The sequence below is a fragment of the Tenacibaculum sp. Ill genome, assembly GCF_051938915.1.
Classification (GTDB): Bacteria; Bacteroidota; Bacteroidia; order Flavobacteriales; family Flavobacteriaceae; genus Polaribacter; species Polaribacter larymnensis.
In genome coordinates this window covers 2,486,901-2,544,571 of record NZ_JBPSCW010000002.1, presented here as the reverse complement: position 1 = coordinate 2,544,571, position 57,671 = coordinate 2,486,901, and the positions used below count along the sequence as shown (strand labels likewise).

The following is a 57,671-nucleotide window of genomic DNA, read 5'->3' as shown; positions in this document are numbered from 1 at the left end:
GATTGATGATATTTGTGATTTAGATGATGATAATGATGGTATTTTAGATACCGAAGAAGGAGGTTGTACTACTAATGATTTCATTATTTTCGGAGGTGATGGTGGTAGTACTACTAATTTTTCTCAATCAGCAGTTTCTTCAGTTATATTTAACTTTTATTATGTAGATAACTCTGTAGCAATAGAAATAAATGGGGGAGGTTTAAATGTAAATAATATTCTTCAATTAGAAGGAGTTGCGGGAGTAGGTGAAGTTTTTTTAGAGTTTGAAGACGGGGCTGCTATTGGAACACCATGGCTAGCTAACAGCAATGGTTTACCAAGATTACAAGTTAAAATTGATTTTTCAGGAAATGTAATTGTTTATGGTTCTCGTTCAACAACTTCTGTATCTTTAGAATTAATGCGAATCAGAGGAGGAGGAGTTTTTAATACAATTTCATTTGTAGCAGGAAATAATACTTTTGATATAGTAAACCCAGATGAAGGAGGAGTACCTAATCCAGAACAGATTGGAGGAGTAGCTACAGTATATTCTTCTTGTACAGATACAGATAATGATAATATCCCAGATTATTTAGATACCGATTCAGACGGAGATGGTTGTTTTGATGCTATAGAGGGAGCAGGTTCTTTTACAGTATCAGATTTAACGTCAAGTAATAATTTGGCGGATGATAATGAAGGAACAGTTGATACTACTGGAGTGCCTACTAATTCAGGGAGTCCTCAATCTACTACTGCTCATGTAACAACTGTAAACACAGCTCCAAATGCAGGAACTATTTCTGGAAGCACATCTGTGTGTGCTGCAAGTTCAATTACATTAGTAACAGATGGAGATGCTGGAGGAGTTTGGAGTTCAGATGATCTAGCAGTAGCAACGGTAGATGCAGGAACAGGAGAAGTAACAGGGGTTTCAGCAGGAATGACAACGATTACCTATACAGTTACTTCTGCGGGTGGTTGTGAAGATGAGGCTACTTATAATGCAACAGTAAGTGATCCAGCAGCACCAACAGGAACTGCAGCACAGAGTTTCTGTTCAATCGATAGTCCAACAGTAGCAGACTTAGCAGCAACAGGAACAGGTATCCAGTGGTATGCAGCTTCAACTGGCGGAACGGCATTAGCTAGTACGGTTGCTTTAGTAGATGGAACAAGCTACTATGCAACACAGACCGTAGGCGGATGTGAGAGTGATACAAGATTTGAAGTAACAGCAACAGTAAGTGATCCAGCAGCACCAACAGGAACTGCAGCACAGAGTTTCTGTTCAATCGATAGTCCAACAGTAGCAGACTTAGCAGCAACAGGAACAGGTATCCAGTGGTATGCAGCTTCAACTGGCGGAACGGCATTAGCTAGTACGGTTGCTTTAGTAGATGGAACAAGCTACTATGCAACACAGACCGTAGGCGGATGTGAGAGTGATACAAGATTTGAAGTAACAGCAACAGTAAGTGATCCAGCAGCACCAACAGGAACTGCAGCACAGAGTTTCTGTTCAATCGATAGCCCAACAGTAGCAGACTTAGCAGCAACAGGAACAGGTATCCAGTGGTATGCAGCTTCAACTGGCGGAACGGCATTAGCTAGTACGGTTGCTTTAGTAGATGGAACAAGCTACTATGCAACACAGACCGTAGGCGGATGTGAGAGTGATACAAGATTTGAAGTAACAGCAACAGTAAGTGATCCAGCAGCACCAACAGGAACTGCAGCACAGAGTTTCTGTTCAATCGATAGCCCAACAGTAGCAGACTTAGCAGCAACAGGAACAGGTATCCAGTGGTATGCAGCTTCAACTGGCGGAACGGCATTAGCTAGTACGGTTGCTTTAGTAGATGGAACAAGCTACTATGCAACACAGACCGTAGGCGGATGTGAGAGTGATACAAGATTTGAAGTAACAGCAACAGTAAGTGATCCAGCAGCACCAACAGGAACTGCAGCACAGAGTTTCTGTTCAATCGATAGTCCAACAGTAGCAGACTTAGCAGCAACAGGAACAGGTATCCAGTGGTATGCAGCTTCAACTGGCGGAACGGCATTAGCTAGTACGGTTGCTTTAGTAGATGGAACAAGCTACTATGCAACACAGACCGTAGGCGGATGTGAGAGTGATACAAGATTTGAAGTAACAGCAACAGTAAGTGATCCAGCAGCACCAACAGGAACTGCAGCACAGAGTTTCTGTTCAATCGATAGTCCAACAGTAGCAGACTTAGCAGCAACAGGAACAGGTATCCAGTGGTATGCAGCTTCAACTGGCGGAACGGCATTAGCTAGTACGGTTGCTTTAGTAGATGGAACAAGCTACTATGCAACACAGACCGTAGGCGGATGTGAGAGTGATACAAGATTTGAAGTAACAGCAACAGTAAGTGATCCAGCAGCACCAACAGGAACTGCAGCACAGAGTTTCTGTTCAATCGATAGTCCAACAGTAGCAGACTTAGCAGCAACAGGAACAGGTATCCAGTGGTATGCAGCTTCAACTGGCGGAACGGCATTAGCTAGTACGGTTGCTTTAGTAGATGGAACAAGCTACTATGCAACACAGACCGTAGGCGGATGTGAGAGTGATACAAGATTTGAAGTAACAGCAACAGTAAGTGATCCAGCAGCACCAACAGGAACTGCAGCACAGAGTTTCTGTTCAATCGATAGTCCAACAGTAGCAGACTTAGCAGCAACAGGAACAGGTATCCAGTGGTATGCAGCTTCAACTGGCGGAACGGCATTAGCTAGTACGGTTGCTTTAGTAGATGGAACAAGCTACTATGCAACACAGACCGTAGGCGGATGTGAGAGTGATACAAGATTTGAAGTAACAGCAACAGTAAGTGATCCAGCAGCACCAACAGGAACTGCAGCACAGAGTTTCTGTTCAATCGATAGTCCAACAGTAGCAGACTTAGCAGCAACAGGAACAGGTATCCAGTGGTATGCAGCTTCAACTGGCGGAACGGCATTAGCTAGTACGGTTGCTTTAGTAGATGGAACAAGCTACTATGCAACACAGACCGTAGGCGGATGTGAGAGTGATACAAGATTTGAAGTAACAGCAACAGTAAGTGATCCAGCAGCACCAACAGGAACTGCAGCACAGAGTTTCTGTTCAATCGATAGTCCAACAGTAGCAGACTTAGCAGCAACAGGAACAGGTATCCAGTGGTATGCAGCTTCAACTGGCGGAACGGCATTAGCTAGTACGGTTGCTTTAGTAGATGGAACAAGCTACTATGCAACACAGACCGTAGGCGGATGTGAGAGTGATACAAGATTTGAAGTAATAGCAACAGTAAGTGATCCAGCAGCACCAACAGGAACTGCAGCACAGAGTTTCTGTTCAATCGATAGTCCAACAGTAGCAGACTTAGCAGCAACAGGAACAGGTATCCAGTGGTATGCAGCTTCAACTGGCGGAACGGCATTAGCTAGTACGGTTGCTTTAGTAGATGGAACAAGCTACTATGCAACACAGACCGTAGGCGGATGTGAGAGTGATACAAGATTTGAAGTAACAGCAACAGTAAGTGATCCAGCAGCACCAACAGGAACTGCAGCACAGAGTTTCTGTTCAATCGATAGTCCAACAGTAGCAGACTTAGCAGCAACAGGAACAGGTATCCAGTGGTATGCAGCTTCAACTGGCGGAACGGCATTAGCTAGTACGGTTGCTTTAGTAGATGGAACAAGCTACTATGCAACACAGACCGTAGGCGGATGTGAGAGTGATACAAGATTTGAAGTAACAGCAACAGTAAGTGATCCAGCAGCACCAACAGGAACTGCAGCACAGAGTTTCTGTTCAATCGATAGTCCAACAGTAGCAGACTTAGCAGCAACAGGAACAGGTATCCAGTGGTATGCAGCTTCAACTGGCGGAACGGCATTAGCTAGTACGGTTGCTTTAGTAGATGGAACAAGCTACTATGCAACACAGACCGTAGGCGGATGTGAGAGTGATACAAGATTTGAAGTAACAGCAACAGTAAGTGATCCAGCAGCACCAACAGGAACTGCAGCACAGAGTTTCTGTTCAATCGATAGTCCAACAGTAGCAGACTTAGCAGCAACAGGAACAGGTATCCAGTGGTATGCAGCTTCAACTGGCGGAACGGCATTAGCTAGTACGGTTGCTTTAGTAGATGGAACAAGCTACTATGCAACACAGACCGTAGGCGGATGTGAGAGTGATACAAGATTTGAAGTAACAGCAACAGTAAGTGATCCAGCAGCACCAACAGGAACTGCAGCACAGAGTTTCTGTTCAATCGATAGTCCAACAGTAGCAGACTTAGCAGCAACAGGAACAGGTATCCAGTGGTATGCAGCTTCAACTGGCGGAACGGCATTAGCTAGTACGGTTGCTTTAGTAGATGGAACAAGCTACTATGCAACACAGACCGTAGGCGGATGTGAGAGTGATACAAGATTTGAAGTAACAGCAACAGTAAGTGATCCAGCAGCACCAACAGGAACTGCAGCACAGAGTTTCTGTTCAATCGATAGTCCAACAGTAGCAGACTTAGCAGCAACAGGAACAGGTATCCAGTGGTATGCAGCTTCAACTGGCGGAACGGCATTAGCTAGTACGGTTGCTTTAGTAGATGGAACAAGCTACTATGCAACACAGACCGTAGGCGGATGTGAGAGTGATACAAGATTTGAAGTAACAGCAACAGTAAGTGATCCAGCAGCACCAACAGGAACTGCAGCACAGAGTTTCTGTTCAATCGATAGTCCAACAGTAGCAGACTTAGCAGCAACAGGAACAGGTATCCAGTGGTATGCAGCTTCAACTGGCGGAACGGCATTAGCTAGTACGGTTGCTTTAGTAGATGGAACAAGCTACTATGCAACACAGACCGTAGGCGGATGTGAGAGTGATACAAGATTTGAAGTAACAGCAACAGTAAGTGATCCAGCAGCACCAACAGGAACTGCAGCACAGAGTTTCTGTTCAATCGATAGTCCAACAGTAGCAGACTTAGCAGCAACAGGAACAGGTATCCAGTGGTATGCAGCTTCAACTGGCGGAACGGCATTAGCTAGTACGGTTGCTTTAGTAGATGGAACAAGCTACTATGCAACACAGACCGTAGGCGGATGTGAGAGTGATACAAGATTTGAAGTAATAGCAACAGTAAGTGATCCAGCAGCACCAACAGGAACTGCAGCACAGAGTTTCTGTTCAATCGATAGTCCAACAGTAGCAGACTTAGCAGCAACAGGAACAGGTATCCAGTGGTATGCAGCTTCAACTGGCGGAACGGCATTAGCTAGTACGGTTGCTTTAGTAGATGGAACAAGCTACTATGCAACACAGACCGTAGGCGGATGTGAGAGTGATACAAGATTTGAAGTAACAGCAACAGTAAGTGATCCAGCAGCACCAACAGGAACTGCAGCACAGAGTTTCTGTTCAATCGATAGTCCAACAGTAGCAGACTTAGCAGCAACAGGAACAGGTATCCAGTGGTATGCAGCTTCAACTGGCGGAACGGCATTAGCTAGTACGGTTGCTTTAGTAGATGGAACAAGCTACTATGCAACACAGACCGTAGGCGGATGTGAGAGTGATACAAGATTTGAAGTAACAGCAACAGTAAGTGATCCAGCAGCACCAACAGGAACTGCAGCACAGAGTTTCTGTTCAATCGATAGTCCAACAGTAGCAGACTTAGCAGCAACAGGAACAGGTATCCAGTGGTATGCAGCTTCAACTGGCGGAACGGCATTAGCTAGTACGGTTGCTTTAGTAGATGGAACAAGCTACTATGCAACACAGACCGTAGGCGGATGTGAGAGTGATACAAGATTTGAAGTAACAGCAACAGTAAGTGATCCAGCAGCACCAACAGGAACTGCAGCACAGAGTTTCTGTTCAATCGATAGTCCAACAGTAGCAGACTTAGCAGCAACAGGAACAGGTATCCAGTGGTATGCAGCTTCAACTGGCGGAACGGCATTAGCTAGTACGGTTGCTTTAGTAGATGGAACAAGCTACTATGCAACACAGACCGTAGGCGGATGTGAGAGTGATACAAGATTTGAAGTAACAGCAACAGTAAGTGATCCAGCAGCACCAACAGGAACTGCAGCACAGAGTTTCTGTTCAATCGATAGTCCAACAGTAGCAGACTTAGCAGCAACAGGAACAGGTATCCAGTGGTATGCAGCTTCAACTGGCGGAACGGCATTAGCTAGTACGGTTGCTTTAGTAGATGGAACAAGCTACTATGCAACACAGACCGTAGGCGGATGTGAGAGTGATACAAGATTTGAAGTAACAGCAACAGTAAGTGATCCAGCAGCACCAACAGGAACTGCAGCACAGAGTTTCTGTTCAATCGATAGTCCAACAGTAGCAGACTTAGCAGCAACAGGAACAGGTATCCAGTGGTATGCAGCTTCAACTGGCGGAACGGCATTAGCTAGTACGGTTGCTTTAGTAGATGGAACAAGCTACTATGCAACACAGACCGTAGGCGGATGTGAGAGTGATACAAGATTTGAAGTAACAGCAACAGTAAGTGATCCAGCAGCACCAACAGGAACTGCAGCACAGAGTTTCTGTTCAATCGATAGTCCAACAGTAGCAGACTTAGCAGCAACAGGAACAGGTATCCAGTGGTATGCAGCTTCAACTGGCGGAACGGCATTAGCTAGTACGGTTGCTTTAGTAGATGGAACAAGCTACTATGCAACACAGACCGTAGGCGGATGTGAGAGTGATACAAGATTTGAAGTAACAGCAACAGTAAGTGATCCAGCAGCACCAACAGGAACTGCAGCACAGAGTTTCTGTTCAATCGATAGTCCAACAGTAGCAGACTTAGCAGCAACAGGAACAGGTATCCAGTGGTATGCAGCTTCAACTGGCGGAACGGCATTAGCTAGTACGGTTGCTTTAGTAGATGGAACAAGCTACTATGCAACACAGACCGTAGGCGGATGTGAGAGTGATACAAGATTTGAAGTAACAGCAACAGTAAGTGATCCAGCAGCACCAACAGGAACTGCAGCACAGAGTTTCTGTTCAATCGATAGTCCAACAGTAGCAGACTTAGCAGCAACAGGAACAGGTATCCAGTGGTATGCAGCTTCAACTGGCGGAACGGCATTAGCTAGTACGGTTGCTTTAGTAGATGGAACAAGCTACTATGCAACACAGACCGTAGGCGGATGTGAGAGTGATACAAGATTTGAAGTAACAGCAACAGTAAGTGATCCAGCAGCACCAACAGGAACTGCAGCACAGAGTTTCTGTTCAATCGATAGTCCAACAGTAGCAGACTTAGCAGCAACAGGAACAGGTATCCAGTGGTATGCAGCTTCAACTGGCGGAACGGCATTAGCTAGTACGGTTGCTTTAGTAGATGGAACAAGCTACTATGCAACACAGACCGTAGGCGGATGTGAGAGTGATACAAGATTTGAAGTAACAGCAACAGTAAGTGATCCAGCAGCACCAACAGGAACTGCAGCACAGAGTTTCTGTTCAATCGATAGTCCAACAGTAGCAGACTTAGCAGCAACAGGAACAGGTATCCAGTGGTATGCAGCTTCAACTGGCGGAACGGCATTAGCTAGTACGGTTGCTTTAGTAGATGGAACAAGCTACTATGCAACACAGACCGTAGGCGGATGTGAGAGTGATACAAGATTTGAAGTAATAGCAACAGTAAGTGATCCAGCAGCACCAACAGGAACTGCAGCACAGAGTTTCTGTTCAATCGATAGTCCAACAGTAGCAGACTTAGCAGCAACAGGAACAGGTATCCAGTGGTATGCAGCTTCAACTGGCGGAACGGCATTAGCTAGTACGGTTGCTTTAGTAGATGGAACAAGCTACTATGCAACACAGACCGTAGGCGGATGTGAGAGTGATACAAGATTTGAAGTAACAGCAACAGTAAGTGATCCAGCAGCACCAACAGGAACTGCAGCACAGAGTTTCTGTTCAATCGATAGTCCAACAGTAGCAGACTTAGCAGCAACAGGAACAGGTATCCAGTGGTATGCAGCTTCAACTGGCGGAACGGCATTAGCTAGTACGGTTGCTTTAGTAGATGGAACAAGCTACTATGCAACACAGACCGTAGGCGGATGTGAGAGTGATACAAGATTTGAAGTAACAGCAACAGTAAGTGATCCAGCAGCACCAACAGGAACTGCAGCACAGAGTTTCTGTTCAATCGATAGTCCAACAGTAGCAGACTTAGCAGCAACAGGAACAGGTATCCAGTGGTATGCAGCTTCAACTGGCGGAACGGCATTAGCTAGTACGGTTGCTTTAGTAGATGGAACAAGCTACTATGCAACACAGACCGTAGGCGGATGTGAGAGTGATACAAGATTTGAAGTAACAGCAACAGTAAGTGATCCAGCAGCACCAACAGGAACTGCAGCACAGAGTTTCTGTTCAATCGATAGTCCAACAGTAGCAGACTTAGCAGCAACAGGAACAGGTATCCAGTGGTATGCAGCTTCAACTGGCGGAACGGCATTAGCTAGTACGGTTGCTTTAGTAGATGGAACAAGCTACTATGCAACACAGACCGTAGGCGGATGTGAGAGTGATACAAGATTTGAAGTAACAGCAACAGTAAGTGATCCAGCAGCACCAACAGGAACTGCAGCACAGAGTTTCTGTTCAATCGATAGTCCAACAGTAGCAGACTTAGCAGCAACAGGAACAGGTATCCAGTGGTATGCAGCTTCAACTGGCGGAACGGCATTAGCTAGTACGGTTGCTTTAGTAGATGGAACAAGCTACTATGCAACACAGACCGTAGGCGGATGTGAGAGTGATACAAGATTTGAAGTAACAGCAACAGTAAGTGATCCAGCAGCACCAACAGGAACTGCAGCACAGAGTTTCTGTTCAATCGATAGTCCAACAGTAGCAGACTTAGCAGCAACAGGAACAGGTATCCAGTGGTATGCAGCTTCAACTGGCGGAACGGCATTAGCTAGTACGGTTGCTTTAGTAGATGGAACAAGCTACTATGCAACACAGACCGTAGGCGGATGTGAGAGTGATACAAGATTTGAAGTAACAGCAACAGTAAGTGATCCAGCAGCACCAACAGGAACTGCAGCACAGAGTTTCTGTTCAATCGATAGTCCAACAGTAGCAGACTTAGCAGCAACAGGAACAGGTATCCAGTGGTATGCAGCTTCAACTGGCGGAACGGCATTAGCTAGTACGGTTGCTTTAGTAGATGGAACAAGCTACTATGCAACACAGACCGTAGGCGGATGTGAGAGTGATACAAGATTTGAAGTAACAGCAACAGTAAGTGATCCAGCAGCACCAACAGGAACTGCAGCACAGAGTTTCTGTTCAATCGATAGTCCAACAGTAGCAGACTTAGCAGCAACAGGAACAGGTATCCAGTGGTATGCAGCTTCAACTGGCGGAACGGCATTAGCTAGTACGGTTGCTTTAGTAGATGGAACAAGCTACTATGCAACACAGACCGTAGGCGGATGTGAGAGTGATACAAGATTTGAAGTAACAGCAACAGTAAGTGATCCAGCAGCACCAACAGGAACTGCAGCACAGAGTTTCTGTTCAATCGATAGTCCAACAGTAGCAGACTTAGCAGCAACAGGAACAGGTATCCAGTGGTATGCAGCTTCAACTGGCGGAACGGCATTAGCTAGTACGGTTGCTTTAGTAGATGGAACAAGCTACTATGCAACACAGACCGTAGGCGGATGTGAGAGTGATACAAGATTTGAAGTAACAGCAACAGTAAGTGATCCAGCAGCACCAACAGGAACTGCAGCACAGAGTTTCTGTTCAATCGATAGTCCAACAGTAGCAGACTTAGCAGCAACAGGAACAGGTATCCAGTGGTATGCAGCTTCAACTGGCGGAACGGCATTAGCTAGTACGGTTGCTTTAGTAGATGGAACAAGCTACTATGCAACACAGACCGTAGGCGGATGTGAGAGTGATACAAGATTTGAAGTAATAGCAACAGTAAGTGATCCAGCAGCACCAACAGGAACTGCAGCACAGAGTTTCTGTTCAATCGATAGCCCAACAGTAGCAGACTTAGCAGCAACAGGAACAGGTATCCAGTGGTATGCAGCTTCAACTAGCGGAACGGCATTAGCTAGTACGGTTGCTTTAGTAGATGGAACAAGCTACTATGCAACACAGACCGTAGGCGGATGTGAGAGTGATACAAGATTTGAAGTAACAGCAACAGTAAGTGATCCAGCAGCACCAACAGGAACTGCAGCACAGAGTTTCTGTTCAATCGATAGTCCAACAGTAGCAGACTTAGCAGCAACAGGAACAGGTATCCAGTGGTATGCAGCTTCAACTGGCGGAACGGCATTAGCTAGTACGGTTGCTTTAGTAGATGGAACAAGCTACTATGCAACACAGACCGTAGGCGGATGTGAGAGTGATACAAGATTTGAAGTAACAGCAACAGTAAGTGATCCAGCAGCACCAGTAGTAACAGTAGTAGATAACTGTGATGGGACGAGTACCTTAAGTACAACAGCAAGCGGCAGCTTGTTATGGAGTACAGGAGAAACCACAACAAGTATTACGGTAAACAGTGCGGGGGATTATAGTGTAACGACTACGGTTGATGGTTGTACGAGTGCAGCAGGAACAGGAACTGCAGCACCAAAGACGACCCCAAATGCAGGAACCAACGGAACGTTAACAATCTGTGAAGGAACAACAGTAACAGAAACGCAGTTATTTGCAGAGTTAGGTGGGACGCCAGATACAGGAGGTACTTGGTCACCAGCCTTAACCGGAGCAGGAACTTATACCTATACAGTAGCAGCAACGAGTTCATGTACAAGTGAAGCTACATCTGAAGTAGTAGTAACAGAAGAAGCAGCACCTTCAGCACCAATTATATCAGTTGAAAGAGCTACATGTTCAATACCAGGCAGAGCTGTAATTAGTAATTACGATTCAAGTCTAACTTATATTTTCAACGATGCTACATTAAGTGTTGACGAAAACGGTATAATTAGTGGATATGTTTTTGGAATTACTTATACGGTAAGTGCAAGTGGTAGTTGTGCAAGAGGATCTTCTGAAGATTTTGTAGTGAATGGTAGATTGTCAGGAGAAGACTGTGTAGATACAGATAATGATGGTATACCAGATGTTATAGACATAGATGATGATAATGATGGTATACCAGATGTAGAGGAAGGAGATGGATCAGTAGATACAGATAATGATGGGATTCCAGACTCATTAGATCTAGATTCAGATAACGATGGTATTAATGATGTGATAGAAGGAGGAAATGGAGATTTAGATACCAATGGAGATGGTGTAATAGATTCTAATGATTCAGGGTATACAGACGCTAACGGAGATGGACAGGCTGATGATTCAGTAGATACTAATGAAGAACCAGATACAGATGGAGATGGTATTCCTGATTACCAAGATTTAGATAGTGATGATGATGGAATTAATGATGTAGTAGAAGGAGGAAATTCTGATGAAGATGGAGACGGTCAAGTAGATAATCCTTCTGAAGATTCAGATGGAGATGGTATAGCCGATAGTGTAGACGGATTTGACGGTCATGGAGATGCCAATTCTCCAGATAATAATACAGATCCAACAGGTCCTAATAGTGGAGGAAATGGTGTAGTTGATGATAGTGGAATAGATTCTGATGGAGATGGTATAGCTGATAGTGTAGATGGATTAGAAGGCTTTGGTGATGCTATTAATGAAGACACTTGTGTAAAAGTTAATAATCTGATGAGTCCAAATGGAGATTCAGCTAACAGTTATTTGCATATCGACTGTATAGAAAATTTCCCTAGTAATACTATTGAAATTTTTAATAGATGGGGTAATACAGTATATAGAGCAAAAGGGTATAATAATAGTAGTATTGTGTTCAGAGGGATTTCTGAAGGAAGAGCAAATATAAATGTAGGTGATAAATTGCCAGTTGGAACATACTTCTATATTTTAGACCTTGGAAACGGAAGCAAAGTTAAAAAAGGCTGGATTTACATTAATAGATAATCTGGATTTATAAAAAGACTGATGAATAAAAGTTTTAATCAAATGAAATTATATTTAAGTTTAATCTTAATATGTGTAATGAGTATCTGTATAACTACAGATATTCATGCACAACAAGACCCTCAGTATACACAGTATATGTATAATACTATGAATGTGAACCCTGCTTATGCAGGATCAAGAGGGCATACAGTAATCACTGCCTTAGGTAGAATGCAATGGGTAGGTTTTGAGGGAGCACCTAATACCCAAAATTTATCTTATGATACTCCTTTAGGGTATTCAGGGGTAGGGTTAGGAGTTAATTTAATGAATGACCAAGTAGGTCCATCTAGTGAAATATATTTAGATGCTAATGTTTCTTATAATATTCAAACTGGACAAGAAGGAAATTTAGCTTTTGGTTTACGTTTAGGAGGTAGGTTATTAAATATAGATTGGTCAAAAGGAACCTATAAAGATGATGAAGTAGTTTTTCAAGATAATATCAATAAGTTCTTACCAACAGTTGGGGCAGGTATTTATTATCACCAACCACAATGGTATGTCGGATTATCAGTACCAAATATTTTAAGAATGGAGCATTATGATGCCGATACTCCAGGTGAAGTAGCTGTAGAAAGAATGCACTTTTTCTTAATAGCAGGGTATGTTTTTGATATAAATGAAGACTTAAAGTTTAAACCAGCTGCTTTACTAAAAGGAGTTTCAGGAGCTCCACTATCATTAGATATCTCAGCAAATTTATTGTTTAATGAGAAATTTAGAGTTGGAGCTTCATGGAGATGGGATGATTCTGTAAGTGCACTTTTAGGTTTTCAAGCAACAGATTCTTTGCTTATAGGATACTCATATGATTTAACAACATCAAACTATAATGTAACAAATTCGGGAACACACGAAATCATGTTACAATATGAAATATTTAAAGATATTAGATATAGGTCCCCAAGATTCTTCTAAAAAAAGAGAAAAATGAGTTTTAAAAAATTACTAGTGCTAACAATGCTGTTAGTATTGGCAGTAAATGTTTTTGGTCAAAGTAGAAAAGTAGCAGATCGTTATTTTGAAGAGTTTTCTTATGTTCAATCAGCTAAATTATATAAAGATTTAGTATTAATTAAAGGAGATAGTTCTCAACATGTATTAAGTAGGTTGGCAGAATCTTACTATAACAATTCAGATACTGAAAAAGCAGAAGTTTGGTACCAAAAACTTATTTCTAATTTTAACGAAAAGGTTGAAGAAAAACATTTATTTAAGTACGCTCAAGCTTTGAGGAGTAATGGAAAGTATAAAAAATCAGATTCTATATTTTTAAAATTAGCACAATCTCAAAAAAGTAGTCTAAATGAAGAACTTAAAAAGGATAGTTACTTATTAGATTACAATAGTCAAGAAAAAAGGATAGGAGTAAGAAATCTGGCAATAAATACACCATACTCAGATTTTGGAGGGTTCTTATTGAATGGAAAATCATATTTTACATCCGCTGTACCTAATGATTCAAAAAGACAAAAAATATATAAATGGAACAACCAACCATTCTTAAATATTTACAAGGCAGAAGAGGATATACAAACATTAGAAGGTAGTAAACAAGATACTATTTTAGTTTTAGGTAACGTTCAAAAGCTTGGAGAACCAATAGCTTCTGAATTACATGAATCAACACCTGTTTTTACAAAAGATGGAAAGACTATTTACTTTACAAGAAATAATTCAGAAGGAAAAAGAGCAAGAAAAAGTAAGAAAAACACTTCTAACTTAAAAATTTATAAAGCTAGTTATGTAAATGGTTATTGGGTTAATGTTAAAGAGTTGCCATTTAATAATGATGAGTATTCAACAGGGCATCCAGCCTTAAGTCCGGATGAAAAAACATTATATTTTGTTTCTAATATGCCTGGAGGTTATGGACAATCTGATATTTATAAAGTAGCTATCAAAGGTAAAGATGAGTACGGAGAACCAGAAAATTTAGGAAGCTCTGTAAATACACCAGAAAAAGAAGTCTTTCCTTATGTAGGAAATGATAATGTATTGTATTTTTCTTCCAATGGGCATTTAGGTTTAGGACTTCTTGATATTTTTCAAGCAAAAATTAAAGAAGATGGTACATTATCATCACCAGAAAATTTAGGGTATCCATTCAATAGTAAAAAAGATGACTTTTCTTTTTTTATAAGTAATAATGGTAAAAGAGGTTTCTTTTCGTCAAACAGAGAAAAAGGAAAAGGCGATGATGATATTTATAGTTTCTTTATCTACACAGACCCACCTGTTTGTACACAAATTGTTAGAGGTGTAATAAAGAACAATAAAACAAATACTCCAGTAGATGCAGCAGTAATAAAGTTAATTAATAAAGAAAAAGAAATTATAGCAGAAACAATTTCTGATGGTTCAGGTAATTATACTTTTAAAGATGTACCGTGTAATAATACTTATACAATTACGGCAACTAAATTAGATCATAGATCAGGTAGAAGTGTTGTTTCAACTACTAGTAAAAGAAGTGATGAAGTTACAGCAAATCTTAAGTTAACACCATTAATTATAGGAAACCAAATAGTAATAAAACCTATTTACTTTGACTATGACAAGTCTGTTATAAGAGAAGATGCAGAATATGAGTTAGAAAATATTGTAACAGTAATGACAAACCACCCTGAATTAGTGATAAAAATAGAATCACATACGGATAGTCGTGGTCATAGAGATTATAATAGAATGTTATCAGATAAAAGAGCAAAATCTACTAGAGATTATATTTTGTCAAGAGGTATTGCTAGTAACAGAATTGAAAGCGCTATAGGTTATGGAGAAGATAAACCATTAAATGACTGTGTAGACGGAATAAGATGTTCTGAAGAAGAGTATCAATTAAACAGACGTTCATATTTCTATATAGTAAAAGGAAGTGAATCTATAGAAATAAGGCAAGAACAAGAGAAGAAAAGAGTGAGAAAAAGAATAGCTACTAAAAAAAGCAACTTTTTAGAGTTTTTAAGTAAGAATTTGAAGAGATCAGGAAGAGGTACAAGGCCTGAAAACAATAAGTGTTTTAAAGAAAAAGAAGAGGATTGCGATAGAATGAATAAAGAAATAAAAGTGAATTATAAGAATTAAGACTCTCACATAAATAATAGTAATATTATCAAGTAAAAAAACTCCTTTTTAAAAAGGAGTTTTTTTATTCATACAAGTATAATATTATGGAAAAAATTAAGTTATAAGATTACATTAACTTATTATCATTATTATTAATTATGAAGAAACTATTTATTCCTATGGCGTTATTGGCTTTAACAATGACGTCTTGTGTGTCAAAAAAGAAGTATGTTGAGTTAGAACAGAAGTACAATGATACAAGAGGAAATTTACAAAAAACAACTCTAGAAAAGGAGCAACTTGAAGCAAAGTTTGCTAAAATAGAAAAGAGAGTTGATGACTACAATGACAAGATTAATTCATTAAAAAATGTAAATGAATCACTCCATGAAGAAAATAACGTAAAGTTAGATATGGTTGGTAATACAGCTGTTATTTCTAATTCTATGAAAGAAAAAATGAGAGAAACACTTAAAAATGTTGATCCAGCCGAGTTAGCAAATGCTAAAACATTGAAAGACTCGATGAATGTAGCAGTATCTTACAATCTTAAGAAATCAATTAATACATCAGAATTGGAAAATGATGAAGATGTAAACATTGATATCGATCAAACGGTTGTGATGATTTCTGTTTCTGACAAGATGTTATTTAATACAGCAAGTTACAGAGTAAAAAGAAATGCTAACAAATTAATAAAAAAGTTAGCTGATATTATTAACTCTGAACCAAGTATGGATGTTATGATCGAAGGACACACTGATGCTAGGTCATTTAACTCTGGAGTTTTACAAGATAACTGGGATTTAAGTGTTAAAAGAGCAACATCTATCGTTCGACTTTTAGAGAAAAAATATGGAGTTGATCCAAGCAGATTAATTGCATCGGGTAGAGGTAGTGCTATGCCGTTAGTAGATAATAATACTGCTTCTAATAGAGCAAAAAACAGAAGAACTAGAATTGTAATCTTACCAAACTTAGATAAGTTTTTTGGTTTATTAGCTAAGGAAGAAAATATCAAACCTTAATCATTTAAAAACAACAAAAAGCCAGCATAATGCTGGCTTTTTGCTTAAATAGCTATAGTCCATAGTGACTTTATAGTTGTTTAAGTGTCTTAGTATATATTAACCTATTTAATTAAATTATGAAAAAACTATTGATTTTAACATTCGGAATTCTTTTTATGGTTTCTTGTACAGATAAAAAGAAAGAACAAGAAGAAAAACAGAAAATTGAAGCAGCTATAAAAAAAATAGACTCTATTGAAAATGAGGTAAAAGCTGGTATCGATAAATTAAATGAAGCAACAAAGAAACTTGAAGAGCAGTTGCAAGAAATAGATAGTATATAAATATAAAACTGAATCATTATGAAAAACATAAAACTAATAGCATCAATCGTAATGCTTTTTGCATTTATAGGAACTCAGCAAGCATTTGCCCAAGGAAAGGGTAAAGGAAAAGAAAAAAGTGTAGAGGTAAAGCAAAAAGGAAAGGATAAATCCGAAGAGGTAAAAGAAGAACTTGAGCAAGAAGTAAAAGATGTAAAAGAAAAAGGGAAAGACAAAGCTCAAGAAATGAAGAAGGAAAAAGAGTTGAAAGAAAAAAAGGATAAAAAACAAAGAAAAGATTCAAAGTCAGATAAGGAGAATAAAGGCAAAGGTAATGCTTATGGTCGAGATAAGAATGGAATGAGCGGAAGAGAATTTGGAAAAATGAGATCAAATGAAGCTAAGCAAAGAATTGAAGAGCAAGAAAAAAACATTCGTGATAGCGAAGGTGTTTTAAATAGAGGAAGAGAAAAGGTTAAAAAAGCTCAAGAAAGAATAAAAGAAGCTAAAGAGAATAAAGAAATCTCGGATGAAGAAGCTAAAGAAAAAGAAGAAGTAGTTCGCAAAGCTAATGAAAGACTTAGTGAGTTAGATAAAAAGATTCAAGAGCAAAAAGAAAAAGTTAAAAAAGAGAAAGAAGCTCTAAAGAAAATATTATTTCCAGAAGATAAGAAATAGTAATAAAATAGTATAGTAATAAAAAGAGGTAGTTAAAATTATTAACCACCTCTTTTTTTGTTTTAAGTGAATCGATTTTATAGTTACTAAGTATTGTATTTTGTCGTTACTTAAAGTATACCGTACTGTAGTTTATTTGTGTTAAAGCTTAGTTACATATAAGTTGAGTAAGGTTAAATAGTATTATTGTAAAAACTATTTGGACAAAAAGAAAAGAGCTTCTAATTAAATTAGAAGCTCTTTTTTTTATATAAACACTTTTAAGAGTTGTTATTCATGTAATTTGAAGTTAACAGGAATGTAATATTCAACATTAGCTGTCTTACCATTATGCTCTGCTGGAACAAATTTAGGTAACTTAGAAACCATTCTTTTAGCCTCTTGTTCTAATAATTGACCATTTTCAGGACCTTTCATCTTAATATTAGTTACTTCTCCTTTTTTGTCAATTATAAAGCGTACCCAAACTCTACCTTCAATGTTTTGTTCAGCAGCAGCAGCAGGATAGTTAAAGTTTCTTTGAATATGGCTAACCATTCTTTCGTTGAAACATGTTAATTTTTGCATATCTGGAACTTTTGTACAAGCTTTGAATTGAGGAATACTCTGTACTTCAACAAACTTCACAAAATCAGTAATAACCTTTTCCTTTTTAACAACGTTAGAACTTTTCTTAGCAACAACTCTGTTAGTAGTTCTAGATGAAGAACTGTTATTTGTTGCTCCTGGTGCTTTAAAAGTAATAGGAACTCCATATTTTACTTTTACAGTTCTACCATTATGTTTTCCAGGAATAAACTTAGGAAGATCATTAATAATTCTTTCAGCTTCTTTCTCTAAAGATTCACCACCTTTAGGTCCACGCATTAAAATATCTTCAACATTTCCTTGCTCGTTTATAGTAAACTGAACTAAAACTCTACCTTGTATTCCAGCATCAATTGCTTCTTGAGGATAGTTAAAATTCTTAATAATGTGTTTAGTCATATTAGTTTCAAAACACTTTGCTTGTTTAATTAAAGGAACGTTGTTACATTTACTAAACAAAGGAATTTCTTCTACTAAATTAAATGGTACTTTTTCAATTGTAGCAGAATTATCTTCTAACTCAAGTTTGCCAATTAATAAAGATTTCTTTTTAATATCAGCTACCTTTTGTGAAGAATTAATACCTCCAATAGCAGAGACCGCTTCTTTGTTCTTACGAACAACACGTCGTCTAGTAGAGACTTCAATAGATAGTTGTTTTTTTGCACCATTATCGGTGTCTTCGATTGCACATTTTGTGATACTGTTAGGATCTGCGATTTGTTCATCTGGAGTAGTACATACTTCCTGTCCTACAGCCGCTAAAGAAAGTAGCATGGCAGCTACTACTGAGGGGAATTTTTTAATCATTGTGCTCTAATTTTAAGTGTTTGGTGAAGTTAATTAAACGTTAACTAACGCTGTAAATATAAATAAAAAATAGAATATAACAAATTTATTCTGTTATTCAGTTGACTATAGTGTTAATAACCAAAAAAAGAACGAGTAAAAATTAGTTTTAAGGTACTCTAAAAATTATTGGTAAAGCGTATTTTACATTAACAAAACTACCTTTATGGCTACCAGGAATAAATTTAGGAAGTGTATTAATTAGCCTATGTGCTTCCTTTTTTAAAAGTTCACTATTTTCAGGCCCTTTTTTCTTTATATCAACAACATTACCTTCTTTATCAATTGTAAATTGCACTAAAATTTTGCCTTCAATTTTTTTTCGTAAAGCTTCTTTTGGATAATCAAAATTTCTAACAATATGTTTTATCATTTCTTTTTCAAAACACTTTGATTGTTGTAAAATAGGAGTGCTTTTACACCTATCAAACAAAGGAATTTGTTCTACTAAGTGAAAAGGAACTTTATCTAGAGAACTTAGGATATCTTCTTTTATATTTAACTTTTGAACAAGAGTGTTTTTACTTTTAATTTCTTCAACTTTATTTGATTTAGTTGAAATAGCATTTGCTTTTCTAAGTTTACGATGTCTTTTTCTTGTTGAAATTTCTTCAACTTTTTCAGTTTCTAGAGCTTCTTTTACATCTTCTATAGAACATTTAGTAATACTAATAGTATTTAAATCTTGGATGTTTTCATTAGGAGTTTCACATTTTTCTTGAGAATAAGAAAATGATATTGAAAATAAAAAAATGGTAAAGATATGTTTCATTTGTGTGTGTTAAAGAGGAATTTTAAGGAGCACGAAAATAAAATTATCTGAAAACTCAGATAAATATCTTATATTAATTTAAGATTAAATTTATAGGGAAAGAGTAAGTAACATCTACAGGGATTCCTTTTTCTTTACCAGACTCTAACTGAGGTAGTTTTTTGATAATTCGGTTGATTTCATTAGTAATAACTTTACTAGGCTTAGAACTAACTACTTGGATGTTTTTTGGATTACCATAAATATCTATAGTAAATTGAATTAAAATTCTACCACGTATACCTTCTTCTGAAAAGACTTCAGGAAAATAATTCTTTGAAAAATGTTTTTGCATATTGTCTTTAAAACACTTTTTAGCTTTTTCGTTAGAGCTATTTTTACATTTAGGAAATAAAGGAACTTCTTCAACAACCGAGAATAAAACTTCTTTAGTTTGAGATTTTAAAGAGTTTTTTATAGATAAATCATTGCTTGTAGTGACAATAGAAACTTTAGAAGAAGCACTTAAGCTTGATTGACTTTTTTGTGGTGATTTTCTTATTTTTTTTATTCTATTTCTAGCAATTAATGTTTTTGTAGTTCTTTCTCTTGGGGTTTGTTTTTCGTTAACAATATCACATTTTTTTGCGCTTATAATATTTAAATCAATAGCGTTATCTTCTGGTGTAGTACATACTTCTTGAGCTTTTAGTTCGATAGAAGACAGAAGAATGAGTGTAAAATAAAGTAAAGTTGTTTTCATAGGTTTTAAGAGCTTGTTTTGTGATGTAAAAATCACCCTTTTTTACTTTTTTGCTCTTAAGTAATTATGATAAATCTATTAAGTAATATACTCTTTAATGTTATGAATATTAAATAAATATTAAGTGAAATTAGAGCATAAAAAAGCCTTCATAAATTATGAAGGCTTAGTTAACTTATATAATTATGTTGTAAGTTACTATTTTACATTCATTAACTCAACATCAAAAATTAAGGTTGCATTAGGAGGGATTACACCACCAGCACCTTGTGCACCGTATGCTAAGTCAGAAGGAATTACTAAACGAGCTTTGTCACCAACTTTTAACAATTGAATACCTTCATCCCAACCAGGAATTACTTGACCAACACCGATAGCAAAATCAATAGGTTGTTTACGTTTGTATGATGAATCAAATACAGTTCCATCTAATAACTGACCTTTGTAGTGTACAGAAACCATAGCTCCTTTTGTAGCTTGTTTACCGTCTCCGTTTTGTAAGATTTTATAACGTAATCCGCTTGGAGTTTCATCGTATCCAGCAGCTACTTGGTCTAATAATTCTTTTTGTTTAGCTTTAGCTTCAGCTTCACGTTTTTCACGAGCTCCTTCAAAAGTCCTAAAAGCTTCCACTGCATTAAAAGCTTCAGCAGTATCACCAACACGTATAATCTCTACATCCATAGTATCGTCTTGAGCAATTGAATCAACAACATCTTGTCCTTCTACAACACTACCAAAAACAGTGTGCTTACCGTCTAACCAAGGAGTAGCAACATGTGTAATGAAAAATTGAGAACCATTTGTTCCAGGTCCTGCATTTGCCATTGATAATTTTCCTGGAGCATCATGCTTTAATTCAGGGTGAATTTCATCATCAAATTTATAACCAGGGTTTCCTGTTCCAGTTCCTTGAGGGCAACCACCTTGAATCATAAAGTCAGCAATTACACGGTGAAACTTTAAACCATTATAATAAGGAGTTCCTTGTGGTTTTGCTGAGTTTTCTAAGTTACCTTCTGCTAAAGCAACAAAGTTACCTACAGTTCCAGGAGTTTTTTCATATTCTAAGTTTACTAAAATATCACCTTTTGGAGTGGTGAACTTTGCATAAATTCCGTTATCCATTTTTCTCTTGTTTATTTATATATGTACGATTCCCTATATCCAAAATTTAGGAAAAAAGAATCTTAAATTATTAAAATAGCTAAATCATTGTTTTTCTTAGCAATGACAAAGTTAGTTTTTTACTGATAAAGTTGAAAGGTTAAAGCTTAAACCTATGTTAATATTATTTGAGTTTACATTACCGAAAGGAGAATAATATCTACCCCCAGAAGCAATTATAGAAATCTGATTTACGATATCATAACTTAATCCAAGTGTAGGACGAATTATAATTCCTTCGTCAGTATCTACACCAGCACCTCCACCAGCACCAGCCATAACTTCAATAAAACCACGTACTTTATCATTGAAAAATCTAGGGCTATATACACCACCACCAACTAATCCGTGAGCATAACCACCAGAACGACCATCGTAAGCAAAACCAGCTTCTCCTACAACATACAATGAATGATTCAAGTCATAATTAACTTTAAAACCAATTAATTGTAAGTCAATTTCTGTAGCGTCTAAAAGGTCATCTGTTTTAGCAACATCAAAATAACTTTGATTTTGTACTTCAAAACGTAATCCTTTTGTATTGTAAGTGCTATTTTCTTCAGAAGATACTCCACCGTTTAATCCGAAGTATTTTAATCCAAACCCGAAGGTATAAGCTTCTAAATCTCCAGCTATAGCACGATAGTAACCTCCATGACCACTAATAGCAATGTTTTTAAATAGTTTTAAATCGATTCCGGCAGAAGGATAAATCATTAATCCTCCTTCAGGAGCCACACGACCACCAGCAGCACCAACACCTAATTTTCCGAATATATTAATGTACTTCGATTGATATGGATGATATCCTGCACCTACAAATAGATCCATAAAACCAGCACGTAAGCCTCTATAAATAGCATCAGTATGTGCGAATAAGAAGGTGTTTTCGTTCAAATATTTTTGATATTCAAAACCGATGACATATAATGTCTCTGTAAGAGGTTCTTGATTATTGGCGTCATCTTTCCTAGAATTACCAATAGGTTTAAAGAAATCAAAACGGATTTGTTGTGCATTTCTAACAACTGGTTTGTTCCAAAAACTATCTGGAGAAAGATTGTACGCTACAAACTTTTGATGGGCTTTATCATAATCAGTAAAACGTAAAATGCTTGGTATCTCTACAAAGAAAGAAACGGAGTTACTTTTTATTTCTCCTGATAAAAAGTTAACGTGGCTATATTGTACACCAAAAGAATAATCATTCTTTTTATATTGTAATCCAATATTAGGATTGATAAAGCCACCATCATTTACCAGATAGCGATATCCACCACCACCACCAATATGGAAATTAGCATCAATATATAAGTTTTTGTATAGTTGTTTATTAACTCCTAATTCAGCGCCTAAAGTAAATAATCCTCCCTGATCTCCTGTTACTGCAAAATGGAATCCGGCACCACCATACAGCCAATCGTTAATAGGAATTTGGTAATGTAAACCAGTTAGTCCCATCGTTGATTTTAAGCTAGGAAATTCATCCGAAGGCATTTCAACAGGAATAAAATTCAACCGAACTTTATTATGTAATTCTTTTCCCTGTAAACTCGATAAACTCCCTTGACTGTGTATTGAGGAAAAAGAGAAAAAAGAGAAAAGAAAAAATGCTATGTAGTGTTTTTTAGAACTCACTAGTGAAATGTAATTTTACCGTTGGGTATTTACTTTGTGTCATTTGAATTGTAAAAGGTGAGTCAGCTAAAAATACTAGTTGACCTTGTTTGTCTTTCGCTAAATAGCGTTGTTTTACACGCTTAAACTCTTTGAACTCTTCATTTTTAGGGTCTTCTGGCTCAACCCAACAAGCTTTATGTACTCCAATGTTTTCATACGAGCATTTAGCTCCGTATTCATGCTCTAAACGGTATTGAATTACTTCGTATTGAAGCGCTCCTACAGTTCCTACAATTCTACGTCCATTCATTTCCATTGTAAATAACTGTGCAACTCCTTCGTCCATTAATTGGTCTAAACCTTTGTATAGTTGTTTAGCCTTCATTGGGTCAGCATTGTTTACATAACGGAAATGTTCTGGAGAGAAACTAGGAATTCCTTTAAAGTTTAATTGTTCTCCTTCAGTCAAGGTATCACCAATTTTAAAATTTCCTGTATCGTGCAAACCAACAATATCTCCAGGGAAAGATTCATCTACAATTTCTTTCTTTTCAGCAAAAAAGGCATTAGGACTAGAAAACTTTACTTTCTTACCGTTACGAACATGTAAGTAAGGAGTATTTCTTTTAAAAGTTCCAGAAACAATCTTCACGAAAGCTAAACGATCACGGTGTTTAGGATCCATGTTTGCATGAATCTTAAATACGAAACCAGTTAATTTATTTTCTTTAGAGTCAACTAAACGTTCTTCAGCTTGTTTTGGTTGTGGGTTTGGAGCAATATCAATAAAGCAATCTAATAATTCCTTCACTCCAAAGTTGTTTAAAGCGGAACCAAAGAAAACAGGCTGTAAATCTCCATTTACATAAGCTTCTTGTTCAAAATCTGGGTATACTTCATTCACTAATTCTAATTCTTCACGAAGTGTATTTGCAGAATTTTCTCCAACAATTTTATCTAGCTCAGGGTTATCTATATCATCAAATTCAACACCTTCAGAAATGGTTTGTTTATTGTCTCCAGAAAAGATGTTTAATTTCTTTTCCCAAATATTATAGATTCCTTTAAAATCGTATCCCATTCCGATAGGGAAACTTAAAGGAGTTACTTTTAAACCTAATTTTTGCTCAACTTCATCTAATAGATCAAAAGCATCTTTACCTTCACGGTCTAATTTATTGATAAAAACAATCATCGGGATTTTACGCATACGACAAACCTCTACTAACTTTTCGGTTTGCTCCTCAACCCCTTTTGCAACATCAATAACTACAATAACACTATCAACGGCAGTTAAAGTTCTAAAGGTATCTTCAGCAAAATCTTTGTGACCTGGTGTATCAAGAATATTGATTTTTTTGTCTTTATAAATGAAAGCTAATACAGAAGTGGCTACCGAGATACCACGTTGGCGCTCAATTTCCATAAAATCGGAAGTAGCTCCTTTTTTAATTTTGTTATTTTTAACCGCACCAGCTTCTTGAATTGCTCCACCAAAAAGTAATAACTTTTCAGTTAGGGTAGTTTTACCAGCATCGGGGTGTGATATAATTCCGAATGTACGTCTCTTCTGTATTTCTTCTAAAAAACTCATCTATAAATTTTAAGGTTGCAAAGATACATTTTAAAGCGAACTGTTCAAAAGGTTTTAATTGTTGAACTGGTCTCAATTTCGTAAGTTTGCTTTTCGTAAATTTTCTACATGAAAGAGCAAGTAATTTTAGTTGACCAGCAAGACAATCCGATAGGGTTAATGGAAAAGATTGAGGCACATGAAAAAGCTTTACTACACAGGGCTTTTTCGGTATTTGTTTTTAATAATAAAAATGAATTAATGTTGCAACAACGTGCTGCTGAAAAATATCATTCACCTTTATTATGGACAAATACTTGTTGTTCACACCAAAGAGATGGAGAGTCGAATATAGAGGCTGGAAAACGTAGATTACAAGAGGAAATGGGTTTTTCATGTGAGTTAGAAGAGGTGTTTTCTTTTATCTATAAAGCGCCGTTTGATAATGGTTTGACAGAACATGAATATGATCATGTAATGATTGGTAGATTTAACGACGAACCTATTGTAAACCCTGAAGAAGTAGCTTCATATAAATGGATGCCTTTAGAAGAGGTGAAAAATGATATAGAAAATCATCCAGAAGAATATACAGCTTGGTTTAAAATAATTTTTAAAGAATCTTACGATAAAATATCTAAGTATATTTAATATGCCTAAAGTAACAGTTCATAGAAAAGCACATTTTAATGCTGCACACAGGTTATTTAACCCTAAATGGTCTGACGAGAAAAATTATGAGGTTTTTGGTAAATGTAGCAATCCTAATTACCATGGTCATAATTATGAGTTAATTGTTTCATTAACTGGTGAGATAGATCAAGAAACAGGTTATGTATATGATTTAGGTAAACTGAAAGATTTAGTTAAGTTAAAGGTTGAAGATGTTTTAGATCATAAAAACTTAAATATTGAAGTTGAAGAGTTTAAAAATGTCAATCCTACAGTAGAAAATATATCTGTGGTAATTTATAATAAGTTACGTGTAAGTATTCCTGAAAAATTAGACTTAGAAGTTACATTATACGAAACTCCGAGAAACTACGTAACTTATAGAGGTGCTTAATCTATGATAAACCAATTACTACGATTTACTCCAATTTTAAAACAAAAAATTTGGGGAGGAAAAAAACTAAACCAACTACTTCATAAAAAATCAGATGGTTCCAATATTGGAGAAAGCTGGGAAATTTCTGATGTTGACAGAGATGAATCAATCGTTAGTAACGGTAACTTAAAAGGGAGAACATTAAGAAGTCTTTTAAAAGAGTATAAGCATGATTTAGTAGGTAATTATGTTTATAAAACTTTTGGAAAACAGTTTCCGCTGTTAATAAAATTCATAGATGCTAAAGAAGTACTAAGTATTCAGGTACATCCTGATGATGATTTAGCAGGACTTCAAGAGTCTTATGGAAAGACCGAAATGTGGTATGTAATGCAAGCTGATGAAGAGGCTAGTATTATAATAGGGTTCAAAGAAAATTCAAGTAAAGAAGAATACATACAGCATCTTGATAATAAAACACTTTTAAGCATATTAAATGTTGATAAAGTAACTAAAGGAGATGTGTATTTTGTACCTCCAGGTAGAGTGCATGCTATTGGAGCAGGTTTATTGATTGCGGAAATACAGCAAACTTCAGATATTACTTATCGTATTTATGATTGGGATAGAAAAGATATTGATGGTAATTACCGAGAATTACATACAGAAAAAGCATTAAAAACAATAGATTTTTCAGCTAAGAATACTTATAAAACAACTTACTCGAAACAAGAGAATGTAGCAAGCCAGGTAGTTACATGCCCTTATTTTACAACGAATATCCTTCCTGTAAAAGGAAAGAAAGAAGTTGATTTATCAAGAAAAGATAGTTTTATAATATATATGTGTGTGGAAGGAGAAGTAACATTTTTTTATGATAGCCAACAAGAAATCATAAGAAAAGGAGAAACAATCTTGGTACCAGCATGTATTGATAAAGTAGAAATTTTATCAGAAGGTTCTTCAGAGTTATTAGAAACGTATATAAAATAAGCTTAAGAGAAAAAATCTCCTAAGCTTATAAACAAACCAAACTAACTTAACGATTGCTCAATTGATTGTAAAATCAATTTTTAGGAATAATTAAGATGCTTTTTTAATAGTATAGCCAAAAGTAGCTGTACAAATAATATTTTGTTTCTTTTCTTCTTTTTTAGATACTGTTATATTGAAAATAATTTCAGTATCGCTCAATTTTTTAATATTGTTTTTGATAACAAGCTTATCATTAAGGTAGGCATTACCTAACAGATCAAATTCGATGCTGTTAAAACTAAAATTAGAAGAATCTGGATAAAAGTCTAAAGAAGTGTTCGCGCTAGATTCAATTTTATCATATAAAACTGAAGCTTTTAGCACTTTGTTTTTGCTAACTTGTTTTTTGTTAACTACAAATTGGTTAGACTTATTGTTTGATGTGATATTTAATGTTTTCATGATAATTTTAAGGATTAAGTATTAGTAATTCCGGATCTCTGTAAAATGGGTTTTGTACTGAGTACATTACTGTTGAGGCTACGTGTTTTCTAATTGAATTTCGATACTTAAAAGTGTTCATAATGTTTAAAATTTAAAATATTAGTAAATAAAAAAAGGTGCTTTTTTTAAAAAAAGCACCTTGGTTAAGTTTTATAAAAATTGATTATTTAAAATCGATGTTTAAATCTGTTTCTTTGGGTGCTTTTAGTTACATATACATATTGTTTATGCATGCGGGCATTACACATAATCGAATTGATTGTGTTAAAAATAAACGTGTATGTGCCTAAAAGCGCCTTCATAATGATCCAAAAATAGTAAAAGTTTTTAATAATTGAATAAAATCAAAAAGTATTTAATGTTAAAGTTTTATCAATGTGAGCTTTATCAGTTTTTATGTTAGTAGTTTAAATATGTATCTTTGATACGTAAACACTTATGATTATTTATGAAGATAATAGCAATGATTCCTGCACGTTACAGTGCATCACGTTTTCCTGGGAAATTAATGAAAGATTTAGGCGGAAAACCTGTAATTGTAAGAACTTATGAGGCTGCGGTAAAAGCTAATTTGTTTGATGAAGTATATGTGGTAACAGATTCTGAAGTAATTTATAACTCTATAGAAAAGATAGGGGGTAAGGTGTTAATGAGCCAAAAAGAACACGAGTGTGGTTCTGATAGAATTGCTGAAGCGGTTGAAAACTTAGACGTAGATATCGTGGTAAACGTACAAGGAGATGAGCCTTTTATTGATACAGTTTCGTTGTCAAAATTAATTAGTGTTTTTAAATCTGATGTTCAAAAGGAAATTGATTTAGCATCACTAAAAGTAAAAATGACAAATGAAGAAGAGATTCAAAACCCTAATAACGTAAAGGTAATTACAGACATAAATGATTTTGCTATTTACTTTTCAAGAAGTGTAATTCCATATCATAGAGATAAAGAAGTAGCTGTTAATTACTACAAACATAAGGGAGTTTATGCATTCAGAAAAGAAGCTTTAATCGATTTTTATCACACACCTATGACACCAATAGAGGCTGCTGAAAAAATTGAATGTATTCGCTACTTAGAAGTAGGGAAAAAAATTAAAATGATTGAAACTTCAGTAGAAAGCATTGGAATTGATACTCCTGAAGACTTAGAAAAAGCTATAAAATTATTAGAAAATGAATAATATTAAAATAATATCCTTTGATGCTGATGATACACTTTGGGTAAACGAAACTTACTTTCGTGATGCTGAAGATGACTTTGCTCGATTATTATCTGATTACGAAACGGAAAATAAAATCCATCAAGAGTTATTTAAAAAGGAAATAGAAAACCTTAAAATATATGGATATGGAGTAAAAGGTTTTATGTTGTCAATGGTAGAATGCGCTCTAGAAATTTCTAACTATAAAATCAGTCCAAAAAAAATGGAAGCAATTTTAGAGATAGGAAAAGAGATGCTAGAAAAGCCAATAGAGTTGTTAGATGGGGTAGAAGAGGTTCTACAAGAGTTACATGGAAAATACAAGTTAATTGTAGCAACAAAAGGAGATTTGTTAGATCAAGAACGTAAGTTAGCTAAATCAGGAATTTTAAAATATTTTCATCATACTGAAGTAATGAGTGAAAAGAAAAAAACTGATTATAAAAAACTTGTAAAAAGGTTAGATATTAACCCTTCTGAGTTTTTAATGATAGGAAACTCATTAAAATCAGATGTATTACCTTTAATAGAAATAGGAGCAACTGCAATTCATGTTCCATTTCATACAACATGGGCGCACGAAGAAGTAAATGAAGAACAAAAGTCAGATGCTTATAAAACAGTATCTAGTATTACAGATGTATTAAAGTTTTTATAAATGAAGTATCTAGATATTGAAAATTGGAACAGAAAAGAACTTTTTAAACACTTTAGAGCTTTAGCAGACCCAACTTTCGGTTTAGTAGCAGATGTAGATGTGTCTAGGACTTATCAATCGGCAAAGGAGAAAAATCAATCCTTTTTTGTTCGGTATTTACACGCTTGTATGAAAGCTATAAATGCAGTTGAAAACTTTAAGTATAGAATAGAAGGAGATAAAGTTACAGTTTATGATGTTATTAATGCATCAACAACTGTAGCAAGAGCAGATACAACATTTGGCTTTTCTTATTTTGATTATTCAGAAGATTTTGAAACGTTTAACAAAAGTTATCTAGAAGAAAAAGAGCGAATACAAAATTCAACTAATTTATTACCTCCCAGATATTCGTTAGGCTGTATACACTCTTCAGCGATTCCTTGGGTAAGTTTTACAGGACATAAAGAACCTTTTTCAGGAAACAAAAATGATAGTGTTCCTCAATTAGCTTTTGGTAAATTAAAGTATGAAAATGATAAAATATTAATGCCGGTAGCAATAAATGTAAATCATGCTTTGGTAGATGGATATCATGTGGGGCAGTTTTTTGAAAAATTTCAACAAGAATTAGATAAAATCGATTAATTTTGCATCAAAATTTATAATTATGGCAAGCATAAAAAATTTAAAGAAAGATATTAACTATACATTAGGAGACATTATTAGTATTTGTCAAATAACTACAGAGTTAAACCCTGAAGCTGATAAAGCGAAAGCAGACGCTATTGTAGATGAAGTTATTGTAACTTTTGATGATTTAATTGCAAAGGTAAATGCAAAAAATGTTGAAGATAAAAAGGCTCACTATAAATCAGTAAGTGCTGATTTAGAATCAAGAGCAAACGCTTTAATAGAAAAAGTAAATAGTTTATAATACTATAAATTATATGTTTAAAAAGCGAGACTTAAACAAGTCTCGCTTTTTTTTTGATAAATTTTAACACTAACATTGGAATAAAATTTCGTAAATTACGTTCAGTATTTAATAACAGATAACCCCAATAAATATGGCAAGAGCTATGTACGAGTACACGAAAACTGTACTTCAAAAGGTTAGTTTTAACGCTGATTTATTTTGTAAAGAGCTTGAAAAAGCTTTAGGTAGATTACTACCTTATGAAATAGATGAACTAACTATTTGGCTAAAACAATTTACGGCTAATAAACCAGATTTATATGTTTGTTTAGCCTTAGTCGATAAGTAAAAAAAGGAAGCTTAAAAGCTTCCTTTTTTTATTTTCGATGTTTCCTTTTTTCACCTTTTAGCTTTTTTATAAGCTTTCGGTGAAATTCGTGTTCAGCCACCTCTAAAGTGAGGATTTTTTTATCTGATAAAAAGGTAGAAAGGTTATCATAAAAATTAGTTTTAGTTTCATATTGTTCTTTTGAAACAGACTTAATTTTATTGACAATTTCTTTTGATTCTTTATCGGTTAAGCTATCAATTCCTCCACAACTAAGTATTTTCTTTTTTATACTGTAACGTTCTGCTTTATGAAGCTCAATCATTTTTTTATCGTAGACATTGTATAATGGCCAAAATTTATCAGCCTCTTTTTCTGTAAGGTTTAACTTTTCAGAAAGAAAAGCCACTTTAAAAGCTTTAATTTTTTCATAGTTACCTTTTTTTGTCTGTGATTGAACAGAGAAAAAAGAAGTAAAAGCTACTAATAATATAAGTAAGTGTTTCTTCATCATTGTTCTATTTCGTTTATAAGTGTTGGTGTGTCAACAGAATCTAAGTAATCTTCAAGTGTTTCATCACTAATAGAGGCCAGTATATCTTCGTCTAGTTCAGAAGTGTTTAATGTTACTGCAAGTTCGCTGTTGTCAATATCACCATATCCATTTTCATACCAAGATTCTATATCAGTAATAGTAATGTCTTCAAAAGTAATTTTTTGAGTGTTAAAATAATTAATGCCAATAAAAAGTAAAACTGAAGCCGCAGCTGCTATAGGAATATATTGTAGAACTCTTTTACGAAAAGAAATTACTTTCGTTTCTGTAGTTAATTTTGATTGAATTTGAGTTTCAATATCGTCAAAATAACTGTCAGGTGTATTAAATGCTTTATTTTTTGGTAAACTATCTATAAATATAGATGTGTTAATAGTTTCTTCAACTCCTTCAAAATAGTTTTGAGGAGTCGAAAAACCACAATCTTTACCAACCTGCTGGTTTATAAAATCTATAGTATGTTTTAATTTTTCATTCATTACCCTAGTAAGACTATTGTTTTTGTAAAAGGTTTAATTATAGTTCTTTATAAAATGTTCTATTTTTTTTGCGGCTATATGATACGAGGCTTTTAAAGCTCCAACTGAGGTGTCAAGAATCTCAGAAATTTCTTCATATTTCATAGAGTCAAAGTACTTCATGTTAAATACTAATTGCTGTTTTTGAGGTAATGTAGCAATTGCTTTTTGCAAAATAAGCTGAATTTCATCACCAGAAAACCAATAATCACTATCTAGCGTAGAAGTTATTTGTAGTTGATAATCAGAAATATGTATGTTTTTTTCTTTAGCTTTTTTATTTATGAAAGTTATAGCTTCATTAGTAGCTATTCTATACATCCAAGAAAATAGTTTACTATCTCTTTTAAAGTTATCAATATTTTTAAAGACTTTAATAAATGTGTTTTGTAAAACATCATCAGCGTCTTCATGAGAAATTACAATTTTTCGTATATGCCAATACAATCGCTCTTTATATTGAGATACAAGGCTTTTAAAAGCAATCTCTTTAGTAGTAGATTGCTGTAATTGATCTATAAGTGTAATTTCGTCAATCAACTAAAACTGTTTAGCTGTTAGACTTTAAAGATAATAAAAGGTTTAAAAAGAGGTGTAAAAAGATTACTTAATTCTTTTTGTGCATCCAAATAAACGTTTTTCCTTGATAGTTTCAGAAACTCCTTTAGGAAGCATTTCTTCCCATCCTTCTTCTCCATTTTTTATTTTCTTTAAAACTTTTCTAGAAAAAATATGTAAGATGTTAGGATTGAAATCTTTAATATCAATTAAACGACCATTATTTTTAAAGAACTTATAAAGTTCTTTCATTCTTGGATGTACTTTAAGGTTTTCGCTTGTTATATACTCTCCTGTTTCCTCATTTTTATAAGGATACATATATACCTTTAAATCTCTATAGAAAAGTTTACCAAAAGCTTCTAAAATACCACCACTTAAATCACGGTAGTATTTTTCATCAAAAATTTGAATCAGGTTGTAAACCCCCATAGCAAGTCCCATACGTTCTTTAGTATATTCACTAAAGTATTCTACTAGCTTGAAGTACTCTTGATAGTTGGTAATCATAACATTTTGACCAAGAGAACATAAAAGTTCAGCTCTATCTAAAAAGTCACGTTCATTAATTTCTCCTTCGGCACGAAGGTTACTCAAGGTAATCTCAAAAATAATTTTTGTCTTTTTTGGGTCTACTTTATTCTCGTCAAAGAATAATTGTTTAGCACGTTCAAACATATCCATATTTACTTTGGTAACAGGCCTGTAGCTACCACGAAGTGCTAAGATATTCTTTTTATAAAGTACTTGTGCTGGTAATAAGTTGTTTCCATCAGGACCAAACATTACAGCATTAGTCATCCCATTTTTAACAAGTTGTAAACTCATTAAACGATTATCAACATACATAAATCGAGGACCAGAGAAATTAATCATATCAATCTCTAAACGGTCTTTATCAATGTTGTCGTAAAAAGATTTTAATAAGTCTTTTGGATTGTCATTTAAGTAGTAAGCTCCATAAATTAAGTTTACACCTAAAACACCTAACGTTTCTTGTTGCTGACGAGCATCAGTTTCTTTAAAACGGAGGTGTAAAACAATTTCGTTGTAATCTTCTAATGGATCTAACTGAAAACGAATACCAACCCAACCATGACCTTTGAATTTCTTAGTAAAGTTAATCGTTGCTACTGTGTTAGCATAACTAAAAAATAATTTATCAGGGTGTTTTTGACGATCAAGGCGCTCCTCAATTAAATCCATTTCATGCTTTAGCATCTTTTTTAATCGAGGTTCAGTAACATAACGATTGTCTTTTTCAACTCCATAAATGGCATCAGAAAAGTCTTTATCGTAAGCACTCATAGCTTTTGCTATTGTACCAGAAGCTCCACCGGCTCTAAAAAAATTACGAACAGTTTCTTGACCAGCTCCAATCTCTGCAAAAGTCCCATATATATGAGCGTTTAAGTTAATCTTTAACGATTTCATTTTGGTAGTTGGTACAGTACTTATCTTTTGATCTCCTTTTAACGTAATTGCCATTTTGTTATTTTTAGTTACGTAGTACAAATGTACTGAAATTACAAACTAACAGACAATTTTTGTTGTATTTTTGTGGTGAAAATGAAGAAAAAAAATCAAGTAAAAATAACTTTTTTAGGAACAGGAACTTCTACTGGAGTTCCAATGATTACAAGTAAACATCCTGTAGCTTTATCTAAAAACCCCAAAGACAAAAGATTACGATCTTCGGTGTTGGTTTCATGGAATAATATTAATTATGTGATTGATTGCGGACCTGATTTTCGTCAGCAAATGATGCGCGAAGAAGTGGCTTCAATAAACGGAATTTTATTTACACATGAACATGCTGATCATATAGCTGGTTTAGATGAAATTCGTCCGTATTGTTTTCAAATAGGTCCAGTACCCATTTATTTAACAGAAAGAGTACTAGGAGTTTTACAAAAGCGATACGATTATATATTTGCGACTGAAAACCGATATCCAAGTGCACCAAGTGTAGCTCCAACCATTATATCACATAAAAAAAGTTTTGAGTTAGATGGGGTAGAAGTAACTCCAATTGAAGTAATGCATGGTAATTTACCAATTCTCGGATACCGTTTTAATAATGTAGCTTATATAACTGATATTAAAACTATTTCTGAAGAGGAGAAAGAAAAACTAAATGATTTAGAAGTTTTAGTAGTTACAGGTTTGAGAAGAGAGCCTCATAAAACACATTTTAATTTAGAAGAATCATTAAGTTTTATAGAAGAGGTTAAACCTAAGAAAGCATATCTAACCCATATTAGTGAGCTTTTAGGGTTGCATGATGAGGTTGAAATAGAGTTACCTGAGAATGTGTTTTTGGCTTATGATGGATTACAAGTTTAGTATTAAAAATATCAATACTACAATCAATATAAATTACCTGAAGTAATTGATGATTTTAAAATAGCTTCTTATTTTTACTTTAAATTTTACAGCATGAAAATTATTATATCACCAGCAAAATCGTTAGACTTTGAAAACAAAGCGACTACCGATGTATATACACAACCTAGATTTTTAGAACAATCTGAAAAACTAAATAAGAAGTTAAAAACACTATCAAGAAAAAAATTGAGTGAGTTAATGAAGATTTCTGATGATTTAGCAAGTTTAAATTATGACAGAAATCAAGATTGGCAACCTCCTTTTTCTTTAGATAATGCAAAACAAGCAGTGTTTGCATTTACAGGTGAAGTGTATAGAGGGATTGATGCTAATTCAATTTCAGAAGATAAGATTCCTGTTTTACAAGACAAGTTGAGGATTTTATCAGGGTTGTATGGTTTACTAAAACCTTTAGATTTAATTCAACCGTATCGTTTAGAAATGGGAACTAAGTTAAAAGTAGGAAGAAGAGAAAACTTATATAAGTTCTGGGATACTACATTAGCTGAATCACTAAATGAAGAGTTACAAGACGGTGAGTTGTTAATCAACTTAGCAAGCACAGAGTATTTTAAAGCACTTCCTAAAAAAGCATTAAAAGTACCTATGATAACCCCAGTTTTTAAAGATTTTAAAAATGGGCAGTATAAAACGATTATGACTTTTGCTAAAAAAGCAAGGGGATTAATGGTGCGTTACATTATAGACAATAATGTAGAAACTTTAGAAGAGTTGAAAGGTTTTGATGTGGAAGGATATGGTTTTTCTGAAGAAATGTCTACTGAAACAGAATTAGCTTTTACAAGATAAATGAAACGAAAAAAAGTTGCTATCCTTTTTCTTTTAAGTTGTTTGCTGATTATTATTTCTATTTATACATCAAATAAAGTAATAATTAAAAATGCGGAAGAAAGACTATTTAATACTACAGAAACAATTCCTAAAAACAAAGTAGGGTTGTTATTAGGTACGGTAAAGTATCTATCTGATGGTAGAGTGAATTTGTACTATCAATTTCGATTGAATGCTGCTGTGGAGTTATACAAAGCAAATAAGATTGATTTTATTTTAGTAAGTGGTGATAACGGTTCTGAAGGATATGATGAACCAACCGATTTTAAAAATGATTTGATTAAAGCAGGAATTCCTGAGGATAAAATCTATTTAGATTATGCTGGTTTTAGAACTTTAGATTCGGTAGTAAGAATTAAAGAAATTTTTGGGCAAACTTCAGTTACTATCATATCTCAACAGTTTCATAATGAAAGAGCTTTATATTTAGCAAATCATTTTGAGATTGATGCAATAGGCTTTAATGCTAAAGGAGTTTCAGGCAAAAAGGCAATAAAAGTCCAGCTAAGAGAATACTTAGCTAGAGTGAAAGTTTTTATTGATATCCTTTTTAATATAAAACCTAAATTTTTAGGAGAACCAATAGAGATAAAATAGTAGAGATTAACAGTCCGCTAATCGTACAGTTACGGCTAAACCTCCTTCTGAGGTTTCTTTATAATTCCTATTCATATCTTTAGCTGTTTCCCACATGGTATCAACTACTTTGTCTAAAGGCACTTTAGATTCTTTTGGGTTTGTTTCTAAAGCTAATTCAGCAGCGTTAATAGCTTTAATGGCTCCCATAGCGTTACGCTCAATACAAGGCACTTGTACTAATCCACCAATAGGATCGCATGTAAGTCCTAAATGATGTTCCATGGCAATTTCAGCAGCAACTAAGCATTGTGATGGGGTTCCGCCTAATAATTCTGTTAATGCAGCAGCGGCCATGGCAGAGGATACACCAATCTCAGCTTGACAGCCACCCATAGCCGCAGAAATTGTAGCATTCTTCTTAAATATACTTCCTATTTCTCCAGCAACAAGTAAGAACTTTTTAACATGTTCAAAAGTAGCATCGTGGTTTTCTATTACTAAGTAATACATTATTACAGCAGGAATAACTCCAGCACTTCCATTAGTAGGAGCAGTAACAACTCTACCTAAAGCAGCGTTTACCTCGTTAACAGATAAGGCTAAACAGCTTACCCATTTTAAAATTTCGCGAAACTTAACTTCGGTACCTCTAATAGCAGTAATCCATTCTTGTTGATTAGTGTATTGAGCATCTTTAATAAGTTTTTGGTGTGTTTCAAATGCACGTCGCTTTACATTTAATCCACCAGGTAAAATCCCTTGAGTATGACAACCTATATACATACACTCTAACATTGTACTCCATATACGATGTAACTCTTTATCTATTTCTTCAGCAGAATTAATTACAAGCTCATTTTGGTAAACAATATCAGAAATATTTAACCCTTCCTTTTCACAATAGGCTTCAAGCTCAGTAGCTCTGTTGATTGGAAATGGAAAATTTTGTTTATTAATTTCAATATCTTCAGCAAGGTTATCATCTTCTTGTACAATAAAACCTCCACCAATAGAATAGTATGTTTCCGTAGAAATCTCTACACCGTTAGCAAATCCTCTAAAAGTCATTCCATTGGCATGAAACGGTAAAAACTCTTTGTTGAATGTTACTGAGCCATTAGCAAAAGCAATATTTCTTTCATTATTAAAAAATAAAAGCTCTTTGGTTTGAATATCACTAATAATAACATCGATTGTTTCAATAGGAATGTATTCCGGATCAGCACCACTTAAACCTAATAAAACAGCTAAATCTGTCGCGTGCCCTTTACCAGTTAAAGAAAGAGAACCATACAAGTCTACTTTTATTTCTTCAATTAAAAGAAATTCATTTGTTTTTTTTAATTTTTGTATCCACTGTTGGGCAGCTCTCCAAGGGCCTAAGGTATGGGAGCTAGAAGGTCCCACCCCAATTTTAAGCATATCAAAAACGCTAATAAATTGCGACATAAATATAAGTTGTTTGTTGGTGGCTAAAATAAAAAAAGTCCTGTATTTAAAACTTAAATACAGGACTTATATTTCTTAAAAGAATATTATTACATTCCGTAAACAGACTCTTTATCAAATTTCTTAACTAGCATGTAGTATACAACTGCACGATACTTATTTCTTTCAGACTTTCCAATTCTCTCCATCACTTCTCCAATAGCCTTATCTAATTCTGGTCCATCAGCTAAACCTAATTTTTTCATTAAAAAGTTTTTCTTAACCGTTTCTAGTTCTTTAGGATCACTACCTGATACTGTTTCAGCATCATTTTTATAAATAGAAGGTCCTAATCCTTTTGTAACAGCAGTTAATAAATCAGTATTAGAACGAATATCTCTATCGTCCATAAATTTTTTATAAAGCGCTACTTTTTCGTCAAATTTACTCATGATTTTTTGTTTAAAATTAGATGTTAATTTTTTGTTCTTTCAAATATAGAAAAATAATTAACTCTTTCAAATAACTTAGTGTTAATAAGAAAGAGAGCTTAGTATTGTTAATTAAATTGTTGAAAAGAAATAAACATATGGGTAAATAGGTACTGTTCTTGTAGTAACTTTATATAAATTCAAATCTGTAGCCTATGTCATTATCAAAATTTGAATCCATGTTGAAAACCAATGAGGTATATTTTTTTGATGCTGTAGAATTTGAAACAATTATAGAGCATTATTTAAATATAGGTAAACAGTCGTTGGCAAAAAAAGCTGTACAGCTAGGTTTGGAGCAGCATCCATCTTCAATTCAATTAAAATTAATGAAAGTAGAAATTTTAATTTTTGAAGATGAATTGCATGAAGCAATTAAAATGCTATCTAATATTGAAGCTGTTGAACCACACAACGATGAGGTATTTATTCAAAAAGCAATTATCTTATCTAAAAAGAAACAACACACAGAAGCAATTGCCATTTTAAAAGAGTCTTTACAATACATAGAAGATCCATCTGATGTTTGGTCTATGATAGGTATGGAGTATTTATACCTAGATGATTTTGAAAATGCACGTTTAAACTTTGCTAAATGTATTGAAGTAGATTACGAAGATTATTCATCGTTATATAACATTGTGTATTGTTTTGATATGCAAGATAGTCATGAGGATGCGATAAAATTTTTAAACTCATACTTAGATAAAAATCCTTACTGCGAAGTTGCGTGGCATCAATTAGGAAGGCAATATTTTGAGTTAAGCTTGTTTAAAGAAGCATTAACAGCTTTTGATTATGCAGTATTGATTGATGATAGTTTTATAGGAGGGTATTTAGAGAAAGCTAAATCTTTAGAAGAATTAAATAGATATGAAGAAGCTATAGAGAATTATTTAGTAACACTAGAACTAGATGACCCAACAGCTTACGCCTACATAAGAATAGGAGAATGTTACGAGAAACTTGAGAATACGCAAACGGCAATACACTTTTATAAAAAAGCTGTACATGAAGATCCACTTTTAGATAGAGGATGGATTTTGTTAACGAATGCTTGTTATAATCAAGAAAACTATCAAAAAGCACTGTATTATATTAATAAAGCTATTCATATAGATGAGGCAAACGTTTTGTATTGGAGACGCTATGGCGATATCAATTTAAAACTCAATTTTTACGAAGAGTCTGTTAAAGCTTTTAGAACTTGCTTATCATTAGGAGACAGAGAAATTGAAATATATGTTGCGTTGGCAGACCTTCTATTGTTTTTAGGAGAATTTAATGAAGCTCTTAAAATATTAATTCAAGCAAAGAAAACGTATAAAGAATTTGCAGAAATAGAGTATAGACTTTGTGGGTTATTTATGATTCTTGGTAAAGAGGAGTATAGTGTAACACATTTAAATAACGCTTTAACTATCGATTTTGAGTATCATACAATTGTAAAAGAGTTGTATCCTTCTGTTTTTGAAAACAAAAGAATACAAAAAATTATATCTAATTATGATAAAGCTGTTCAATAAAGGTTTTCGTATCTAACATTTGTAAGGGGTAATTGTGTTAAGAAACAAACTTCCATATTTTCCTTAAAATTAAAATACAAACTAAGGTGATTATTGAAAGTATTGTAGCAAGAACTATTTCACCATAAATCCAATTTCCAGTGGCGAATAAGAAGCTGTAGACACCTATAGTTCCAGTTATAAATCCTACAATTTTATATCCAACATTTTTAAACTTATTATTATTCTCAAAAATAAGATTATCAAATTTTTCTAAAGTTTTAGCATCGGTAGGTTGTGTTAAAAGGGTTACAATAACCCAACCTACTGTAGTAACCAAAACACCAATAATTAATTGCCAATACCCCGCAATTTGAATAAATGGAGATTCCATTTTTCCATTGATAAAAAAGAAAACAGCAATTATAAAAGATATAGCCATTGCAGCAATTTCACTATACGGGTTAATTCTACTCCAAAACCAACGTAAAATAAATAACAGTCCAGTTCCTGCACCTATTTGTAGTAGTAAATCAAAAACTCCTTTGGCAGATTGTAAGTAGAAAGAAAAAAGAGCAGCACATAACATTAAAACTACAGTTGATATTCTACCAACTACTACCTTTTGCTTTTCAGAAGCATCTTTATTAACAAATCTGCTATAAAAATCATTTACCACATATGAGCTACCCCAGTTTAATTGAGTAGAAATTGTACTCATAAAAGCAGCGATTAATGAAGTTAATACAATTCCTAATAAACCTGCTGGTAAATAGGTCATCATTGCAGCATAAGCCACATCGTGTCCTTGCATTTCAGTAGTTAAACCAGGAAACGCTTGATTCATACTTTCTAAACTTGGAAAAATAATTAATGAAGCCAAGCCTACAATAATCCATGGCCAAGGACGTAATGCATAATGCGCAAAATTGAAAAATAAAGTAGCCCATGTAGCATTTTTTTCATCTTTGGCGGCTAACATACGTTGTGCAATGTAACCTCCTCCACCAGGTTCAGCTCCAGGGTACCAAGTACTCCACCATTGTACAGCAAAAGGAATAATAAATAAAGTAATTAAAGCTTCTTTGTTTGAAAAATCAGGAAACATTGCTAGTTTATCACTTACGTTTGGGTGCGTTAATAAATTTGAAAGCCCGTTAATTTCTGGTAAACTAATAATATATATAGTGGCCCAAACAGAACCAATCATAGCAATTAAAAACTGAACAAAATCAGTAAGTAACACACCTTTTAATCCACCTAAAGAAGAATAAATAACAACAATTATTGAAGAATACAATAGTGTCTCTTCTTGTGATATTCCTAATAAAATATTAGCAATTTTAGCTCCAGCCAAACAAACCCCTGCCATTGTAATTACGTTAAAAATTACACCTAAATAAATGGCTCTAAAACCTCTTAAAAAGCTAGCCATTTTACCAGAGTAGCGTAACTCATAAAACTCTAAATCGGTAGTTATACCTGATTTTCTCCATAGTTTAGCATAAAAAAACACGGTAAGCATTCCTGTAAGAAGCATTGCCCACCAAACCCAGTTACCTGAAACACCATTTTTTCTAACCAATTCGGTAACCAATCCAGGAGTATCTGCAGCAAATGTAGTTGCGACCATAGAAACTCCTAATAACCACCATGGCATGTTTCTTCCTGATAAAAAGAATTCAGAGCTATTCTTACCTGCTGATTTTGAAGCCCAAAGCCCAATAAGTAATGAAAGAATAAAAAATCCGAAAATGATAATGTAATCAAGAGAGGTTAATAGCATAGTTTGTTTTATTTGTTGGCTAAAAGTAACCAAATAAAATGAAACGTTAAATTTCAATTAAAATGCAAAAATGAATTTGTTGTTTTTTACTTAAAAATGACTAAAATTGAGTAAATTTGATATTCGTTTTATGAGAAAAATTAAAAAAATAGCAGTGATGACTTCTGGAGGGGATGCTCCAGGAATGAATGCCGCGATACGATCTGTTGTAAGGACTTGTGCCTATTATCGTACGGATTGTATGGGGATTTATAGAGGGTATCAAGGATTGATAGAAGGAGATTTAATTCCTTTAACCGCTAGGAGTGTAAATAATATTATTCATAAAGGAGGAACGATATTAAAATCGGCTCGGTCAAAAGATTTTAGAACTAAAGAAGGAAGGCAAAAAGCTTACGAAAGCTTAAAAAAGAACAATGTAGATGCTTTAGTAGTAATTGGAGGAGATGGTTCTTTTACAGGAGGAGTTATTTTTAACAAAGAGTTCAATTTCCCTATTATAGGAATTCCAGGAACAATAGATAATGACATTTCAGGAACAAGTCATACCCTTGGTTATGATACAGCCTTGAATACAGCTGTAGAGGCCATTGATAAGATTAGAGATACAGCTTCTTCTCATAACAGACTTTTCTTTGTTGAGGTTATGGGACGTGATGCTGGATTTATAGCATTAAATGCAGGTGTTGGTGCAGGAGCTGAAGAGATTTTAATTCCTGAAGAAGATTTAGGGTTAGAAAGAATGTTAGAATCATTAAAGAAAAGTAGAAGGTCAGGAAAATCATCAAGTATAGTAGTAGTTTCAGAAGGAGATAAAACTGGAAAAAATGTATTTGAACTGGCTGATTATGTAGAGGAAAATTTACCTGAATATGAGGTAAGGGTTTCTGTGCTAGGACATATGCAAAGAGGAGGTTCTCCATCTTGTTTTGATAGAGTTTTAGCAAGTAGGCTAGGTGTAAGTGCTGTTGAATTATTACTTGACGGAAAAACAAATTTGATGGTAGGCTTGAAAGATAATAAAGTAATTTCTACCGATTTAGAAAAAGCAATCAAAGGTCAACATAATATTGATACCGAATTATTACGCGTATCTGATATTATGACCACTTAAATATGAATATAAAATTTTAAATAATGATAAAAATAGGAATTAACGGATTTGGAAGAATTGGTCGATTAGCATTCCGTTCTGCAATGAAAAGAGACAACATTCAAGTTGTGGCTATTAACGATTTGTTAGATGTAGATTATTTAGCCTATTTATTGAAGTATGATTCTGTTCATGGACGTTTTGAAGGAGATGTTGAAGTAAAAGAAGGAAACTTAGTTGTAAATGGACAAACAATAAGAATAACTGCGGAAAGAAATCCTGAAAATTTAAAATGGAATGAAGCCGGAGCAGAGTATGTAATTGAATCTACAGGTTTCTTTACAGACAAAGATAAGGCAGCAATGCATATTACAGGAGGAGCAAAGAAAGTAATTATTTCAGCGCCTTCTAAAGATGCTAATATGTATGTTATGGGGGTAAACCATAAAGAATTAACAGCTGATGAAAACATTTTTTCAAATGCTTCGTGTACAACAAATTGTTTAGGACCATTAACAAAAGTTATTCACGATAACTTTGGGTTAAAAGAAGGTTTGATGACCACGGTTCATGCAGCAACATCAACACAAAACACGGTTGACGGACCTAACAAAAAATGGAGAAGAGGACGTTCAGTAGTTAACAATATTATACCTACATCAACAGGAGCAGCAAAAGCTGTAACAAAGGTTATTCCAGAACTAGAAGGTAAATTAACAGGGATGGCTGTTAGAGTTCCTGTAGCGGATGTTTCTTTGGTTGATTTAACATTTAGAACAGATAAGGCAACTTCGTTAAAAGAAATTTTAGCAACATTAAAAGAGGCTTCAGAAGGTGAATTTAAAGGAATTATAGGGTATACTGAAGATGAGGTAGTGTCACAAGATTTTGTTTCAGAAACAAGAACATCAGTAATTGATGCTGACGCTTGTTTAGAGTTAAACGAAAACTTTTTCAAGGTAATTTCTTGGTACGATAATGAGTTTGGATATGCTACAAAAATTGTAGATTTACTAGAGTATTCAGCTTCTTTATAAAAGCATAAAATATTTTGTAATATTGTATTCCCGCTTTTTGCGGGAATACTTTTTTAAACACTATTTATGGAAATAGCAATTATAGCACATGATGGAATGAAAGCTGAAATGGTTCAGTTTTTAAATGAACACAAAGAAGTTTTACGCCAAAAAAGTGTTCAGTTAATTTCAACGGGAACAACAGGGGAGAAAGCAGAAAAAGCAGGTTTTGAAGTAACCAAATATTTATCAGGACCTATTGGGGGTGATGCACAAATTGCAGGTAGAGTAGCAGAAGGGAAATGTCAAATGGTGTTGTTTTTTAGAGATCCATTAGCAAAACATCCACACGAACCAGATATTTCAATGTTAATGCGTTTGTGTGATGTTCACGATGTACCGTTAGCTACAAATCCATCAACAGCAGAATTATTAATCAAAGCGATATAATAAAAAAATCCACTTTCAAAAAGTGGATTTTTTATTTATTCATGTTTTTAAGATTGGCTTACTTAACAGCAATCATACTAATTTCTACATTGACAAATTTAGGTAAGTTAGCTACTTCAACAGTTTCACGAGCAGGAGCTGTAGCTTCATCAAAATACTCACCGTAAACAGCATTTATTTTTGAAAAGTTATGCATATCTGAAATAAAAATAGAAGTCTTAATAACGTTTTCAAAAGTCATTTCAGCAGCAGCTAATACTTCTTTCATGTTTTGCATTACTTGTTTTGTTTCTGCTTCAATAGAATCTAAAACTAACTCACCAGTTTCGGGGTTAATAGCTATTTGTCCAGAAGTGTATAAAGTATTTCCGCTAAGTACAGCTTGATTATATGGTCCAATTGGAGCTGGAGCTTTATCAGTTGTGATTATTTTTTTCATTTTAGTTTGAGTTTATAAAGTTGTTTGCTTTGTTAAAAAGGGGAAGTTAGATTTTCTAACTTTAGAATAAAACTCTATCTGGTGGTTTGTTTTTATCCCATTTTAAGTCACTTAATACTGAAGATTTTACTCCAATAAAGAAATTATAAGATGAGTTAACACCAAAAGGAGTCCAGTTAAAATTGAATCGCCAACTATCTAAATCTCTAGAAAAGTTCAATCTTGTGTAGGTAAAAGCGTTGTCTTTGATATCGTAACCAGAAGAAAAACCAACTTTCCATTTTGGTGAGAGTTCAACATCACCACTAAACATTAATGTGTTATTGCCAATTTTACTTTCTAAACCATTGTCTGTGTAGCTCATACTGTAAGCTAAATTAAGAGTCCAAGGTATTTTAGCTCTGTATAGTTCGGTTTCTTTAGTTTCGCTTTCACCCTTTTTGTTACCTCTATTGTTAGGAAAGCCATTAGTAGGACCTATATCTTCTCCAAAAACGTCAGGAGTGTCTTGGGCTCCATTTCCACTTTTATTATCAGAGTCATCTTTACCATCTTTATTCTTTTCAAAATCTTTACTAGAAATAGAGTAGTTTGCTGTTACACCTAAATTAGTCATTCTAAGAAGACTACCGTTAAATTTATTTATTCTTTGCCCTTTGCTGTTTACTTGATAAGGGTCAAAAGTAGCATTCATGTTTAAAGCGAGTTTGTCTTTAAAAAGGCGTGTACCTGCATTTGCTCTTACAGGAGACCAACGTAAACTGTCTAAGGCTAGATTATAGCTTGTGCTAAAATTTAAGTTGTTAAGAATTGTAATTTTTTTATCCTCTTCATCACTATCGGGGTCCTTAGGAGCTACTTTAGCTTCTAAGACATTATTTACAGAGATTCCGATTGAATTTGAAACCCCTCTTCCTGGTTCTCCATAAATTCCACCATCAAAAGGAGAGTAAGTTAGTAAGTCATTTGGATCAGAGCTTTGACGAACTGTTAAATCGTAATCATCAGCAAAGTTTGGACGATATCCGTATGAAATAGAGGGTCTAATTGTATGACGGATTGCTTTTAAACGGCCTTTCTTGAAGTTAAACGTACCATATATATTGGTAGATAATGAAACTCCAAAGTTATATTCATTATAACGAGTAAAACCACTGATAGTATCATTAACAGCAGCACCAAAATTACCGTCTTTGTTTACGGCAGTAGGGTCATATCGTTTTTTGATTTGATCAAAGTACCAAACATCCTTGTAGTTTACACTAGGTGATAATGTAAAATATTTAAAAGCTTTTAAACTTGTATTTGTACTTAAGTTATGTTGAACTCCTTTTTTTGCTGTTTTAAACATTTTAGAAGTGAAAAACTCATCATCAGTAGTATTAATCTGATATTGACCTTGCATACTATAGTTAAGTCCCATTCGCTGAATAGCGTTCTTTTTAATTCCTCCTTTTCCTGCAAACGGGTAAATACGATCCATGTTAAGTTGCAAAGAAGGGAGTGTCATGGTAATAGACTCTGTATTGGTGTTTTGTGAATGGGTAGCTGTTACACTAACATTAAAAGGAGTACCAACAAAGTTTTTATAGTAAGAAATAGAAGAACTCAATGTGTTGTTTAAAAACTGAGAGCTATTAAACTCGTTTAAAGATTGACGATAATATTTGCTACTTCCTAGATTAACAGAGGCAGAGAAACGAGAATTTGGACTCGATTTAGCATCTTGACTATGACTCCATCTAAGGTTAAAATTAGTAGATTTTTGATAGTCGCTTAAACCACGTATACCTTGAATAATATTTTCAAAACGAACACTAAAATTTCCATTAAACTTATAACGAACATAATAGTTGGAGGAAGCATTTAATCCCCAACTACCATTGGTGTATAAATCTCCTAACACCGTTAAATCAAAATAGTCGCTTAAAGCAAAGTAGTATCCTCCATTTTGCATAAAAAAACCTTGATTATTACTCTCTCCCCAAGAAGGAATAATAAAACCAGAGGTTCTCTTATCCGTTAAAGGAAAATAAGCAAAAGGTAAATAAACAGGAGTTGGTACATCTGCTAGTACTAAGTTACTACCACCAACAATAATTTTTTTACCTGGAACTAGTTTTGCTTTATTTGTTTGAATATAATAATCTGGAATTTTCTTTTTTGAAGTAGTAAAACGTAACCTTCGCATATATATGGTAGAATCGTTTACCCTTTTTGTTTTCTCTCCGTAAGTAATAATCCCTGCTTGGTCTGTTTTAACACCATAAACTAAAGCCTTTTTAGTTTTAAAGTTAAAAAGGATAGAATCTTGTTCAGATTCTTGTCCTCCTTGTTTAAACTGAGGTCTCTGATGATATCCTGTACTATCTTTTATACCTTTAGCATATACCATATTGTTTTTGTAATCTAGAATAATAATTCCAGCTTTTAATTCAATATCAGTATAGGTTACTTGGGCTTTATTATATAAAGTAATAGTTTTGTCTTTGGCATTTTGTATAGTATAATCTTCCGCGTCGTGAGTAATTATACCATCAATTACTTCTTTCGGTTTAATAGAATCGTTAGCAATAGTGTCTCTTTTTTTGTTAACAAGAGCATTATTTTTTAAACCAATTAAGGTGTCTTTAGGACTAGAAAAAATAGAGTCTTTATTAGGTTTTTGAGGAGTAATGCCTTTCTTGCCAAATTCTTGCGCATTACTTAATTGAAAACAAAAAAGATAGAAAGCTAAAAGTATGTAAGTTGGATTTGCTCGCAATATTATTAATACTATTTTTGTGTTATATTTAAAAACTTTGGCGTGCTATTTGAATGCCTATATTTTAAAAACCAAAAATAGTTAAATTTTATTGATGCAATTCTTAAATTTCCGTAAATATAATATCTCAAAATTAAGCTTAATCATTCTAACCTCTTTAACTATTTTATATGGAGGAATATTATCGGTTTCAGCGCAAAAAAAATACACAGTTGTTCTTGATGCAGGACATGGAGGAAAAGATCCAGGGAACCTAGGGAATGGTTTTAGAGAAAAAAACATAGCATTAAGAGTAGCACTAGATGTAGGTAAAGAGTTACTAACTTCAAAAGATATAGAAGTATTTTATACTCGTAAAAAAGATGTTTTTATAGAGCTACATAATCGTGCTAAAATAGCAAATGATAAGAAAGCAGATTTATTTGTGTCTATTCACTGTGATGCTTTTAGAAGACCTGATCCGCACGGAGCAAGTACTTTTGTGTTAGGATTGAGTGGAAATAAAGAAAACTTAGAGATTGCTAAGAAAGAGAACTCGGTAATTTTATTAGAGGATAATTATAAGCAGAATTATGATTACGACCCCAATTCACCCGAGTCAGTTATTGGATTGTCAGTACTACAAGAAGAAAACCTTGAAAATAGTTTAGGAATCGCAGGTTTAGTTCAAAATAACTTTGTAGCAATAAAAAGAAATAATAGAAAGGTAAAGCAAGCAAACTTTTTAGTATTAAGAGAAACTGTTATGCCAAGTGTTTTAATAGAGTTAGGTTTTTTAACTAATAAAAATGAAGGTAAGTATCTAAATTCTAGAAAGGGGCAAATAAGAATGGCCAAGTCAATAGCTCAAGCAATAAAAAAGTATTTTGAGAGATTAAAGCTAAATACGATTAGCGAAACACTAACAGTTAATGCACCGTTGGTTGAAAAAGAAGTTTCAAAACCTGTAATAAAGAAAGAGGAACCTAAAAAAGTAGTTAAAAAAGAAACTTCACCAAAGAAAAAAACTACAGAATCAAAATCAGTATCAACAGACGTTGTATTTAGAATACAAATAGCAGCGTCTAGAAAAAAACTTTCTACAAGTAGTTTTAAAGGGTTAGAAAACATTGAGTCTTTATTTATAGATGATTACTACAAATATTACTACGGAAATTCACCAAGTTTATCTGGAATAAAGAAGGTTTTACCTAAGGTAAGAAGTAAAGGGTATAAAGATGCTTGGGTAGTAGCTTTTAAAAATGGAAAGCGAATTTCAATAAAAGAAGCACTGAAAAACCGTTAATTTAGAGGTGTTCTATATTTATACTCCCAAAATTATTGTTATTTTCGCTCGTATAAATATATTCTATGTCTAAAGAACTAAAAACAGGAATTGTTGCTGTCGTTGTTATTGCGCTATTTATTTGGGGTTATAACTTCCTAAAAGGACAAGATTTGTTCAGTGCTAATGCAAGGCACTTTTTTGTAGAGTACAATAATATTAATGGTCTTAATGAAGCTAGCTCTGTTACCATTAATGGCTTGAAAGTAGGGAAAGTAGATGAAATCAGATTCAATGATAATCCAGATAAAAAAGGAAACTTAATTGTTAAGATTTCATTAGATACCGACTTTAATTTCTCTAAAAATAGTATTGCTAAGATTTACTCAGCAAGCTTAATGGGAGGTCAAAATTTAGCAATCGTACCTAAATATGATGGAGAAATAGCCAAGTCAGGAGATTATTTAAAAGGAGAGGTCGAGTCAGATATATTTTCATCAGTAGGTGAAAAGTTAAACCCTATTCAAGCAAAACTAGAAAATGTTTTAGTAGGGGCAGATTCTTTATTAATTGGGTTTAACCAAGTACTAGACGAAAAGTCTCGTCAGAGTTTAAATAGAAGTATTTTAGGTTTAGAAGGAACTATTTCTGATGTTCGTAAAACATTATCTTCTGTAAATTCATTATTAGCAGATAATAAAGGTAATTTAAATGCTACCTTAGCTAATACCAAAAAGATAACTGACAATTTTTCTAAAGTATCAGATGATTTAGCAAAAGCTAACTTAGGAGAATCAGTTAAAAAGCTAGAAGCTACTTTAGCAAATGTTAATGGTTTATTAGCTAAAATGAAGTCAGGAAAAGGAACTCTAGGGAAGTTAATGACTGATGAGAAAATGTATACAAATCTTACTAATGCTTCAAAAGAGTTAGAAGAGCTATTAAGGGAAATGAAACTAAACCCAAAACGTTTTGTACACTTCTCATTATTTGGGAAAAAAGCAAAGCCGTATAACGAAGAGAATAATACCAAAAATGTAAGTAATAAATAAACTTACGTTTTTATAAACCTAACAAACTTAATAATTAAAGAACGATGGAGAAATACGTACCAAACATTTTTTTTGCACTTATCTTAATTGCAGGTATCGGGTATTTTGTAATGAATGTTCGTAAGTTAATACGAAACATCAAATTAGGAAAAGACATTGATAGAACGGATAGAAAACCTGAGCGATGGAAAAACATGGCAAAAATAGCTTTAGGGCAATATAAAATGGTACGACGTCCAGTTTCAGGTATCTTACATATAGTTGTGTATGTTGGGTTCATTTTAATCAATATCGAAATGTTAGAAATCGTTATTGATGGATTATTTGGTACACATCGTGTTTTTCAACCAATTATTGGAGATGCTTTATACGGGTTCTTGATAGGAAACTTTGAAGTGTTGGCATTACTAGTTTTTGTAGCTGTAACAATTTTTTGGTTCCGTAGAAATATAGAGAAAGTAAAACGTTTTTGGAACAAAGAAATGGAAGGTTGGCCAAAGAATGATGGTAATATTATTCTATATTTTGAAATGGTATTAATGACTTTGTTCTTGGTAATGAATGCGACAGATGTACATTTTCAAGAAGCAGGAGTAGGAAATGTAGTTTCTCAGTTTATAGCACCTTGGTTTGATGGTTTTTCTAATGAATCGTTGCATACTATTGAAAAAACAGCTTGGTGGTTACATATCGTAGGAATTTTAATTTTCTTAAACTATTTATACTACTCTAAGCACTTACATATTTTATTAGCTTTCCCTAACACGTTTTTTGCAAACTTAAATCCTAAAGGACAGTTTAATAACTTAGAAGCGGTAACGAAGGAAGTAAAAATGATGATGGATCCAGACGCTGACCCATATGCTATGCCTGAAGAAGGAGAAGAAGAAGGGGAGCCAGAAAAATTTGGAGCTTCAGATGTAACTGATTTAAACTGGGTGCAGTTAATGAACGCATACACTTGTACTGAGTGTGGACGTTGTACATCATCTTGTCCTGCCAACCTAACTGGTAAAGAATTATCACCACGTGCTATTATGATGAAAACACGTGACCGTTTAGAAGAAGTAGGAAAGAATATTGATGAAAATGGAGGAGAGTTTAAAGATGATGGTAAGCAGTTATTAAACGATTATATCACTCCAGAAGAATTATGGGCATGTACAAGTTGTAATGCTTGCGTACAAGAATGTCCTATTGGTATCGATCCATTATCTATTATTATGGATATGCGTCGTTATTTAGTAATGGAAGAATCAGCAGCTCCTCAGGAGTTAAATATGATGATGACCAATATTGAAAATAATGGAGCGCCTTGGCAGTATAGTCAAATGGATAGATTAAACTGGAAAGACGAAGAGTAGTTTTTAACTATTTCATTCCATAAAAATTAAAAAGTAACCTCTGTTAGAGGTGTAAACAAAAAAACAGTTTAACAATTAAACGATAAAGAATTATGAACGTACCAACAATGGCAGATATGATGGCTCAAGGAAAACAACCAGAAGTGTTGTTTTGGGTAGGAGCTGCAGGAAGTTATGATGATAGAGCAAAAAAAATAACAAGAGCTTTCGTAAAAATATTACAACAAGCAGGAGTTGATTTTGCAGTATTAGGTACCGAAGAAAGTTCAACAGGAGATGCAGCAAAGCGTGCCGGAAACGAGTTCTTATTTCAAATGCAAGCAGTTACTAATATTGAAGTATTAAATGCTTACGAAGTAAAAACAATTGTTACTTGCGATCCACATTCATTTAACACATTAAAAAATGAATACCCCGGATTAGGAGGAAAGTATAAAGTGTATCACCACACTCAATATATTAGCAAGCTAATTAAAGAAGGACGTTTAACCATAGAAGATGAAAACTTAAATGGAAAACGTTTAACATACCACGATCCATGCTATTTAGGACGTGCAAATGATGTATATGAAAGCCCACGTGAATTAATTCGTCGTTTAGGAGTAAAAATGACAGAAATGAAGCGTCATAAGTCAACAGCATTATGTTGTGGTGCTGGAGGAGCACAAATGTTTAAAGAACCAGAAAAAGGAGATAAAGATATTAATGTGTTGCGAACAGAAGATGCATTAGAAACGAATCCGCAAATTATTGCTACTGGGTGTCCTTACTGTAATACCATGATGACTGATGGTGTTAAATTCAAAGAAAAAGAGTCACAAATACAAGTAAAAGATATTGCAGAGTTAATAGCTGAAGCAAATAACCTTTAGTAAAGAAATATAAAATTTTCTTAAAAGTGTGTTACGAGAGTAGCACACTTTTTTCTTTATAGTAAGTTTGTTGAAAAATAATTATTAAAAAATAAAAAAGAATGAGATACCTTTTTACTTTTCTGTGCTTAGTTTTATTAACATCATGTGATGATACGGATTTATCTATTGATGGAAATGGAGCCTTGGCAACAATAACGTTTAACATTACAAGTACAAGTAATGACAATAATGGAAGAATTAAAACTGTTTTTCTAGAATCAGGTTTTTTTAAGTATGATAACACTACAACAACTAATGTTTTTCCTTATAAGAAATCGTATACAGATGAAATTAATTTTGCAGCTAATTTAGCCTTTGAATATGAAGATAAAGCCACAGATAATTTTAGTGTTTATACAATAACAATGGAAATATTTAGAGATAATATTTTAGTTGACAAAAGAGAATATTTTATAGATAAACCAGGAACAAAAGTAGGTTTTGATGCGGTGGTGAATAAATAAACGGCTCATATACTTTAAGATAAAAGGAAAGCTAAGCTTTCCTTTTTTTATGTCTAAAAAACTTATCTTTGAAAATCATACTATCTCAATGAAAAACTACATAAAAGCAGCACGTTTACGTACCCTACCACTATCTGTTTCAGGAATTATTGTTGGAGCATTTTTAGGATTAAATGAATCTTTTTTGAAAGTGTCTTCAACTCTTCTTGATACAACTATTTATGTTGGAAGAAAAAATATATTGGAGTCTTCTATTTTCTGGTTGGCAATTCTAACCACAATTGGTTTTCAAGTGTTATCTAATTTTGCCAATGATTATGGAGATGGAGTAAAAGGTACGGATAACAAAAGGGAAGGAGAGGCACGAATGGTGGCTTCAGGAGCAATTACTCCAAAACAAATGAAAAACGCAATGATTGTTACAGGAGTTGTTACGACTATTATAGCATTGTTACTGATTTATGTTTCTTTTGGCAAAGACAACTTTTTGTATTCAGTAATTTTCTTCGGATTAGGAATCGCTTCAATTGTTGCTGCTATAAAATATACCGTTGGGAAATCTGCTTATGGTTATAGTGGATTTGGAGATGTTTTTGTTTTTATTTTTTTTGGGTTATTGGCAGTCGTTGGAACTTACTTTTTATACACGAAACAACTAAATTTTACAACCTTTCTACCAGCAATCACTGTTGGGCTGTTAAGTACAGCGGTGTTAAATTTAAACAATATGCGAGATAGAGAGAATGATGCAATGTCAGGAAAAAATACTCTTGTGGTAAAAATGGGAGCAGAATCTGCAAAAACGTATCATTATCTTCTAATTATAGCGTCTTTTATTTTTGCTTTATTATATACGGTAATCAAGTTTAAATCAACATATCAATTCTTATTTATTATAGCTTATATTCCTCTACTAAAACACCTATTTTTTGTCTATAAAAATAAGGAAGAAGCTCTATTAGATGGAGAGTTAAAAAAAGTAGCTCTTAGTACCTTTTTATTTTCAATTTTATTCGGATTAGGTCAAATTTTGTAACTTCCCGAGAAAATTTAATACTATGAGAACTATTTTAGTCTTTTTCGGAGCATTTTTATTATTTGTAAGCTGCAATAGCAAAGGAGAGAACCCAAACTCTTATGGAGAACTTAAAACTTCAGGAAATTTTGATATTACTGAAGAGATTGTAGAAGCATCAGAAGTTGCACAAGAGAATAAAGAAGTAACAATTGAAAGAAAACTTATTAAAACAGGTGACATTTCATTTGAAACAGATGATTTATTAGAGACAAGAAATCACATAGAGCAAGCAGTAAAAAAATATAACGGATACATTTCTGCTGATAACGAATACAAGTCTTCTCAAAATATTACTTCAAATTTAACGGTTCGAATTCCTTCAGAAAGTTTTGATGACTTTTTAAATGAGATTTCATCAAAAGTTGAGAGGTTTGATAATAAGAATATTTCTGTAAATGATGTAACAGAACAATTTTTGGATGTACAAGCACGTTTGAAAGTAAAAAAAGAATTAGAACAACGATATAGCGAAATACTTAAAAAGGCTAGTTCGGTAAAAGAAATTTTAGAAGTTGAAAGAGAGCTAACAAACGTAAGGTCTGAAATAGAGTCGATGGAAGGACGTTTGAAATATTTACAAAATCAAGTGTCGTTTTCAACCTTAACAATCAGATTTTATAAAAAAGAAGTAAGTAAAACTTATTCCAAAAGTTTTGGAAGACGTATAGCTGATGCTTTTGGTAATGGAGTAGATAATATAAAGTGGTTTTTTATCGGTTTGGTAAACATTTGGCCATTTATACTTTTAATAGTTTTACTAATTATATTCATTAAAAAACGAATTAAACGAAAAGAATAAATAAATGAAAATCACTTTTTATGGTCACGCATGTTTTGGTATTGAAATTAACGGAACACACGTATTAGTTGACCCTTTTATTACAGGAAACCCATTAGCTACTAATATAAACGTAGATCAAGTAAAAGCAGATTATATATTACTTACACACGCACATCAAGATCATGTGTTAGATGTAGAACGTATTGCAGAAAGAACTGGAGCTATAATTGTTTCAAATTATGAGATTGTAACTTATTATGAAGCAAAAAAACTTAAAGGTCACCCAGTAAATCATGGAGGTACTTATACTAACGATACCTTTTCAGCTAAATACGTAAATGCAATTCACACCTCTTCGTTTGCTGATGGAAGCTATGGAGGTCAACCCGGAGGATTCGTAATTTCCGCAGGAGAAAAATCATTATATGTTTCTGGTGATACAGCGGTAACAATGGATATGCAACTAATACCGATGTCAACTAATTTAACAGCTTCTATCTTTCCTTTAGGAGATAATTTTACAATGGGAGTTGATGATGCTATTATAGCAAGTGATTTAGTTATTTGTAATAAGGTGATAGGATGTCATTTTAATACCTTCCCTCCAATAGAAATAGATGTAGAAGAAGCTAAAGAAAAGTTTGCTCAAGCAAAAAAAGAATTGGTGATTTTAGAAATTGGACAAACAATAACTATTTAAGTAAACCTTTTATTTAGGTATTATATATGAAAACAATCAAAATAATTTTAGGAGCTATAACAGTTTTAATTCTTGCATTTTTTTTAACAGGAATAGTAGTACAAGAAGTTGTTTATATCAATGAAGTAACAATTAATAAGCCAGTAAATGAAGTATTTTCGGATTTTCAGGATGAAGAATTGATGAAAGAGTGGATGCCAGAGGTGAAGTCAATTGAAATTTTAGAAGAAAAACCAGATAAGGTAGGGAGTAAGTATAAAGTAGTTGTTGAAAACCAAGGGAAATTAGTAACGACGACTGAAGAAGTATTAGCATATAAGCAAAATGAAAAATTAACTCTTTATTTTGATGCAGAAAACATGTTAAAAACGGATGATTATACGTTTACTTCAGAAGGAAATAAAACCAAGATATTACAAACTACTACTTGTACTAGCAATTCCTATGTAATGAGTTGCTTATTACCATACTTTAAAGGATCTTTAAAAAGAATGAGTCAACAATATTTGGATAATTTTAAAAAAGCTTCTGAAGCTCACAACTAAAAAACTTACAATTGATAAAAGCTACTTACCATAAATACTTACTGAACTTTAAACAAGCTAGTGGGACTTCTCGTGGAGTTTTAAGAACCAAAGAAACCTGGTTTTTAATTTTAGAAAATGAAGGAAAGAAAGGTTTTGGAGAATGTGGAATGTTTAGAGGTTTAAGTGCAGATGATAAACCCGATTATGAAGAAAAATTACAATGGGTAAGTAACAATGTTAATTTAGGTTTAGAGAAATTGTTACCCGAACTCATTGAGTTTCCGTCGATACAATTCGGATTAGAGCAGGCCTTTTTGTCGTTAGAAAGTAAAACACCATTTGAATTGTTTCCATCAGATTTTACAAAAGGAAAACAGCAAATTTCCATTAACGGATTAATCTGGATGGGAGATAAAGCTTTTATGCAGCAGCAAATAAAAGATAAGTTGCAACAAGGTTTTACCACTATAAAGATGAAAATTGGAGCGATAGATTTTGATACAGAAATAGCCTTATTACAATCAATTCGAAAAGAATTTTCAGCCAAAGAAATAGAGTTACGAGTAGATGCTAATGGAGCATTTTTACCTGAAAACGCTTTAGAGAAATTAAAAAGGCTAGCTGAATTAGAGCTACATTCTATTGAACAGCCTATAAAACAAGGTCAATGGCAAGAAATGGCAAGTTTATGTGAAAAAACTCCATTACCAATTGCCTTAGATGAAGAACTGATAGGCGTTTTCTCTTCCAAAGAAAAAGAAAACTGTATAGCTACAATCCAACCTCAGTACATTATTTTAAAACCAAGCTTGGTTGGAGGTTTTCAAGGAAGTAACGAATGGATTCAAATAGCAGCCAATAATAATGCAGGAAACTGGATTACTTCGGCATTAGAAAGTAATATTGGCTTAAATGCTATTGCACAATGGACGTACACGTTGAATAATCCATTACCACAAGGATTAGGAACGGGAAGTTTGTTTACAAATAATATTGAAAGTCCGTTGGAAGTTTTGAACGGGAGTTTAGGATATAATGTAGGTAGAAATTGGAACTTTAATATTTAACAATGAATTTTATACAACAAGCATATAAAGGGCAAAATCAGTGGTATTTATACCTACTAGTTATTTTTATAGTTTTATTTGGATGGCAATTTATAGGTGTAATTCCTTTAGCTATTACGGCGGTTTTACATTCTGAAAATACTAATGAATTTTTAAGAGCTGCGGATGATAGCTTTATGAGTTTAGGAATAAATAAGAACTTGTTTTTATTTATGATGGTTGCCATGTTTGCTTTTGGATTAGCTTCATTGTTTTTAGGAGTAAAATACATTCATAAAAGGGCAATTAAAACAGTTGTAACAAGCAGATTGAGAATAGATTGGAGTCGTTTTTGGTTCGGTTTTTTTGTGTGGGGAATATTATCTGTAATAATAGTGTCTTCTGATATTCTTTTGTCTCCAGAAAATTATACTTGGAACTTTAAACCTCTTCCTTTTTTTACTTTAGTAGCAATATCTTTTTTGTTTTTACCGATTCAAACAAGTTTTGAAGAATTACTTTTTAGAGGGTATTTTATGCAAGGATTAGGAACTTGGTTTAAAAACAAGTGGGTTCCATTAATAGTGACCTCAGTAGCTTTTGGATTACTACATGGAGCAAATCCAGAAGTAGAGAAGCTAGGATATATTTCAATGGTATTTTATATAGGAACAGGTTTTTTCTTCGGAATTACAACCTTAATGGATGAAGGAACAGAGTTAGCATTAGGTTTACATGCTATTAACAATATTGTAGCAGCATTCTTAGTAACAACTGATTGGACTGTTTTTCAAACAGATGCTTTATTTGTAGATACTTCAGACCCTTCAGTTGGTATAGAAATGTTTTTACCTGTATTTATTTTGTACCCTTTAATGCTACTTTTATTTTCAAAAAAATATGGTTGGAAAAACTGGAAAGAAAAACTGTTTGGAAATATAGAAAAACCAGAAATAATTAACCAATAACTATAAAAACAGTGTTCTGAACGTAGTGAAGAATCTAAATTTTCATAAAAGTTTTCAGTTAAATGGAATATCTTTTTCATCGGAAGATGAATTATTAACTTTTTCGAAGACTATAAACGATTCCATATATCAATTTTTATCAGATTGGTTTAATACTAATGATTTTGTAATTGTGCAAACTTCAGGCTCCACAGGAAAGCCTAAGCCAATATCGTTAAAAAAAGAGTTTATGATAAACTCAGCAAAAGCTACAGGAGCTTTTTTTAACTTAGAAGAAAATACTACAGCTTTACTGTGTTTGTCAACTGATTATATTGCAGGAAAAATGATGCTAGTGCGTGCACTGACCTTAGGGTGGAGCATTGATGTAGTCGCTCCAACTTCTAAAGTTGAAATTGTAAAAAATTATGATTTTTCCGCGATGGTACCTTTACAGTTAAGAAGTTCTTTGGAGAACATTCATATAATAAAGAAACTTATTGTTGGTGGAGGAGTCGTAGCAAATGATTTAATTAAAATTATCGAAGATAAATCGACTGAAATTTTTGCTACATATGGAATGACAGAAACAATTACGCATATTGCTGTTAAAAAGCTAAACAATGTCATTTCGAACGATAGCGAGAAATCCCACTACAAGGTACTTCCTAATGTACAATTATCTCAAGACAATCGAAACTGTTTAGTTATTGATGCGTTTAAAGTTTCTGAAGAAAAAGTTGTAACAAATGATGTAGTTCGCCTGATTTCAAAAACAGAATTTGAATGGTTAGGGCGTTATGACAACGTAATTAATTCTGGAGGAGTTAAACTACATCCAGAGAAAATAGAAGAGAAGCTATCCAAAGTTATTCCGAATCGTTTTTTTGTTACTGGTATTCCTGATCAAAAATTAGGAGAGAGATTAATTTTAGTAATAGAAGGAGAGAAAGATAGTGTCATTTTGAACAAAGTGAGAAATCTATTGGGGCTTACCAAGTATGA

49 protein-coding genes (2 of these 49 cut by a window edge) are annotated in these 57,671 nt (G+C 33.9%); 33 read left to right on the top strand and 16 right to left on the bottom strand.

Annotated features, from left to right (window positions below):
• The 6 genes from ACTPNM_RS11930 to ACTPNM_RS11905 all read left to right on the top strand — a co-directional run.
• Positions 1 to 12,055: the 3' portion of a gliding motility-associated C-terminal domain-containing protein gene (locus ACTPNM_RS11930; RefSeq protein ID WP_440121994.1), read on the top strand. 1,748 nt of this gene lie to the left of the window's left edge; the window shows 12,055 of its 13,803 coding nt (coding positions 1,749-13,803); its start codon lies off the left edge, out of view; its stop codon occupies positions 12,053 to 12,055.
• A 42-nt stretch (positions 12,056 to 12,097) separates the two neighbouring features.
• Positions 12,098 to 13,018: a PorP/SprF family type IX secretion system membrane protein gene (locus ACTPNM_RS11925; RefSeq protein ID WP_440121992.1), complete on the top strand. Its 921-nt coding sequence runs from the start codon at positions 12,098 to 12,100 to the stop codon at positions 13,016 to 13,018.
• Positions 13,019 to 13,030: 12 nt separating this feature from the next.
• A complete protein-coding gene (locus ACTPNM_RS11920; protein ID WP_440121990.1) occupies positions 13,031 to 15,187 on the top strand; it encodes an OmpA family protein in 2,157 nt (718 codons plus the stop codon).
• A gap of 140 nt (positions 15,188 to 15,327) precedes the next feature.
• On the top strand, positions 15,328 to 16,197 hold the full coding sequence (locus ACTPNM_RS11915; RefSeq protein ID WP_440121989.1) for an OmpA family protein: 870 nt from the start codon (positions 15,328 to 15,330) through the stop codon (positions 16,195 to 16,197).
• Between the two features lie 119 nt (positions 16,198 to 16,316).
• Complete coding sequence (locus ACTPNM_RS11910) at positions 16,317 to 16,523, top strand: hypothetical protein (protein ID WP_440121988.1); 207 nt, start codon at positions 16,317 to 16,319, stop codon at positions 16,521 to 16,523.
• Between the two features lie 18 nt (positions 16,524 to 16,541).
• On the top strand, positions 16,542 to 17,180 hold the full coding sequence (locus ACTPNM_RS11905) for a hypothetical protein (protein WP_440121987.1): 639 nt from the start codon (positions 16,542 to 16,544) through the stop codon (positions 17,178 to 17,180).
• Positions 17,181 to 17,450: 270 nt separating this feature from the next.
• Here the strand turns inward: ACTPNM_RS11905 and ACTPNM_RS11900 are convergent, their stop codons facing one another.
• The 6 genes from ACTPNM_RS11900 to ACTPNM_RS11875 all read right to left on the bottom strand — a co-directional run bounded on the left by ACTPNM_RS11900 (position 17,451) and on the right by ACTPNM_RS11875 (position 24,512).
• Positions 17,451 to 18,578, bottom strand: coding sequence for an energy transducer TonB (locus ACTPNM_RS11900; RefSeq protein ID WP_440121986.1), 1,128 nt, complete (start codon positions 18,576 to 18,578; stop codon positions 17,451 to 17,453).
• 148 nt (positions 18,579 to 18,726) lie between these two features.
• Positions 18,727 to 19,389, bottom strand: coding sequence for an energy transducer TonB (locus tag ACTPNM_RS11895; protein ID WP_440121985.1), 663 nt, complete (start codon positions 19,387 to 19,389; stop codon positions 18,727 to 18,729).
• A gap of 73 nt (positions 19,390 to 19,462) precedes the next feature.
• On the bottom strand, positions 19,463 to 20,131 hold the full coding sequence (locus ACTPNM_RS11890; RefSeq protein WP_440121984.1) for an energy transducer TonB: 669 nt from the start codon (positions 20,129 to 20,131) through the stop codon (positions 19,463 to 19,465).
• Positions 20,132 to 20,329: 198 nt separating this feature from the next.
• Complete coding sequence (locus ACTPNM_RS11885; protein WP_440121982.1) at positions 20,330 to 21,259, bottom strand: peptidylprolyl isomerase; 930 nt, start codon at positions 21,257 to 21,259, stop codon at positions 20,330 to 20,332.
• A gap of 111 nt (positions 21,260 to 21,370) precedes the next feature.
• A complete protein-coding gene (locus ACTPNM_RS11880; RefSeq protein WP_440121981.1) occupies positions 21,371 to 22,816 on the bottom strand; it encodes a hypothetical protein in 1,446 nt (481 codons plus the stop codon).
• 109 nt (positions 22,817 to 22,925) lie between these two features.
• Positions 22,926 to 24,512, bottom strand: coding sequence for a peptide chain release factor 3 (locus ACTPNM_RS11875; protein WP_440121980.1), 1,587 nt, complete (start codon positions 24,510 to 24,512; stop codon positions 22,926 to 22,928).
• Positions 24,513 to 24,620: 108 nt separating this feature from the next.
• Between ACTPNM_RS11875 and idi the strand changes: the two genes are divergently transcribed.
• Genes idi through ACTPNM_RS11860 form a run of 3 tightly spaced genes read left to right on the top strand, consistent with a single transcriptional unit; the run spans position 24,621 to position 26,532 of the window.
• Positions 24,621 to 25,142 (top strand): isopentenyl-diphosphate Delta-isomerase, encoded by a 522-nt coding sequence (idi, locus tag ACTPNM_RS11870; RefSeq protein ID WP_440066157.1) that lies wholly within the window; start codon positions 24,621 to 24,623, stop codon positions 25,140 to 25,142.
• Position 25,143: 1 nt separating this feature from the next.
• Positions 25,144 to 25,557 (top strand): 6-pyruvoyl trahydropterin synthase family protein, encoded by a 414-nt coding sequence (locus tag ACTPNM_RS11865; RefSeq protein WP_099216270.1) that lies wholly within the window; start codon positions 25,144 to 25,146, stop codon positions 25,555 to 25,557.
• Positions 25,558 to 25,560: 3 nt separating this feature from the next.
• The gene (locus ACTPNM_RS11860; RefSeq protein ID WP_440121978.1) at positions 25,561 to 26,532 is read left to right on the top strand and encodes a type I phosphomannose isomerase catalytic subunit; all 972 of its coding nucleotides are present in this window, start codon (positions 25,561 to 25,563) and stop codon (positions 26,530 to 26,532) included.
• A gap of 90 nt (positions 26,533 to 26,622) precedes the next feature.
• On the opposite strand, the gene ACTPNM_RS11855 is transcribed toward ACTPNM_RS11860, so the two are convergent.
• The gene (locus ACTPNM_RS11855; protein WP_440121977.1) at positions 26,623 to 26,976 is read right to left on the bottom strand and encodes a hypothetical protein; all 354 of its coding nucleotides are present in this window, start codon (positions 26,974 to 26,976) and stop codon (positions 26,623 to 26,625) included.
• Between the two features lie 490 nt (positions 26,977 to 27,466).
• On the opposite strand from ACTPNM_RS11855, the gene kdsB reads away from it, so the two are divergent.
• The 5 genes from kdsB (at position 27,467) to ACTPNM_RS11830 (ending at position 30,127) form a co-directional block, all read left to right on the top strand.
• Entirely contained in the window at positions 27,467 to 28,201 is a 735-nt protein-coding gene (gene kdsB / locus ACTPNM_RS11850) for a 3-deoxy-manno-octulosonate cytidylyltransferase (RefSeq protein WP_440121975.1), read from the top strand.
• Positions 28,194 to 28,880, top strand: coding sequence for an HAD family hydrolase (locus ACTPNM_RS11845; protein ID WP_274640582.1), 687 nt, complete (start codon positions 28,194 to 28,196; stop codon positions 28,878 to 28,880). The genes kdsB and ACTPNM_RS11845 overlap by 8 nt, the downstream gene beginning before the upstream one ends.
• Complete coding sequence (locus ACTPNM_RS11840; protein ID WP_440121974.1) at positions 28,881 to 29,507, top strand: CatA-like O-acetyltransferase; 627 nt, start codon at positions 28,881 to 28,883, stop codon at positions 29,505 to 29,507. It abuts the gene before it with no gap.
• Positions 29,508 to 29,529: 22 nt separating this feature from the next.
• Positions 29,530 to 29,796 carry a hypothetical protein gene (locus tag ACTPNM_RS11835; protein WP_274640584.1) on the top strand — a complete coding sequence of 89 codons (267 nt, stop codon included), beginning with the start codon at positions 29,530 to 29,532 and terminating at the stop codon, positions 29,794 to 29,796.
• Positions 29,797 to 29,929: 133 nt separating this feature from the next.
• Positions 29,930 to 30,127: a hypothetical protein gene (locus tag ACTPNM_RS11830; RefSeq protein ID WP_047789135.1), complete on the top strand. Its 198-nt coding sequence runs from the start codon at positions 29,930 to 29,932 to the stop codon at positions 30,125 to 30,127.
• A gap of 28 nt (positions 30,128 to 30,155) precedes the next feature.
• On the opposite strand, the gene ACTPNM_RS11825 is transcribed toward ACTPNM_RS11830, so the two are convergent.
• The 4 genes from ACTPNM_RS11825 to ACTPNM_RS11810 form a co-directional block, all read right to left on the bottom strand.
• Positions 30,156 to 30,620 (bottom strand): sensor of ECF-type sigma factor, encoded by a 465-nt coding sequence (locus tag ACTPNM_RS11825; RefSeq protein WP_274640585.1) that lies wholly within the window; start codon positions 30,618 to 30,620, stop codon positions 30,156 to 30,158.
• A complete protein-coding gene (locus tag ACTPNM_RS11820) occupies positions 30,617 to 31,141 on the bottom strand; it encodes a hypothetical protein (protein WP_440121972.1) in 525 nt (174 codons plus the stop codon). The genes ACTPNM_RS11825 and ACTPNM_RS11820 overlap by 4 nt, the downstream gene beginning before the upstream one ends.
• 33 nt (positions 31,142 to 31,174) lie before the next feature.
• Entirely contained in the window at positions 31,175 to 31,720 is a 546-nt protein-coding gene (locus ACTPNM_RS11815; protein ID WP_274640587.1) for an RNA polymerase sigma factor, read from the bottom strand.
• Between the two features lie 63 nt (positions 31,721 to 31,783).
• Complete coding sequence (locus ACTPNM_RS11810) at positions 31,784 to 33,226, bottom strand: nicotinate-nucleotide adenylyltransferase (protein WP_099216260.1); 1,443 nt, start codon at positions 33,224 to 33,226, stop codon at positions 31,784 to 31,786.
• Positions 33,227 to 33,307: 81 nt separating this feature from the next.
• On the opposite strand from ACTPNM_RS11810, the gene ACTPNM_RS11805 reads away from it, so the two are divergent.
• The 3 genes from ACTPNM_RS11805 (at position 33,308) to ACTPNM_RS11795 (ending at position 35,575) form a co-directional block, all read left to right on the top strand.
• Complete coding sequence (locus ACTPNM_RS11805; RefSeq protein ID WP_440121971.1) at positions 33,308 to 34,084, top strand: MBL fold metallo-hydrolase; 777 nt, start codon at positions 33,308 to 33,310, stop codon at positions 34,082 to 34,084.
• 93 nt (positions 34,085 to 34,177) lie between these two features.
• On the top strand, positions 34,178 to 34,936 hold the full coding sequence (gene yaaA / locus ACTPNM_RS11800; protein ID WP_440121970.1) for a peroxide stress protein YaaA: 759 nt from the start codon (positions 34,178 to 34,180) through the stop codon (positions 34,934 to 34,936).
• Positions 34,937 to 35,575, top strand: a complete 639-nt coding sequence (locus tag ACTPNM_RS11795) for a SanA/YdcF family protein (protein WP_440121969.1) — start codon at positions 34,937 to 34,939, stop codon at positions 35,573 to 35,575. It abuts the gene before it with no gap.
• Positions 35,576 to 35,581: 6 nt separating this feature from the next.
• Here ACTPNM_RS11795 and ACTPNM_RS11790 read toward each other — a convergent pair whose 3' ends face one another.
• Entirely contained in the window at positions 35,582 to 37,006 is a 1,425-nt protein-coding gene (locus tag ACTPNM_RS11790; RefSeq protein ID WP_440121968.1) for an L-serine ammonia-lyase, read from the bottom strand.
• 89 nt (positions 37,007 to 37,095) lie between these two features.
• The gene (locus ACTPNM_RS11785; protein ID WP_099216255.1) at positions 37,096 to 37,437 is read right to left on the bottom strand and encodes a DUF2853 family protein; all 342 of its coding nucleotides are present in this window, start codon (positions 37,435 to 37,437) and stop codon (positions 37,096 to 37,098) included.
• A 194-nt stretch (positions 37,438 to 37,631) separates the two neighbouring features.
• Between ACTPNM_RS11785 and ACTPNM_RS11780 the strand changes: the two genes are divergently transcribed.
• Positions 37,632 to 39,002: a tetratricopeptide repeat protein gene (locus ACTPNM_RS11780; protein WP_440121967.1), complete on the top strand. Its 1,371-nt coding sequence runs from the start codon at positions 37,632 to 37,634 to the stop codon at positions 39,000 to 39,002.
• Between the two features lie 37 nt (positions 39,003 to 39,039).
• Here the strand turns inward: ACTPNM_RS11780 and ACTPNM_RS11775 are convergent, their stop codons facing one another.
• A complete protein-coding gene (locus ACTPNM_RS11775) occupies positions 39,040 to 40,767 on the bottom strand; it encodes a sodium:solute symporter family protein (RefSeq protein ID WP_440121966.1) in 1,728 nt (575 codons plus the stop codon).
• Positions 40,768 to 40,897: 130 nt separating this feature from the next.
• Between ACTPNM_RS11775 and pfkA the strand changes: the two genes are divergently transcribed.
• The 3 genes from pfkA to ACTPNM_RS11760 all read left to right on the top strand — a co-directional run bounded on the left by pfkA (position 40,898) and on the right by ACTPNM_RS11760 (position 43,326).
• Entirely contained in the window at positions 40,898 to 41,881 is a 984-nt protein-coding gene (pfkA, locus tag ACTPNM_RS11770; protein WP_028891044.1) for a 6-phosphofructokinase, read from the top strand.
• A 23-nt stretch (positions 41,882 to 41,904) separates the two neighbouring features.
• Entirely contained in the window at positions 41,905 to 42,897 is a 993-nt protein-coding gene (gene gap, locus ACTPNM_RS11765; RefSeq protein WP_440121965.1) for a type I glyceraldehyde-3-phosphate dehydrogenase, read from the top strand.
• Positions 42,898 to 42,963: 66 nt separating this feature from the next.
• The gene (locus ACTPNM_RS11760) at positions 42,964 to 43,326 is read left to right on the top strand and encodes a methylglyoxal synthase (RefSeq protein ID WP_099216252.1); all 363 of its coding nucleotides are present in this window, start codon (positions 42,964 to 42,966) and stop codon (positions 43,324 to 43,326) included.
• A 58-nt stretch (positions 43,327 to 43,384) separates the two neighbouring features.
• On the opposite strand, the gene ACTPNM_RS11755 is transcribed toward ACTPNM_RS11760, so the two are convergent.
• Both ACTPNM_RS11755 and ACTPNM_RS11750 read right to left on the bottom strand, forming a co-directional pair.
• Positions 43,385 to 43,765 (bottom strand): Rid family detoxifying hydrolase, encoded by a 381-nt coding sequence (locus tag ACTPNM_RS11755; RefSeq protein WP_440121964.1) that lies wholly within the window; start codon positions 43,763 to 43,765, stop codon positions 43,385 to 43,387.
• Between the two features lie 61 nt (positions 43,766 to 43,826).
• A complete protein-coding gene (locus ACTPNM_RS11750) occupies positions 43,827 to 46,529 on the bottom strand; it encodes a putative LPS assembly protein LptD (RefSeq protein ID WP_440121963.1) in 2,703 nt (900 codons plus the stop codon).
• Between the two features lie 94 nt (positions 46,530 to 46,623).
• Here ACTPNM_RS11750 and ACTPNM_RS11745 point away from each other — a divergent pair, with 94 nt between their 5' ends.
• From ACTPNM_RS11745 to ACTPNM_RS11690, 12 genes are all read left to right on the top strand, one after another.
• Positions 46,624 to 47,814 (top strand): N-acetylmuramoyl-L-alanine amidase family protein, encoded by a 1,191-nt coding sequence (locus tag ACTPNM_RS11745; protein WP_440121962.1) that lies wholly within the window; start codon positions 46,624 to 46,626, stop codon positions 47,812 to 47,814.
• 65 nt (positions 47,815 to 47,879) lie between these two features.
• On the top strand, positions 47,880 to 48,845 hold the full coding sequence (locus ACTPNM_RS11740) for an MlaD family protein (RefSeq protein ID WP_274640599.1): 966 nt from the start codon (positions 47,880 to 47,882) through the stop codon (positions 48,843 to 48,845).
• A gap of 44 nt (positions 48,846 to 48,889) precedes the next feature.
• Positions 48,890 to 50,209, top strand: a complete 1,320-nt coding sequence (locus ACTPNM_RS11735; RefSeq protein ID WP_244174742.1) for a 4Fe-4S dicluster domain-containing protein — start codon at positions 48,890 to 48,892, stop codon at positions 50,207 to 50,209.
• Positions 50,210 to 50,301: 92 nt separating this feature from the next.
• Complete coding sequence (locus ACTPNM_RS11730; RefSeq protein WP_099216248.1) at positions 50,302 to 51,081, top strand: (Fe-S)-binding protein; 780 nt, start codon at positions 50,302 to 50,304, stop codon at positions 51,079 to 51,081.
• Between the two features lie 101 nt (positions 51,082 to 51,182).
• Positions 51,183 to 51,587, top strand: coding sequence for a hypothetical protein (locus tag ACTPNM_RS11725; protein ID WP_440121960.1), 405 nt, complete (start codon positions 51,183 to 51,185; stop codon positions 51,585 to 51,587).
• 88 nt (positions 51,588 to 51,675) lie between these two features.
• Positions 51,676 to 52,623 (top strand): 1,4-dihydroxy-2-naphthoate octaprenyltransferase, encoded by a 948-nt coding sequence (gene menA / locus ACTPNM_RS11720; protein WP_440121959.1) that lies wholly within the window; start codon positions 51,676 to 51,678, stop codon positions 52,621 to 52,623.
• A 22-nt stretch (positions 52,624 to 52,645) separates the two neighbouring features.
• A complete protein-coding gene (locus ACTPNM_RS11715) occupies positions 52,646 to 53,464 on the top strand; it encodes a DUF4349 domain-containing protein (RefSeq protein ID WP_440121958.1) in 819 nt (272 codons plus the stop codon).
• A 4-nt stretch (positions 53,465 to 53,468) separates the two neighbouring features.
• On the top strand, positions 53,469 to 54,146 hold the full coding sequence (locus ACTPNM_RS11710; RefSeq protein ID WP_274640603.1) for a metal-dependent hydrolase: 678 nt from the start codon (positions 53,469 to 53,471) through the stop codon (positions 54,144 to 54,146).
• A gap of 26 nt (positions 54,147 to 54,172) precedes the next feature.
• Positions 54,173 to 54,691, top strand: a complete 519-nt coding sequence (locus ACTPNM_RS11705) for an SRPBCC family protein (protein ID WP_440121956.1) — start codon at positions 54,173 to 54,175, stop codon at positions 54,689 to 54,691.
• A gap of 11 nt (positions 54,692 to 54,702) precedes the next feature.
• Entirely contained in the window at positions 54,703 to 55,740 is a 1,038-nt protein-coding gene (locus tag ACTPNM_RS11700) for an o-succinylbenzoate synthase (RefSeq protein ID WP_440121955.1), read from the top strand.
• Positions 55,741 to 55,742: 2 nt separating this feature from the next.
• Positions 55,743 to 56,687 carry a lysostaphin resistance A-like protein gene (locus ACTPNM_RS11695; protein ID WP_440121953.1) on the top strand — a complete coding sequence of 315 codons (945 nt, stop codon included), beginning with the start codon at positions 55,743 to 55,745 and terminating at the stop codon, positions 56,685 to 56,687.
• A gap of 25 nt (positions 56,688 to 56,712) precedes the next feature.
• A protein-coding gene (locus ACTPNM_RS11690; protein ID WP_440121952.1) for an AMP-binding protein crosses the window boundary here: on the top strand, positions 56,713 to 57,671 show its 5' portion. The gene runs 97 nt beyond the window's last position; 959 of the gene's 1,056 nt are visible here — the first part of the coding sequence; the start codon lies at positions 56,713 to 56,715; its stop codon lies off the right edge, out of view.

What these genes read in the sequence shown, in the direction of transcription:
- ACTPNM_RS11925 (WP_440121992.1), top strand. Translation starts at nt 12,098, where the DNA reads ATGAAATTATATTTAAGTTTAATCTTAATATGTGTAATGAGTATCTGT.
- ACTPNM_RS11920 (WP_440121990.1), top strand. Translation starts at nt 13,031, where the DNA reads ATGAGTTTTAAAAAATTACTAGTGCTAACAATGCTGTTAGTATTGGCA.
- ACTPNM_RS11915 (WP_440121989.1), top strand. Translation starts at nt 15,328, where the DNA reads ATGAAGAAACTATTTATTCCTATGGCGTTATTGGCTTTAACAATGACG.
- ACTPNM_RS11910 (WP_440121988.1), top strand. Translation starts at nt 16,317, where the DNA reads ATGAAAAAACTATTGATTTTAACATTCGGAATTCTTTTTATGGTTTCT.
- ACTPNM_RS11905 (WP_440121987.1), top strand. Translation starts at nt 16,542, where the DNA reads ATGAAAAACATAAAACTAATAGCATCAATCGTAATGCTTTTTGCATTT.
- ACTPNM_RS11900 (WP_440121986.1), bottom strand. Translation starts at nt 18,578, where the DNA reads ATGATTAAAAAATTCCCCTCAGTAGTAGCTGCCATGCTACTTTCTTTA.
- ACTPNM_RS11895 (WP_440121985.1), bottom strand. Translation starts at nt 19,389, where the DNA reads ATGAAACATATCTTTACCATTTTTTTATTTTCAATATCATTTTCTTAT.
- ACTPNM_RS11890 (WP_440121984.1), bottom strand. Translation starts at nt 20,131, where the DNA reads ATGAAAACAACTTTACTTTATTTTACACTCATTCTTCTGTCTTCTATC.
- ACTPNM_RS11885 (WP_440121982.1), bottom strand. Translation starts at nt 21,259, where the DNA reads ATGGATAACGGAATTTATGCAAAGTTCACCACTCCAAAAGGTGATATT.
- ACTPNM_RS11875 (WP_440121980.1), bottom strand. Translation starts at nt 24,512, where the DNA reads ATGAGTTTTTTAGAAGAAATACAGAAGAGACGTACATTCGGAATTATA.
- idi (WP_440066157.1), top strand. Translation starts at nt 24,621, where the DNA reads ATGAAAGAGCAAGTAATTTTAGTTGACCAGCAAGACAATCCGATAGGG.
- ACTPNM_RS11865 (WP_099216270.1), top strand. Translation starts at nt 25,144, where the DNA reads ATGCCTAAAGTAACAGTTCATAGAAAAGCACATTTTAATGCTGCACAC.
- ACTPNM_RS11860 (WP_440121978.1), top strand. Translation starts at nt 25,561, where the DNA reads ATGATAAACCAATTACTACGATTTACTCCAATTTTAAAACAAAAAATT.
- ACTPNM_RS11855 (WP_440121977.1), bottom strand. Translation starts at nt 26,976, where the DNA reads ATGAAAACATTAAATATCACATCAAACAATAAGTCTAACCAATTTGTA.
- kdsB (WP_440121975.1), top strand. Translation starts at nt 27,467, where the DNA reads ATGAAGATAATAGCAATGATTCCTGCACGTTACAGTGCATCACGTTTT.
- ACTPNM_RS11845 (WP_274640582.1), top strand. Translation starts at nt 28,194, where the DNA reads ATGAATAATATTAAAATAATATCCTTTGATGCTGATGATACACTTTGG.
- ACTPNM_RS11840 (WP_440121974.1), top strand. Translation starts at nt 28,881, where the DNA reads ATGAAGTATCTAGATATTGAAAATTGGAACAGAAAAGAACTTTTTAAA.
- ACTPNM_RS11835 (WP_274640584.1), top strand. Translation starts at nt 29,530, where the DNA reads ATGGCAAGCATAAAAAATTTAAAGAAAGATATTAACTATACATTAGGA.
- ACTPNM_RS11830 (WP_047789135.1), top strand. Translation starts at nt 29,930, where the DNA reads ATGGCAAGAGCTATGTACGAGTACACGAAAACTGTACTTCAAAAGGTT.
- ACTPNM_RS11825 (WP_274640585.1), bottom strand. Translation starts at nt 30,620, where the DNA reads ATGATGAAGAAACACTTACTTATATTATTAGTAGCTTTTACTTCTTTT.
- ACTPNM_RS11820 (WP_440121972.1), bottom strand. Translation starts at nt 31,141, where the DNA reads ATGAATGAAAAATTAAAACATACTATAGATTTTATAAACCAGCAGGTT.
- ACTPNM_RS11810 (WP_099216260.1), bottom strand. Translation starts at nt 33,226, where the DNA reads ATGGCAATTACGTTAAAAGGAGATCAAAAGATAAGTACTGTACCAACT.
- ACTPNM_RS11805 (WP_440121971.1), top strand. Translation starts at nt 33,308, where the DNA reads ATGAAGAAAAAAAATCAAGTAAAAATAACTTTTTTAGGAACAGGAACT.
- yaaA (WP_440121970.1), top strand. Translation starts at nt 34,178, where the DNA reads ATGAAAATTATTATATCACCAGCAAAATCGTTAGACTTTGAAAACAAA.
- ACTPNM_RS11795 (WP_440121969.1), top strand. Translation starts at nt 34,937, where the DNA reads ATGAAACGAAAAAAAGTTGCTATCCTTTTTCTTTTAAGTTGTTTGCTG.
- ACTPNM_RS11790 (WP_440121968.1), bottom strand. Translation starts at nt 37,006, where the DNA reads ATGTCGCAATTTATTAGCGTTTTTGATATGCTTAAAATTGGGGTGGGA.
- ACTPNM_RS11785 (WP_099216255.1), bottom strand. Translation starts at nt 37,437, where the DNA reads ATGAGTAAATTTGACGAAAAAGTAGCGCTTTATAAAAAATTTATGGAC.
- ACTPNM_RS11780 (WP_440121967.1), top strand. Translation starts at nt 37,632, where the DNA reads ATGTCATTATCAAAATTTGAATCCATGTTGAAAACCAATGAGGTATAT.
- ACTPNM_RS11775 (WP_440121966.1), bottom strand. Translation starts at nt 40,767, where the DNA reads ATGCTATTAACCTCTCTTGATTACATTATCATTTTCGGATTTTTTATT.
- pfkA (WP_028891044.1), top strand. Translation starts at nt 40,898, where the DNA reads ATGAGAAAAATTAAAAAAATAGCAGTGATGACTTCTGGAGGGGATGCT.
- gap (WP_440121965.1), top strand. Translation starts at nt 41,905, where the DNA reads ATGATAAAAATAGGAATTAACGGATTTGGAAGAATTGGTCGATTAGCA.
- ACTPNM_RS11760 (WP_099216252.1), top strand. Translation starts at nt 42,964, where the DNA reads ATGGAAATAGCAATTATAGCACATGATGGAATGAAAGCTGAAATGGTT.
- ACTPNM_RS11755 (WP_440121964.1), bottom strand. Translation starts at nt 43,765, where the DNA reads ATGAAAAAAATAATCACAACTGATAAAGCTCCAGCTCCAATTGGACCA.
- ACTPNM_RS11745 (WP_440121962.1), top strand. Translation starts at nt 46,624, where the DNA reads ATGCAATTCTTAAATTTCCGTAAATATAATATCTCAAAATTAAGCTTA.
- ACTPNM_RS11740 (WP_274640599.1), top strand. Translation starts at nt 47,880, where the DNA reads ATGTCTAAAGAACTAAAAACAGGAATTGTTGCTGTCGTTGTTATTGCG.
- ACTPNM_RS11735 (WP_244174742.1), top strand. Translation starts at nt 48,890, where the DNA reads ATGGAGAAATACGTACCAAACATTTTTTTTGCACTTATCTTAATTGCA.
- ACTPNM_RS11730 (WP_099216248.1), top strand. Translation starts at nt 50,302, where the DNA reads ATGAACGTACCAACAATGGCAGATATGATGGCTCAAGGAAAACAACCA.
- ACTPNM_RS11725 (WP_440121960.1), top strand. Translation starts at nt 51,183, where the DNA reads ATGAGATACCTTTTTACTTTTCTGTGCTTAGTTTTATTAACATCATGT.
- menA (WP_440121959.1), top strand. Translation starts at nt 51,676, where the DNA reads ATGAAAAACTACATAAAAGCAGCACGTTTACGTACCCTACCACTATCT.
- ACTPNM_RS11715 (WP_440121958.1), top strand. Translation starts at nt 52,646, where the DNA reads ATGAGAACTATTTTAGTCTTTTTCGGAGCATTTTTATTATTTGTAAGC.
- ACTPNM_RS11710 (WP_274640603.1), top strand. Translation starts at nt 53,469, where the DNA reads ATGAAAATCACTTTTTATGGTCACGCATGTTTTGGTATTGAAATTAAC.
- ACTPNM_RS11705 (WP_440121956.1), top strand. Translation starts at nt 54,173, where the DNA reads ATGAAAACAATCAAAATAATTTTAGGAGCTATAACAGTTTTAATTCTT.
- ACTPNM_RS11695 (WP_440121953.1), top strand. Translation starts at nt 55,743, where the DNA reads ATGAATTTTATACAACAAGCATATAAAGGGCAAAATCAGTGGTATTTA.